This is a genomic window from Paraburkholderia sp. WS6 (assembly GCF_030464835.1).
GTDB classification, from domain to species: domain Bacteria; phylum Pseudomonadota; class Gammaproteobacteria; order Burkholderiales; family Burkholderiaceae; genus Paraburkholderia; species Paraburkholderia madseniana.
Map to the genome: position 1 here is coordinate 57,672 of NZ_JALQCK010000001.1, position 57,671 is coordinate 115,342.

48 protein-coding genes and 1 pseudogene (2 of these 49 cut by a window edge) are annotated in these 57,671 nt (G+C 60.7%); 21 read left to right on the forward strand and 28 right to left on the reverse strand.

All coding sequences use genetic code 11. The annotated features are described in order from the left end of the window. From M0D64_RS00220 to M0D64_RS00235, 4 genes are all read right to left on the reverse strand, one after another. A protein-coding gene (locus tag M0D64_RS00220) for an Ldh family oxidoreductase (RefSeq protein ID WP_171925846.1) crosses the window boundary here: on the reverse strand, positions 1–76 show its start. Its footprint begins 935 nt before the window's first position; the window shows 76 of its 1,011 coding nt (coding positions 1–76); its start codon is at positions 74–76; its stop codon lies off the left edge, out of view. A gap of 154 nt (positions 77–230) precedes the next feature. Further along, on the reverse strand, positions 231–971 hold the full coding sequence (locus M0D64_RS00225; RefSeq protein ID WP_154558010.1) for a FadR/GntR family transcriptional regulator: 741 nt from the start codon (positions 969–971) through the stop codon (positions 231–233). Between the two features lie 257 nt (positions 972–1,228). Next, positions 1,229–2,236, reverse strand: coding sequence for a trans-3-hydroxy-L-proline dehydratase (gene lhpH, locus M0D64_RS00230; RefSeq protein WP_266256236.1), 1,008 nt, complete (start codon positions 2,234–2,236; stop codon positions 1,229–1,231). Positions 2,237–2,272: 36 nt separating this feature from the next. Continuing rightward, the gene (locus tag M0D64_RS00235) at positions 2,273–3,394 is read right to left on the reverse strand and encodes a branched-chain amino acid ABC transporter substrate-binding protein (protein WP_266256237.1); all 1,122 of its coding nucleotides are present in this window, start codon (positions 3,392–3,394) and stop codon (positions 2,273–2,275) included. A gap of 144 nt (positions 3,395–3,538) precedes the next feature. Here M0D64_RS00235 and M0D64_RS00240 point away from each other — a divergent pair, with 144 nt between their 5' ends. Next, the gene (locus tag M0D64_RS00240; protein WP_266256238.1) at positions 3,539–5,782 is read left to right on the forward strand and encodes a N,N-dimethylformamidase beta subunit family domain-containing protein; all 2,244 of its coding nucleotides are present in this window, start codon (positions 3,539–3,541) and stop codon (positions 5,780–5,782) included. A 29-nt stretch (positions 5,783–5,811) separates the two neighbouring features. Here the strand turns inward: M0D64_RS00240 and M0D64_RS00245 are convergent, their stop codons facing one another. Then, positions 5,812–6,414, reverse strand: coding sequence for an NADPH-dependent F420 reductase (locus M0D64_RS00245; protein WP_266238147.1), 603 nt, complete (start codon positions 6,412–6,414; stop codon positions 5,812–5,814). A gap of 167 nt (positions 6,415–6,581) precedes the next feature. Here M0D64_RS00245 and M0D64_RS00250 point away from each other — a divergent pair, with 167 nt between their 5' ends. From M0D64_RS00250 to M0D64_RS00270, 5 genes are all read left to right on the forward strand, one after another. After that, positions 6,582–7,511: a LysR family transcriptional regulator gene (locus M0D64_RS00250; RefSeq protein ID WP_266256239.1), complete on the forward strand. Its 930-nt coding sequence runs from the start codon at positions 6,582–6,584 to the stop codon at positions 7,509–7,511. Between the two features lie 321 nt (positions 7,512–7,832). Continuing rightward, positions 7,833–8,672: a transporter substrate-binding domain-containing protein gene (locus tag M0D64_RS00255; RefSeq protein WP_266256478.1), complete on the forward strand. Its 840-nt coding sequence runs from the start codon at positions 7,833–7,835 to the stop codon at positions 8,670–8,672. Positions 8,673–8,747: 75 nt separating this feature from the next. Then, a complete protein-coding gene (locus tag M0D64_RS00260) occupies positions 8,748–10,274 on the forward strand; it encodes an amino acid ABC transporter permease/ATP-binding protein (RefSeq protein WP_266256240.1) in 1,527 nt (508 codons plus the stop codon). A gap of 8 nt (positions 10,275–10,282) precedes the next feature. After that, positions 10,283–10,957, forward strand: a complete 675-nt coding sequence (locus M0D64_RS00265; RefSeq protein WP_171925841.1) for a GntR family transcriptional regulator — start codon at positions 10,283–10,285, stop codon at positions 10,955–10,957. Positions 10,958–11,068: 111 nt separating this feature from the next. Further along, positions 11,069–11,923, forward strand: coding sequence for a DUF1989 domain-containing protein (locus M0D64_RS00270; protein ID WP_054040108.1), 855 nt, complete (start codon positions 11,069–11,071; stop codon positions 11,921–11,923). A gap of 56 nt (positions 11,924–11,979) precedes the next feature. Here M0D64_RS00270 and M0D64_RS00275 read toward each other — a convergent pair whose 3' ends face one another. From M0D64_RS00275 to M0D64_RS00300, 6 genes are all read right to left on the reverse strand, one after another. Further along, positions 11,980–13,254: an RNA polymerase sigma factor gene (locus tag M0D64_RS00275; protein WP_266256241.1), complete on the reverse strand. Its 1,275-nt coding sequence runs from the start codon at positions 13,252–13,254 to the stop codon at positions 11,980–11,982. Next, positions 13,251–13,622, reverse strand: a complete 372-nt coding sequence (locus tag M0D64_RS00280; protein ID WP_266256242.1) for a YciI family protein — start codon at positions 13,620–13,622, stop codon at positions 13,251–13,253. The genes M0D64_RS00275 and M0D64_RS00280 overlap by 4 nt, the downstream gene beginning before the upstream one ends. 126 nt (positions 13,623–13,748) lie before the next feature. Beyond that, on the reverse strand, positions 13,749–14,831 hold the full coding sequence (locus tag M0D64_RS00285) for a low specificity L-threonine aldolase (RefSeq protein WP_266256243.1): 1,083 nt from the start codon (positions 14,829–14,831) through the stop codon (positions 13,749–13,751). A 153-nt stretch (positions 14,832–14,984) separates the two neighbouring features. Next, positions 14,985–15,800 carry an AraC family transcriptional regulator gene (locus tag M0D64_RS00290; protein WP_266256244.1) on the reverse strand — a complete coding sequence of 272 codons (816 nt, stop codon included), beginning with the start codon at positions 15,798–15,800 and terminating at the stop codon, positions 14,985–14,987. Positions 15,801–15,874: 74 nt separating this feature from the next. After that, positions 15,875–17,092 carry an MFS transporter gene (locus M0D64_RS00295; protein WP_266256245.1) on the reverse strand — a complete coding sequence of 406 codons (1,218 nt, stop codon included), beginning with the start codon at positions 17,090–17,092 and terminating at the stop codon, positions 15,875–15,877. Between the two features lie 113 nt (positions 17,093–17,205). Continuing rightward, positions 17,206–17,640 carry a helix-turn-helix domain-containing protein gene (locus M0D64_RS00300; protein ID WP_093635082.1) on the reverse strand — a complete coding sequence of 145 codons (435 nt, stop codon included), beginning with the start codon at positions 17,638–17,640 and terminating at the stop codon, positions 17,206–17,208. 157 nt (positions 17,641–17,797) lie between these two features. On the opposite strand from M0D64_RS00300, the gene M0D64_RS00305 reads away from it, so the two are divergent. Then, positions 17,798–18,796 (forward strand): aldo/keto reductase, encoded by a 999-nt coding sequence (locus tag M0D64_RS00305; protein WP_154557842.1) that lies wholly within the window; start codon positions 17,798–17,800, stop codon positions 18,794–18,796. A gap of 201 nt (positions 18,797–18,997) precedes the next feature. Here the strand turns inward: M0D64_RS00305 and M0D64_RS00310 are convergent, their stop codons facing one another. The 5 genes and pseudogenes from M0D64_RS00310 to M0D64_RS00330 form a co-directional block, all read right to left on the reverse strand. Further along, a complete protein-coding gene (locus M0D64_RS00310) occupies positions 18,998–19,612 on the reverse strand; it encodes an ankyrin repeat domain-containing protein (RefSeq protein WP_266256246.1) in 615 nt (204 codons plus the stop codon). A 71-nt stretch (positions 19,613–19,683) separates the two neighbouring features. After that, complete coding sequence (locus M0D64_RS00315) at positions 19,684–21,171, reverse strand: catalase (RefSeq protein WP_266256479.1); 1,488 nt, start codon at positions 21,169–21,171, stop codon at positions 19,684–19,686. 735 nt (positions 21,172–21,906) lie between these two features. Next, on the reverse strand, positions 21,907–22,812 hold the full coding sequence (locus tag M0D64_RS00320) for a LysR family transcriptional regulator (protein ID WP_266256247.1): 906 nt from the start codon (positions 22,810–22,812) through the stop codon (positions 21,907–21,909). Positions 22,813–22,864: 52 nt separating this feature from the next. Then, positions 22,865–24,293: pseudogene (locus tag M0D64_RS00325) on the reverse strand (thiamine pyrophosphate-dependent enzyme). A gap of 59 nt (positions 24,294–24,352) precedes the next feature. Continuing rightward, positions 24,353–27,199: a 2-oxoglutarate dehydrogenase E1 component gene (locus M0D64_RS00330; RefSeq protein ID WP_266256248.1), complete on the reverse strand. Its 2,847-nt coding sequence runs from the start codon at positions 27,197–27,199 to the stop codon at positions 24,353–24,355. 421 nt (positions 27,200–27,620) lie between these two features. Here M0D64_RS00330 and M0D64_RS00335 point away from each other — a divergent pair, with 421 nt between their 5' ends. The 6 genes from M0D64_RS00335 to M0D64_RS00360 all read left to right on the forward strand — a co-directional run bounded on the left by M0D64_RS00335 (position 27,621) and on the right by M0D64_RS00360 (position 34,598). Then, positions 27,621–28,643 (forward strand): GlxA family transcriptional regulator, encoded by a 1,023-nt coding sequence (locus tag M0D64_RS00335; protein WP_266256480.1) that lies wholly within the window; start codon positions 27,621–27,623, stop codon positions 28,641–28,643. Between the two features lie 201 nt (positions 28,644–28,844). Continuing rightward, positions 28,845–29,402, forward strand: coding sequence for a G/U mismatch-specific DNA glycosylase (gene mug / locus M0D64_RS00340; RefSeq protein ID WP_266256249.1), 558 nt, complete (start codon positions 28,845–28,847; stop codon positions 29,400–29,402). A 266-nt stretch (positions 29,403–29,668) separates the two neighbouring features. Further along, positions 29,669–30,352, forward strand: coding sequence for an antibiotic biosynthesis monooxygenase (locus M0D64_RS00345; protein ID WP_171925830.1), 684 nt, complete (start codon positions 29,669–29,671; stop codon positions 30,350–30,352). A gap of 149 nt (positions 30,353–30,501) precedes the next feature. Beyond that, positions 30,502–31,974, forward strand: coding sequence for an MFS transporter (locus M0D64_RS00350; protein ID WP_233468758.1), 1,473 nt, complete (start codon positions 30,502–30,504; stop codon positions 31,972–31,974). A gap of 12 nt (positions 31,975–31,986) precedes the next feature. Continuing rightward, positions 31,987–33,063 carry an HlyD family secretion protein gene (locus M0D64_RS00355; protein ID WP_266256250.1) on the forward strand — a complete coding sequence of 359 codons (1,077 nt, stop codon included), beginning with the start codon at positions 31,987–31,989 and terminating at the stop codon, positions 33,061–33,063. Beyond that, positions 33,060–34,598, forward strand: a complete 1,539-nt coding sequence (locus tag M0D64_RS00360; RefSeq protein ID WP_266256251.1) for an efflux transporter outer membrane subunit — start codon at positions 33,060–33,062, stop codon at positions 34,596–34,598. Before M0D64_RS00355 ends, M0D64_RS00360 begins: the two co-directional genes overlap by 4 nt. Here M0D64_RS00360 and M0D64_RS00365 read toward each other — a convergent pair. Then, complete coding sequence (locus M0D64_RS00365) at positions 34,592–34,756, reverse strand: hypothetical protein (RefSeq protein ID WP_266256252.1); 165 nt, start codon at positions 34,754–34,756, stop codon at positions 34,592–34,594. The genes M0D64_RS00360 and M0D64_RS00365 overlap by 7 nt on opposite strands. Positions 34,757–35,289: 533 nt before the next feature. Between M0D64_RS00365 and M0D64_RS00370 the strand changes: the two genes are divergently transcribed. Genes M0D64_RS00370 through M0D64_RS00385 form a run of 4 tightly spaced genes read left to right on the forward strand, consistent with a single transcriptional unit; the run spans position 35,290 to position 44,467 of the window. After that, positions 35,290–36,543, forward strand: a complete 1,254-nt coding sequence (locus tag M0D64_RS00370; protein ID WP_266256253.1) for an efflux RND transporter periplasmic adaptor subunit — start codon at positions 35,290–35,292, stop codon at positions 36,541–36,543. A gap of 15 nt (positions 36,544–36,558) precedes the next feature. Continuing rightward, the gene (locus M0D64_RS00375; RefSeq protein ID WP_266256254.1) at positions 36,559–39,690 is read left to right on the forward strand and encodes an efflux RND transporter permease subunit; all 3,132 of its coding nucleotides are present in this window, start codon (positions 36,559–36,561) and stop codon (positions 39,688–39,690) included. After that, entirely contained in the window at positions 39,687–42,998 is a 3,312-nt protein-coding gene (locus M0D64_RS00380; protein WP_266256255.1) for an efflux RND transporter permease subunit, read from the forward strand. The genes M0D64_RS00375 and M0D64_RS00380 overlap by 4 nt, the downstream gene beginning before the upstream one ends. Next, positions 42,995–44,467 carry an efflux transporter outer membrane subunit gene (locus M0D64_RS00385; protein WP_266256256.1) on the forward strand — a complete coding sequence of 491 codons (1,473 nt, stop codon included), beginning with the start codon at positions 42,995–42,997 and terminating at the stop codon, positions 44,465–44,467. The genes M0D64_RS00380 and M0D64_RS00385 overlap by 4 nt, the downstream gene beginning before the upstream one ends. 23 nt (positions 44,468–44,490) lie before the next feature. Here M0D64_RS00385 and M0D64_RS00390 read toward each other — a convergent pair whose 3' ends face one another. Then, on the reverse strand, positions 44,491–45,525 hold the full coding sequence (locus M0D64_RS00390; protein ID WP_266256257.1) for a trans-acting enoyl reductase family protein: 1,035 nt from the start codon (positions 45,523–45,525) through the stop codon (positions 44,491–44,493). Between the two features lie 180 nt (positions 45,526–45,705). Between M0D64_RS00390 and M0D64_RS00395 the strand changes: the two genes are divergently transcribed. Then, complete coding sequence (locus M0D64_RS00395; protein WP_266256258.1) at positions 45,706–46,317, forward strand: TetR/AcrR family transcriptional regulator; 612 nt, start codon at positions 45,706–45,708, stop codon at positions 46,315–46,317. Between the two features lie 46 nt (positions 46,318–46,363). Here the strand turns inward: M0D64_RS00395 and M0D64_RS00400 are convergent, their stop codons facing one another. The 3 genes from M0D64_RS00400 to M0D64_RS00410 form a co-directional block, all read right to left on the reverse strand. After that, positions 46,364–46,666 carry a VF_A0006 family four-cysteine protein gene (locus tag M0D64_RS00400; RefSeq protein ID WP_154558014.1) on the reverse strand — a complete coding sequence of 101 codons (303 nt, stop codon included), beginning with the start codon at positions 46,664–46,666 and terminating at the stop codon, positions 46,364–46,366. Between the two features lie 203 nt (positions 46,667–46,869). Beyond that, positions 46,870–47,301, reverse strand: coding sequence for a hypothetical protein (locus tag M0D64_RS00405; protein ID WP_266256259.1), 432 nt, complete (start codon positions 47,299–47,301; stop codon positions 46,870–46,872). Between the two features lie 132 nt (positions 47,302–47,433). Then, a complete protein-coding gene (locus M0D64_RS00410; protein ID WP_154557851.1) occupies positions 47,434–47,802 on the reverse strand; it encodes an antibiotic biosynthesis monooxygenase in 369 nt (122 codons plus the stop codon). 95 nt (positions 47,803–47,897) lie between these two features. Between M0D64_RS00410 and M0D64_RS00415 the strand changes: the two genes are divergently transcribed. After that, positions 47,898–48,374 carry a MarR family winged helix-turn-helix transcriptional regulator gene (locus M0D64_RS00415; RefSeq protein ID WP_266256260.1) on the forward strand — a complete coding sequence of 159 codons (477 nt, stop codon included), beginning with the start codon at positions 47,898–47,900 and terminating at the stop codon, positions 48,372–48,374. Between the two features lie 389 nt (positions 48,375–48,763). On the opposite strand, the gene M0D64_RS00420 is transcribed toward M0D64_RS00415, so the two are convergent. Both M0D64_RS00420 and soxR read right to left on the reverse strand, forming a co-directional pair. After that, positions 48,764–49,894 carry an IS110 family transposase gene (locus M0D64_RS00420; RefSeq protein ID WP_266256261.1) on the reverse strand — a complete coding sequence of 377 codons (1,131 nt, stop codon included), beginning with the start codon at positions 49,892–49,894 and terminating at the stop codon, positions 48,764–48,766. Between the two features lie 121 nt (positions 49,895–50,015). After that, complete coding sequence (gene soxR, locus M0D64_RS00425; protein WP_266256262.1) at positions 50,016–50,501, reverse strand: redox-sensitive transcriptional activator SoxR; 486 nt, start codon at positions 50,499–50,501, stop codon at positions 50,016–50,018. A gap of 83 nt (positions 50,502–50,584) precedes the next feature. Between soxR and M0D64_RS00430 the strand changes: the two genes are divergently transcribed. After that, the gene (locus M0D64_RS00430) at positions 50,585–51,598 is read left to right on the forward strand and encodes a questin oxidase family protein (RefSeq protein ID WP_266256263.1); all 1,014 of its coding nucleotides are present in this window, start codon (positions 50,585–50,587) and stop codon (positions 51,596–51,598) included. A 149-nt stretch (positions 51,599–51,747) separates the two neighbouring features. Next, a complete protein-coding gene (locus M0D64_RS00435; protein ID WP_266256264.1) occupies positions 51,748–52,206 on the forward strand; it encodes a hypothetical protein in 459 nt (152 codons plus the stop codon). Positions 52,207–52,340: 134 nt separating this feature from the next. Here the strand turns inward: M0D64_RS00435 and M0D64_RS00440 are convergent, their stop codons facing one another. The 5 genes from M0D64_RS00440 to M0D64_RS00460 form a co-directional block, all read right to left on the reverse strand. Then, positions 52,341–52,724 (reverse strand): hypothetical protein, encoded by a 384-nt coding sequence (locus M0D64_RS00440; protein WP_266256265.1) that lies wholly within the window; start codon positions 52,722–52,724, stop codon positions 52,341–52,343. A 129-nt stretch (positions 52,725–52,853) separates the two neighbouring features. Then, positions 52,854–54,311, reverse strand: a complete 1,458-nt coding sequence (locus M0D64_RS00445) for an NCS1 family nucleobase:cation symporter-1 (protein ID WP_266256266.1) — start codon at positions 54,309–54,311, stop codon at positions 52,854–52,856. A gap of 169 nt (positions 54,312–54,480) precedes the next feature. Continuing rightward, on the reverse strand, positions 54,481–55,947 hold the full coding sequence (locus M0D64_RS00450) for a trypsin-like peptidase domain-containing protein (protein WP_266256267.1): 1,467 nt from the start codon (positions 55,945–55,947) through the stop codon (positions 54,481–54,483). A 291-nt stretch (positions 55,948–56,238) separates the two neighbouring features. After that, positions 56,239–57,438 (reverse strand): porin, encoded by a 1,200-nt coding sequence (locus M0D64_RS00455; protein ID WP_266256481.1) that lies wholly within the window; start codon positions 57,436–57,438, stop codon positions 56,239–56,241. Positions 57,439–57,544: 106 nt separating this feature from the next. Further along, on the reverse strand, positions 57,545–57,671 hold the end of the coding sequence (locus tag M0D64_RS00460; RefSeq protein WP_266256482.1) for a TIGR00725 family protein. 362 nt of this gene lie beyond the right edge of the window; 127 of the gene's 489 nt are visible here — the last part of the coding sequence; the start codon falls outside the window, past its right edge; it ends in the stop codon at positions 57,545–57,547.

A 57,671-nucleotide genomic window follows, 5' to 3' on the forward strand; every position in this document is an offset into this window, starting at 1 on the left:
CGCTGAGCCCATTGGATGCCAATACGTCAAAGGCCAACTTGTGCAGGTGATCAAGTGAAAGAACTATTTCTGCCATGTCTTCTGAAGTCCGTCTTTTATTAGTGGCCGCGCGGCCACGCGCATTCGATTTGTATCCAGCGTCTGGTGATGATCATCGGGGACATCGCTACTGCGATCTCTTTGTCGACGATGGTGGAGTGTTCGCGGCCAGCTAATTGATCAGGCCGGCTTTACTTGGGCGCAATATCCCGTCGCACCCGCTTGATATGCTGCTCCACGTAAAACCCTGCTGCGTCACCATCGCCGCTCACGATTGACTCGTAAATAAGCCGATGCTCGGACGCATACAGGCGTATCCGTAGCGGATCGTAAATCGCGTCGTCCTTTAGCCGCTTCCACAATGGTTGATCCATTGTTTTCGCTACCTCGTCTGCGATCTTGACGAGCAGAGCGTCACCCGTCATGACCGCCAATTGCCGGTGGAACAATCTATCGCTGTTATTCCACAGCGCACGCTCTTCGAGATTGGTGATATCGTGAATTGTCTCCATCTCTGCAAGATATTGCTCAGCCAGGCGATCGCGCTTACCTCGTGCGGCGGCTCGACGTGCGATTGCAGGTTCGAGGATGAATCGCGTTTCGAGCGTTCCCGTTGGACTGAAATCTGGCTCCGCGTTCTGAGTTCCATGATTGCCGTCGACGTTAAGCAAACGCTCAGAAGCTGCCGAGGAGACGTAGGTACCGGAATTCCGTTTCGTCACAACGAGGCCTTCATTCTGAAGAGCCCCTATTGCCTCTCGAACCGCAGGTCGGCCGACGCCATAGAGCGCTGCAAGTTCGCGTTCCGATGGCAGCCGGGACTCGGCCGCGAACCGTCCCGTGCGGATTTCTTCCTTGATCTTCTCCTCGACCTGCTCATAAATCTGCAGTGGTCTGAAATTCGATTCGAGATCCTGCCGTGTCGTACCCATCTCACTTCCTTTCATTTCCTGACGCCCGATGCGCGGGAGTTCACCTGTCATTGACGGATAATTATCATACGTCGTGGCGACATGATGCCATCTCCTGATGCGACCACGCATGAAGTGTTCCCCGTGGCTCGCACAAGGCAAAAAGCGCGGCGGCATCCCATTTCAGAATGCGCCGCGAAGGCACCAAGGAGATGGGCCAAAAGGTGTCACGCCAGTGCGGCAGTTGCCGTCGAAGCAGCGCCTGTAATCTGCCCTCTCTACCGCACCAGGAACCCGTAGGTCAAAGGATCGCGCTCGTCGATCAACCACGTTCCGTAGCCGCAGATAAACGCATTCCCTTCGATCTCAGGAATCACTGCATCGAATTCACCGCATGTCGTCTCACTCAGCACGCGGCCCTTGAAGATCGTTCCGATGATCGACTCGTTCACGAGCGTCCCATCCGGGGGTAGCTTGCCACGCTGGTAGAGCTGGGCAACGCGTCCTGCGGTGCCGGACCCTGTTGGCGATCGGTCAACCTCGCGATCGGCGAAGATGCAGCAGTTCGCCTGAGTCGATCCCGGATGGCGGGGCGTATTCGAAATGATCGTGCCGTAGAGCCCTCTGATTTCTGGAATCTCCGGATGAACGATGTCAAACGCTGCGTTAGTTGCCTGGGTGATCTCGTCGCCGAACTGCTTCAGTCGATCAACGTTGTTTTCGCCTACCGCCATATCGCACTGTGCGCCATCGACGTAGAAATAGAACGCGCCTCCGTAAGCGATGTCTCCGGACACGGGGCCGAACGTTGGCGTATTGACGGTGACGTCGTTTTTCCAGACGAATGACGGCACGTTCACAAAACGCACATTCCCTGCATTTTCGCCGTCCCACTGGACGAAAGCTTCGAGGAATCCGCAAGGCGCATCGATACCCACGCGCGTTTCTGGCGACGTGCGCTCAATCCACCCCAGTTCAACCGCTGCGGTGGCCAGCGCAATGGTCCCGTGGCCGCAATGGGGGCTGTAGTCCTTATTCTGCGTAAAGATGATGCCGAAATCCGCGCCTTCGGTCACCGGCTCAGTGAGGAAGCCTCCGTACATATCGGCATGGCCTCGAGGCTCCAGCATCATGGCGCTCCGCAACTCATCCGCATGCTTCTGGATCCACTCCCGCCGCTCCACGATGGTTTTCCCCGCGAGACGCGGGAAACCATTGGTGATGATGCGAAACGGCTCACCACCGGTGTGCATTTCGATCGTGTTAAGTGTTCTGGTAATTCGCATAGATACTCCGTCTTGCTTACTATTTTAGTTGAGACCTTAGTTGCCGTACGTTACGACGGCGCCATCCTTGAATGTGTACACGGTCGTCGCCGAGCTTTTCAGATCATGATGTACGTCGAACGAGTACTCGCCGGCCACGCCGGTGTAGGCGGACTTGGCGAGTTGCGCACCAATTTTGGCGCGGTCGGATGTCGTGCCAGCCTTCACCATCGCGTCAGCCAACAGCTTCATGCCGTCGTAATAGCTCACGCCATACACCTGCGTATCGACGTTGAAGGTTGTCTTGTACTTTTTCAGGAACGCGCTACCTGCTGGCGTCTTGTCCAGCGAGACCCCGCCTTGGGAGCAATACGCATTCGTCGCTGCGGGACCTGCGATTTTGGCCATATCAGACGTACAGATTCCGTCGCCACCCAACAGCTTCGCCCGCAAGCCGAGCTGACGCATCTGTTTGACAAGTGGGCCGCTTTGCGACGCGTAGCCACCATAGAAGATGACATCGGGATTCGTCGCCTTGATCTGAGAGAGGACGCCCTTGAAATCGACGGCCTGACCATTCGTGTATTGCTGGTCGATAATCTTCAGCCCGCGTGCCTTGGCCACGCTCATGAACTCTTCGGCCACGCCTTGCCCGTAGGCCGACCGGTCATCCATGACTGCCGCTGTTTTCGCTTTAAGCGTATCGACGGCGAAATTCGCCATCGCACCGCCGAGTTGCCCGTCACTAGCTCCGATACGAAAGACTTCGTTAAAGCCTTGGAGAGTCAACGCCGGGTTTGACGCAACCGAAAGCATCGGGATGCCAGCGTTCTGGTAGAGCCTGGAGGCCGGAATCGCGACTCCGGAATTGTATGGGCCCAGAACTGCGGCCACCTTGGCGTCGACCAGCTTCTGCGCGACCTGCACCCCGATCCGGGGATCCGCCTGGTCATCTTGCGATACCAATTTGAATGTTACGCTTTTGCCGGAAATCGTTGTTCCGGCGCTATTCAGCTCGTCAACCGCCATGCGCGCGCCATTCTCGTTGTCTTTCCCCTCCGCCGCCTGGGGGCCGGTCAAAGGCCCGGAAACTCCAACAAGAACAACCTCTTGGGCGCTTGCGCTACCGAAGACGAGAACTGCAGCGACCGTCATTGCCGAATAGACCAATTTTTTCATCGCACACCCCAAGTGGTTAAAGTACACTGGACTCGATAGTGACCACTTTTGGTTCTATTTGCAACCATTGTAAAATAAAATCTCACAGGGGGTTTCCCCTGGCCGTAGGCGGTCGCAGAGCAGCGCCTGGAACCACGACCAAGAATGATTGATCATTTGACTATGACTACTTCAGACTCCCAAACTCCCGCGATCATCGGCTATGCAACCCCGTGGAGCGCACACGCTGGTCAGGAACTGGCGTTCAAAATCAGTTCGCGCGGCGCTCGCGCCTTTACGGCAGCTGTTGAGCGCATAGATTGTTGTGACCCAAACCCCGATGGGCCTGGGATGAAACTGGTCCCGATCGATGTCCGGCTGCAAAGCACCTACCCAGGACAGGAGCAGCCAATATTTCCCGGCTCCTGCGCTTACGGCCCGATGCCGGCTCTGGAGAACATTCAGCACATCAAGCTCTACCTGACGGTTCAACCCACGCTTGAAGACGCTTCCCTCCAGACATTGGTCGCTCTTCAGAACCACGATGGAACGCATGGTGTAACGATCGCTCTCACTCGCGGCGAACTTGTTTTCCAGAGCCTCGCGAACGGGGAGCTGATCACAACAGGCGTACCTGTCGCCGCCGATCTGTGGACAAATCTGCAGATATCGATCGACCGTGACGGGCACATCCGGGCGATTAGCTCCGGTACAAACGCACGCGAAGAGGCATTCAGGAACGTGGCGGACTTTGAAGTGCCGTTCTCTGCCGCCTCGTTCGACGCTACTTCCGTGTGCTTTGCGGCTGTCTGGACAGGATACCCGGAGCACGCCTTCAACGGCTTCATCGAAAGCCCGGAGTTGCGCGCGCCTAGCAACGATGCACGCGGCGATCAGCGCGAGGACATCCTGTTGGCACATTGGGACTTCACGCCAACGCTTGCTCACACGAGCGTACCGAACTGCCTTGATAGCGGAGCCCCGTTGACGCTTGTGAACGCACCAATGAGGGCAGTTCGGTCGTCGGGGTGGACCGGACGCGAGCTGGACTGGAAGCATGCACCGAATGAATACGCCGCGATCCGGTTCCACGCTGACGACCTGTCGGACTGTGGCTGGCAAACGTCGGTACATCTGAAAATTCCGGCCGACATGGCATCGGGTGTCTATGGACTGCGCGTGGACAATGGAGAAGGGGTCGATACGATTCCGTTTTACGTCACGGTTGCGCCGGAGGGGAAGCATGCGCGCATCGCGTTTCTTGCACCCACGCTGACTTACTTGGCCTACGCCAACAACGCTCGCGGAAATTTTTCGGGCGCGCTTGCCGATCGCGTGGACAAATGGGGCGGCTATCCTCACAACCCGGACGTCGTAACTGCATTTGGTACATCAACATACAACTCCCACAGTGATGGCTCAGGTATAAGCCTCTCCTCCCGCCTGCGCCCGATTCTCACAATGCGTCCAGGTTATCTGACGTTCCTTGACAAGCATGGCTCAGGTCTGCGCCACTTCTCCGCGGACTCCCATCTGACCAACTGGTTAAGGGAAAAAGGATTCGAATTTGATGTCGTTACGGACGAGGATCTCGATGAGCGAGGCGTCGACGCGTTGAAGCACTATGACGTCGTTCTGACCGGCTCTCACCCCGAATACCATACCCGCCGAATGCTCGATGCGCTCCTCGCCTATCGGTCTGCGGGTGGAAGCCTGATGTACCTTGGCGGAAACGGGTTCTACTGGAAAATCGGGCGCGCAGCGTCTGCACCGCATCTGCTCGAAATTCGTCGAGCCGAGGCGGGCATGCGGGTATGGGAAAGTCAGCCCGGTGAGTACTACAACCAGTTGGATGGCGAGTATGGGGGGATGTGGCGTCGAAACGGATTGCCGCCGCAAAAAGTTGCGGGAGTCGGGTTTACGGCGGAGGGAGATTTTCGGGGCACATTCTATCGCCGCACGCCGGCCTCGTTTGCCACCGAACATTCCTGGCTGTTCGCGGCGGTTAAAGCAGGAGCAGGAGAACCACTTGGAAACTTCGGCTTGTCTGGCGGCGGCGCTGCGGGCTTTGAAATTGATCAAACTGCGGCCGACCTCGGCACGCCCGCCTACGTGACAGTGGTCGCGTACTCCGACAATCACGACGCCAGTTTCGTGACCGTTCCCGAGGAGCTTCTCTTCAATCGAATGGTCGGCAAACCTAGAGTGCATAGCGGCATTCGAGCCCACATGATCTGCGGCTTCAGCCCGAGCGGCGGCGGACTATTCGCAGTCGGCTCAATCTCGTTTCTCGGCAGTCTCTACTGCGCCGGTTATGACAACGACGTCTCGCAAATCGTCGAGAACTGTTTGCGCCGCTTTCTGGCCGTCTCCCACAGCTCCCGCAAGTTGCCCTTAAAGCAAGTTTGAAAGGCGCGGTTTTCCGCGCCTTGGTTTGCTTATCCAAACTTGACGAAATTGTGCACCGGCAGCGGGCCGCCCGGAATTTGAACTAACTTGCCCCCGGCTTCGAGCGAACCCAGGTCGATGCCGAAGAAACCGAGCTGCTCGATCAGTCCGCTCACTGCCGCTTTCGCCTGCCCGTCGTCTCCCGCGAAGAACAACACGCGGCGTCCGCCTTCGGCCTGCGGATCCTTCGAAAGGAGATGTGCCGGAAGATGGTTGAACGCCTTCACGACGCGTGCGCCCGGCACGAGTTCCGCGAAGATTCCGCTCGACGTCCGGCCATGCAATTCAGCCGGTTTGAACAGCGGCGGCTCGATCGGGTTGTTCGCGTCGATCACGATGCGTCCGCCGAAGTCCGGCAGCCCGGCCAAGGCGGTCGGCAGCTTCGTCCAGTTGACGGCGACAAGGACGATGTCCTGCGCGGCCGCCTGTTCGCGCGTTCCCGGCGTGATCAAGGGGCCGAGCTCGCGTGCGAGGTCGGCGAGTGAGGCAGGGCCTCGGCTGTTCGCGATGACGGCTTTGAGGCCTTTGCCCGCCAGCGCTCTCGCGAACGCGGACCCGATGGCGCCTGCTCCGATGATACCGATGGTGCTCATAACGATGCTCCTGGTGAAGAGTGATCAATCAAGTGATAAGCCGGCAAGGAGAGGGACATCTGAGGTTCACTCCCGGGGCTAGGTGACTGAATGTTGCCGCCTTTATTGCTTGATGATTAGCTGTGAATCGCTTGAATTATTTTCAAGCAATGCTTTAAGATTCCTGGATGGAAACCCTCGCCAACCTCGAGTCGTTTGTCCGTAGCGCCGAAACGGGCAGCTTCTCCGCGGCCGCGCGGCGTCTTGCGCTGACGCCCGCCGCGGTCAGCCGGAACGTTGCGCTGCTCGAACGCAATCTCGGCGTGCGGCTGTTCCAACGCTCGACGCGCAAGCTCACGTTGACCGAGGCGGGCGAGCGCTTTCTCGTGGAAATCGGCGGCAATCTGGACGCGCTGCAGGCGGCAATCGCGTCCGTGTCGAACGATCGCAGCGAGCCGGCCGGCGTGCTGAAAGTCAGCATGGCGCCAACGTTCGGCATCACGTACGTCATGCCGCTGCTGCCGGCGTTCCTCGCGCGCTATCCAATGATTCGTCCTGATTGGCACTTCGAGAACCGGCCGGTTGACCTGATTGAAGAGGGATACGATGCCGCGCTGGGTGGTGGCTTCGATCTCGCCCCGGGCGTCGTGTCGCGCGCATTGGCGCCTGCGCATCTCGTGGCGGTCGCGTCTCCGGCATACATGGCCGGCCGCATCACACCGGCCGATCCCGGCGATCTTGCGAACCTCGACGGCATCGTGATGCGCTCGAGCCGCACGGGCCGCGTGCGTCACCGAACCATGCGTAACGCAGTGGGCAATGAGATGCCCGCACAGCTTGGCGAGACCATCATGGTCAATGACCCGGCAGCGATGCGCGAGGCAGCGATTCTCGGACTGGGCGTGACGCTGCTGGCCGTGTCGGACGTGCTGTCGTCGATTGAACGGGGGGAACTCGTGCGATTGCTACCGCGCTGGTACGCGGACGCCGGGGCGATCTCGATCTACTACGCGACGCGAGCGCTGCTGCCGGCGAAAACACGGGTGTTTGTCGATTTCGTTGTCGAGGCGTTCGAGCGGGAGCGGTTGGCTGAGAGGTTTGCGGGCAGCATTGGGTGAGTCGCGCCGCGCAGGCACGCTCCCTTCTTCCCCACGAAATGCACCGTTCCTGAACGCGTTCGCCGGTAACACGCGCAGGCGCACGGAACCGGTGCGCCGACGACAGCCGCGCCTCCGTTAAAGACCAGCCCGCGTCTCCCTCACAGCCACACCAGACCTACATCACAGCGCGCTCACCCACCTCCTCGCTTCCTTGGCTCGGATCCTGCTTATGCATGAATTATTGTTGAACAATATTTTTTCTATTGTTCAACAATGTATATTACCTCCACCCCGACGAGCGAGAACTCCATGAAAGCCCAACCTGATCTGAAAACTGTCATGCCCTCCCTGCCGCGGGTCGCGAAGTGCGCCGCCGCGCTCGCGCTATTCGCCGCGTCTCACGCGTTCGCCTCGAGCGGCGCGCCGACCGTGGCGCCCGGCAAGCTGACGATCGGTGCGGATCTGACATATCCGCCCTACGACTACGTGCAGGACGCAGACCCCGCCGGCTTCGATCCCGCGTTCATGACGAAGCTCGCCGGGCACCTGAAGCTCCAGCCCGGCTTCGTCGACACACGTTTCGCGAATCTGATCCTCGGCGTGAACGCCAATCGCTTCGACGTAATCGCGTCGGCGCTCTACGTGACGCCGGAGCGCGCGAAACAGATCGACTTCGTGCCCTACCTGAAAACCGGCGGCTCGCTGCTCGCCTTGAGCCACACCGGTTTTGAGCCGAAGAAGCCAGAAGATCTGCGTGGCAAGCGCGTGAGCTCGATCAAGGGTGCGTCGTGGATTCCGAAACTCAACGACGTGTCGAAGCAGGTCTGTACGCCTGCGGGCCGCGGCGCAATCGACGTGCGCGAGTTCGAGACTTCGCCGGAAGCGGCCCAGGCCGTCCTCTCGCACGCCGTCGACGCGCAATTCGAAGACTCGGCCGTCGCGCAAATGACCGTCAACAAGCTCGGCGGACGCGTGGCAATTACGTCGACGACCCCGCTCTATCCGGTCGTCATCGGGCTCGGCGTCAAGAAAGGCAATGACGCGCTGCTCGGCCAATTGAAGAGCGCGTTTGCGTCGATGAAGCAGTTAGGCGAATACCAGGCGCTACTCAAGCAGTACAACGTCGCCGAACCGACCGGCAATGACATTGCCCAGGCGCTCGGTACGGCATCGAACTAACTGCACGTTGCGCGCTCAGCCTGAGGCCGGGCACTCGCCCGCGCCCTCGTGGCTGCGCGTCGTAAGGGGAAGCACATGGTATTCGACTGGCACTACACGGCTTCGCTGTTGTTCGACGCCGCCTTCTGGAAAGCCACCTGGCTCGTCGTCGAACTGAGCGCCGCGACCTGGCTGATCGGCATTGTCGCGGGCTTCGCACTCGCGCTCGGCAAACAGTCTGCGTTCATGCCGCTACGCGTGGCGTGCAGCACCTACATCTGGCTCTTTCGCAGCCTGCCGCTGCTGGTGCTGCTGATCTTTGTCTATAACTTGCCGCAGGTGCTGCCCTGGACGGGCGGCCTGTTGTCCGACCCGTTCTGGGCCGGCCTGCTGGCGCTTTCGATCAGCGAAGCGGCCTACATCGCCGAGATCCATCGCGGCGGCCTGCTGTCGCTCCACAAGGGCCAGCTCGAAGCGGGCAAGGCGCTCGGTATCCGCTTCGTCGGCCTGCAGCGGCTGATCGTGCTGCCGCAGGCGTTTCGCGTCGCGCTGCCCTCGCTCATTAACGAGTACGTTACGATCGTCAAACTGACGTCGCTCGTGTCCGTCATTTCGCTCGCGGAAATCCTGCTGGTTGGCGAACGCCTGTATACGCAGAACTTCAAGGTGCTGGAGACGATGCTGGCCGTCTCGTTCTACTATGTGCTGATCGTCACGGTGTTCGGCCAGGCGCTGAAGATGCTCGAAAAGCACCTTGATGTCACGCTCCGCACGCGAGCTGCGAATGCCGTCATTCCTGTGGAAACACCGCGGCCTGTGCAGGCAGCAAAGGACGTTCGTACCGCGCGAACAAGCAGCGCGACGCGTTCGCTGGAAGCCATCGGCATCCGCAAGCGCTACGGCGATCATGAAGTGCTCAAGGGGATCGACTTGACCGTGCGCGCAGGAGAGGTGGTGTCGATCATCGGCCCGTCGGGTTCGGGCAAGACTTCGCTGATCCGCACGCTGAATGGCCTCGAGACGCTCGACGGCGGCGAAGTGCGCCTGCATGACAAGGCGTTCCTGTGGCCGCCGCGTGCGAGGCATGGCAAGGTGCCGCATGCGAAGTACATGCGCGGCATCCTCGATATCGGCATGGTGTTTCAGAGCTTCAACCTGTTTCCGCATAAAACGGTGCTGCAGAATGTGACGCTTGCGCCTCGCTACCACGGGCGTCTGAACGGGGCCCCGCTCGACGAATCCGGCATGCGCCTGCTGGCAAAGGTAGGCATGGCTGCGCATGCGCACAAGTATCCGCATCAGTTGTCCGGCGGTCAGCAGCAGCGCGTCGCGATTGCGCGGGCACTGGCGATGCAGCCCTCGATTGTTCTGTTCGACGAACCGACTTCGGCGCTCGATCCGGAACTGGTCAACGAAGTACTGAAGGTCATTGAGGGACTTGCCCAGGAAGGCATGACCATGATTATCGTCACACACGAAATCAACTTTGCGTTCCGTATTTCAGACCGTATCGTGTTCATGGAAGCGGGCACGATCGTGAGCGATGCGCCGCCGCGCGAACTCGCGACGCTCGACAAGACTTCGCGTATCGCCAGCTTCCTCAAAGACGTCCACCTTGCATAAAACACCGTATGCCCACCTCGCAATCAACTGTTACCCCCCTCGCTGGGCAGGAGCCCGAGCAATCGGTCACGGACCGGATTCTGTCGACGATCCGCAACGAGATCATTGAAGGCAAATTGCCGCCGGGCACCGCACTCGTCGAGAACGACCTCACCCAGGCGCACGACGTCTCGCGCAACACGCTGCGTGAAGCGCTGCGTCTCTTGTGCCGTGAAGGGCTCGCGGTGCATTACCGGCATCGCGGCGTGATCGTGCGCACCCTGACGCGCCACGATGTGCGCGACATCTATCGGGTGCGGCGCACGCTCGAACTGCAAGCCCTGATGCGCGAGGACCCGATTGAGGAAGATGAAATCGCGGCGATGCGCGACGCAGTCGTGCACGCGCAAGCGGCGGCGGACGAAGGCGACTGGCGCAGCGTCGGCACCTACAGTTTGCTGTTTCACCGGCGCATCGTGCAGTTGCTCGGCAGCCCGCTGTTCGACACATTCTTCACGACGATACTGGCGCAACTGCGCCTCGTGTTTGCCTCGGCCCCCGACGAGCGGCGCTTCCAGCGTCCCTGGATTGCGAAGGATCAGGAAATTCTCGAACTGATCGCGAGTGGGCGCACCGCCGAGGCGAGCGCCGCGCTCGCCGGTTACCTGAAGCAATCGGAGCACGCCCTGCTCGATTACCTTTGATTCGTTGCCTCTCATTCCGGCTTAGTCCACCGATTCACGGCTACTGCTCAAACAGGCGATAGTGCGTGACAAGCGCAGCCTGTCCGTGTGCTTTATCAAGGAGTCTCCATCATGTTGAATTACCCCGCCGCCTATCAATCCACCAAGGGATCCGCGCTCGACCCCGACAAGGCGTTTTATGGTCGCATCGCCTCCGAACACGATACGCGCACACTGGTCGAATCGATCGTCGTGCCCATCCGCTCGGGTCAGGCATGGACCGTACCGGCTGGTCATGTGTTTCGGATCGTCACGATTGAAGGTCCGCAAGTGGCCGACCTGAACATGTGGAATCTGCACAACCCGCGCGAGCGCATGTGGGCCTCGCGCACGCGCCAGTTGCAGCAGGCGCATGTAAGCACCTTCGACCGTTTGTGGTCGACGCTACCCTTCCTGCGTCCCATGGTGACGATCACCGACGACAGCCTCGCCGACTACGGCGTCGACGAGCATGGCGGCCGCGTTCACGACCTGCTCGGCACGCGTTGTGATCCGTACGTGAACCGCATGCTGACGGGTGAGGATTTCCATTTCCACTGCCACTCGAACCTGACGCGCGCAATTGCTCCGTATGGCTTGACCGAATACGACGTGCACGACGTGCTGAACGTGTTCCAGTGCACCGGGCTGAATCTCGAAGACAAGTACTTCATGAAAGCCTGTCCCGCGAAGAAGGGGGATTACCTCGAATTTTTCGCGGAAATCGACCTGCTTTGCGCGTTGTCGACGTGCCCGGGCGGCGATCTCTCGTTGCCGATGTGGGGACCCGACGCGCGCGATCCGCTGGAGGTATGCCGTCCGCTCGGCATCGAGATCTACCGGCTCGCTCCGCAGATGCTGGAGGGGTGGACCTCGCCCGCGGTCGCCGCGTACAAGGGGCAGCACGGGATGACACTGCAGCAGCCGCAGTGGAAGTGCGGGTGTTGAGGATTCCGCGTCGGCGCAAGGATTGCAACCTCGCGTAGCAAACGCAACGCGCCGATCTAACTTCTCGCCGAAGACAGCGCGATGCGCTTGCCCTGCAGGAACCGGCGCACGGCCGGATCACGCTCGAGTCCGATCGCGAGATCGTACGCGCCGAGCGCTTCGGCCGTCGCGCCGGCACGCGCGAGCAGATCGGCGCGCGCGGCCCAGTACGGCTGGTAGTCGGCCAGCCGCGGATCGTTCGCATACGGCGCGAGCGCGTCGAGCGCCGCCTGCGGGCCGTCCCGTTCCGCCAGGGCGAGCGCACGGTTCACCGCAACCACCGGCGATGCCGCAATCGCGAGCAGCGCATCGTAGAGCTGCACGATCTCGTCCCAGTTCGACCGATGCGTCTGACAGCGGTAAATGTGCGCTGACTGCAGCGCGGCTTCGAGCTGAAAGCGTCCGATTGCGTTGAATGTGCTTGCGCGCCGCAGCAATGCGTTGGCTGCGTCGATCATCGGCGTGTTCCATGTCGCCGGATCCTGAGCCGAAAGCGGCACGTAGTCGCCGGCCGCATCGCGTCGCGCATCGCGCCGCGCCTGCGCATACAGCATTAGCGCGAGCAGACCCAGTGCCTCTGGCTCCTCGGGCAGCAGCTCAATGAGCAGTTGTGCAAGAAACAGGGCCTCGCCGACAAGATCGCGCCGCTCGGTATCGCCGCCGACCGGATCGGTCCATCCTTCCGCGTACGCCGCATAGACCGCTTCCAGCACGGCAGCGAGCCGGCCGGGCAACTCCTCGCGCTCCGGTACGCTGAACGGAATGCCCGCTTCGCGGATCTTGTTCTTCGCCCGCGCGAGGCGCTTGCTCATCGCGGCGGGCGACATCAGGAACGCGGACGCAATCGTCTTCGCTTCGAGCCCCAGCACCACCTGCAGCATCAGCGGCGTGCGAATCGCGGCCTCGAGTGCAGGGTGTGTGCACGCGAACAGCAACGCAAGCCGGCGGTCGGGCAACACGCCTGCTTCATGCTCGTCGATCTCGTCGGCGAGGATCGCGAGCTGGTTTGTTACTTCGTCGCCGACATGTCGATGGCGCGCGCCATCGATCGCCCGGCGGCGCGCAACCGTCATCAGCCACGCCTCGGGATTCGCGGGGCAGCCGCGCTCGGGCCAGTCCGCGAGCGCGGCTGCAAACGCGTCGGCGAGCGCGTCCTCGGCGGCGGCGACGTCGCGCGTGCGCATCGCCAGCAGGGCGACGAGCTTGCCGTAACTGCGGCGAGCGACCGCCTCGGCAATCGAACGCGCGGCGCCGTCAGCGTCACGGCCGCCGCCGCCGCCGGACGGACTCATGCAGCAGATGGCGCGTCGTAGGGAGCAGTCCAGACCGGGCGCACTTCCATGAGGCCGTGCGCCGCGCCGGGACAACGCGACGCCCACGCGATTGCCGCGTCCAGGTTGGGCACCTCGATCAGGTAGTAGCCGGCGAGCTGCTCCTTCGAATCGGAATACGGCCCGTCAAGCACCTGCGGCTTGCCGTCGACGAGCCGCACCGTGGTGGCCGTGTTGGTGTTCTGCAGCCGGTTGGCGCCCACCAGCACCTCCGCTTTTTTCAACGATTCGGTGTACGCGTGATACGCGGCGACGCCTTGCTGCCGCTCGCTGTCGGTCATCTGGTTCCAGCCGTTTTCCTGCGAATAGATCATCAATAGGTATTGCATATGAGCCTCCGTCATGGGGTTAGGGCGGGTGAACATATCGGGCCGCCATGACAATGACGCTCGGGCGGCATGCTAACGGACAGGTGGTGGCGAAAAATTCAGAGTGGCACGCGCGATCTGCTCCTGTCAAACGCCGTGCGCCGGCACCGCGCGCGTCACATGCGCCAGCAAATTGTCGACATCCTCAATCGTGGTGGAGAAGGAAGTCACGAACCGCACAACGTTTTGTTCCCAACGATCGTGATAGAACCCGAATCCCGCCTGAAGCAGCGATTGGATGGCCACGGAAGGCAATCGACAGAAGATAATGTTGGCCCCAGTCGCGCCGAGCACCTCAACGCCGCTCAACCCCGCGAGTCCTCGGCTCAGGTGCTGCGCGGCGTCGTTGGCCTGGCGTGCGTTGCGCAACCAGAGATCGTCGGTCAAGTACGCGTCGATCTGCGCCGAAAGAAAGCGCATCTTCGAGAACAGATGGCCCGCGCGCTTGCGACGGTAGCCCATTTCGGGTGCAAGGGATGCATCGAACAGCACGATCGCTTCCGCTGCGAACACACCATTCTTGGTCGCGCCGAACGACAAGGCATCGACCCCGGCCTTCCACGTCATCTCCGCAGGCGAACAGCCGAGGGACACTAGCGCATTGGCGAATCGTGAGCCATCCATATGAAGTTTGATGGAAGATGCCTTGCAGACGTCCCCCAGCGCTTCGATCTCGGCCAGTGTGTACACGCCACCCTCTTCCGTCGCCTGCGTGATGCTCGCGCAGGACGGCTGCGTCGAATGCACGTCGCCTACCTTCACGCGAGCCGCGCCATGAAGACTTGCGGGGTCTATCTTCGCTGATTGCCCGTCCACGGTGACCAGCTTCGCGCCATTCGTGTACCACGCGGGCGCGCCGCATTCGTCGTTGTTGATATGGCTCGACGGATGGCAATAGATGTTGCCCCAAGGCGGCGTCATCGCGCTCAGGCACAAGGAGTTGGCGGCGGTGCCGGTCGGCACGAGAAACACGTCGACTTCGCGCTCGAAGATTTCGCTCAGTTTGCGTTCGACGCGGGCAGTGAACTCATCTCCTCCATATGGGCTCGCTTGCCCGGCGCTGCTCGCCGCGATGGCTTCAATTACCTCTGGCGACGCGCCCGCGATGTTATCGCTCGTAAAACCCAGAGCCGGCGCCCTGGCAACGTGTGATCGATTACTGCTGTCCATTGTCCTATCCTCAACTCGACGGGAGGAGAACTTCCCCCCGGATTGGCGCATCCTATGTCGAGTGAGGCCGCCGGACTTGTAAAAAATTGATCAGTCGCGCAGCCACAGGGCGAGATTGCGCTGAACCTCGTGCTCTGCCGCCAACTGCGCGTCTTACGCCCTGTAGCACGACGGCGCGACGCCGTATGCCTGCCGGAAAGCGCGATTGAAGTGGCTTTGATCGTAGAACCCGACTTCCTGAGCGACTGTTGCGATCGCTTGCGAGCTTCGCGACAAAAGCGCACAAGCCCGCTCGAGACGAAGACGGAGCAACCACGCGTGAGGCGTCATCCCCACGGTCTGCTTGAATTGCTTGAGGAACTGGAACCTGCCGAGTGAGCACAACGCGGCCAATTCGTCCAACGTGATCTTGTCGCTGAGATGACTGAAGCAGTAGTCTCTGACGCGTTCCCACTGAATGCGCGAGAGCGAGCCCTGGACCGTTTCAGGCACGATCGCGCGCGATTGACTCAACAGGCATTCCAGCAACGTGAGCCATTCCGTCTGCATCTCGAGACTGCTCGCGGCGTTGCACCGTCGCATCGCATCGTGCAGTCGAAGAAGATGGCCCGCGAGCAACGGATCCTCAAGCAAGGCGCCGGCGAATTCCGGCTCGCGATGAAGGCCGCTGATCTCCTCCGCCACGCTTGCAACGAGTTCGCGCGAAAGGCGGAAAGTCTTGAGCGTGGATTGGCTGCCGTCCTCCACGATTCCATCGTGAATCTCGCCTGGCGGCATCAGAACGACAGTCCCGGGTGCGTGCAGTACGCTCTTTCCGTTAACTCTCTGGCGCTGCACCCCGTCCGTCACCAACCCGACGTGGAAATCGAGGTGAAAATGGCGGTCGAAACTGAAATCCGCAAAGTGTGCGGTACTCAGCACCAGGCCGGGTATCTCGGACACTTGCTGGAACTGGACATTTTCAGTCATGGAACAGGGGGTGATGGCACGTGTTGGCGGACGTCAGCAAAGTATAGCGCTGCCGAATTCGAGCGGCTTCGTGTTCAGTCACCGATCACTCGCGAATCTTGCCCCGTATCCGCCTGCTCACGCATCAGCAGGAGCAGCGCGATAAGCACAAGCACTATCGTCAAGCCAACGAAGAGCAACGTCGCGCGTTGAATGTCGGCGAGCTGCACGGCGATGCCAAGGCCGATCACAGGTAGTGAGATCGCCACATAAAGCACGAGGAAAAAGCTGGACGTGACTTCCGCTCGCCTGTGCGCCGGCGCCGCGGACGCGATCTCGCCCAACCCGGCGCGAAAGCTGATGCCTTGCCCGATTCCTGCCAGGGCGGTGCCGAGCAAAAGCGCACCGAGCGAGCGCTCCGGCACGCACAGACCAACACATATCAGTCCCACGACGAGTCCAACGCAGCCAGCCGCTTGCCTCCATCGGGCAGTAATGACCGTCTGCACGATTTGCCCGAGTGCGGAGCACGCGAACAGCAGGAACACGATCGCGCCAGTCACGATGCCGCTGTGAAAACCGAGTACGACCCGAATCAGTTGTGGAGCGACAGCCGCAAAGAAGCCCACCACGACGAAACCGGCAAACCCCGCCAGCGCGGCAGGAATAAACGCACGGCGTACTTCGGCAGGAAGCGAAATTTTCTGGATGCCGAGCTTCACGCGCGCAGACATCGTAGCGGTCTCCGGCACGCCAAGGACGACCAGCGCGGCGACACCCACCAACGCGAGATGCGCGGCATAGGGCAGGCGCATCGGCCAGGGGAATAGTTCGACGAGGATGCCGCTTAGCAAAGGACCACAACCCAGCCCGAGCATATTGGACGCCGTAGCCGCGAGCATGGCTTTGCCGCGCCACGCAGGCGGCGCGAGTTCGATCACAGCTACGGTGGCGGTTCCTGTGAAGATGCCGGCGGAGATTCCCGACAACAGGCGGCCGAGCATCAGCAGCGCCAGCCCGTCGCTGAGCAGGAACATCAGCGCTGATGCGGCCGACGCAAACAGTCCGGCCAGTAGCATGCGACGACGGCCGAGCTGATCGGACCAGTTGCCGACCAGTAGCAGTGCACCCAGCACCCCGATTGCATACGAGGCATAGATCACCGTGATGATGGTCGGGGTAAAACCATACTGCAGTTGGTAGTACCGATAGATTGCCGTCGGTAGCGTTGTGCCCATCATGTTGATCGCGAACGTCAACGCGACAGCCAGAAATGCGATCGGGGATCGCGGTGTGACAGAATCTGCTTTCATGAAACGTCCCAACGGTTGCTCGAAGACTGCGCGCAATTATGGGCAATTTCTCACGGCCTTGCTGGCGGCTCGACAGTGGCGGTCAGCTTCGACCTCGCATTACGACGGCGGCGCTAAGCGATCGGCACATCACGCGGGCGCAGGTGATCGACCCGCTTTTCGCCGTGGTCGAACTCGCGCCGCGCCAATTCCATTTCGCTCATATGGACTTCGACCCAATCCCATATCCCGCAGATCTTGTCGAGCAGGCTCCGCCCCAGCGGCGTCAGCTGATAGTCGACCCGCGGCGGGATCACCGGATGCACGTAGCGCGTGACGAGGCCGTCACGCTCAAGCTGTCGCAATGTCTTGGTGAGCATTTTCTGGCTCACGCCCTCCACCACTTCGCGCAGCCGCGAAAAACGCATCTCGCCGTGCGTACCGAGCGCGTCGATGACGAGGATCGTCCACTTGTCCGCGATCTGCTCGATGATGTTCCGCGCCAGGTCATCGGTTTTTTTTTGCGGATTGTCGTGCGCGTAAGCGCCGTCGTAGCAATTAGTTTCCATGGGGAAAGTATGAAACCGTCAGGTGCCTTCTTGTGATCGCCGGATGCCGCTGAAATAATCGGCTCTCCTGCCCGTCCGATGGGCACGTCGCCGTTAGTCAGATCGCATTCGACCCGGATGTGGTGCTTTACGTAGTGCTTTGATTAGAGAGCTTCACATGACTATTGAAACAATCGCAATTGAAGGTTTAACGACCCCCGTCTCACGCATCGGCCTTGGCACCTGGGCGATCGGCGGATGGATGTGGGGCGGCACCGATGAGAAAGACTCGATCGCGGTGATCCGCCGGGCGCTCGACAGCGGGGTCAATCTGATCGACACAGCGCCGGTGTACGGCTTCGGCGCATCGGAGGAGATTGTCGGCAAGGCGTTGGCCGATGGATATCGGCACAAGGCGGTCATCGCGACCAAGGTCGCATTGGAATGGCACGACGGTGCGGTGTTCCGCAATTCGTCGCCAGAGCGCATTCGTCAAGAAGTAGAGGATACGCTTCGGCGCTTGCGGACAGATTACATCGATCTGTATCAGGTCCACTGGCCCGATCCGCTGGTGCCGATCGAAGAAACCGCCGCGGTGCTCGACGATCTGCGCAAGGAAGGCAAGGTACGGGCGCTGGGCGTCAGCAACTTCTCGCCTGCGCAAATGGATGCGTTCCGGCGCGTGGCGCCGCTGTCGACCACGCAACCGCCGTACAACCTGTTCGAGCGCGATATCGATCGCGACGTGCTGCCGTACGCAAAACAGCATGGGCTCGTCGCGCTTGCCTATGGGGCATTATGCCGCGGGCTGCTGGCGGGGCGCATCGGTGTCGAGACGCGTTTCGAGGGCGACGATCTGCGCCAGCGCGACCCGAAGTTTCGCGAGCCGCGTCGCGAGCAGTATGTCGCGGCCGTGAAAGCGCTGAACGTGTTCGCGCGCGATAACTTCGACAAGTCGGTGCTCGCACTGGCGGTGCGCTGGGTGCTCGATCGCGGCCCGACGATCGCGCTGTGGGGCGCACGTCGTCCGGCGCAGTTGGACGGGATCGAAGATGTGTTCGGCTGGCGCCTCGACGAGAAGGCGTTCGAGCAAATTGACGCGATTGTCGCGCAGTTCGTCAAGGATCCCGTTGGGCCGGAATTCATGGCGCCCCCGGAACGTGTGCTCGTAGCGTGACAGGGAGCCATCGAACATGCGAACCCATCGACGCACCTTCATGCTCCATTCAATCGGCGCGGCGGCGCTCGCGATTACGGGGCGCCCCGTCTGGGCAGGCAAGAGCATGAACGGCGTGCGCAGGTAGGCGATGCCAGGCAGCGCCGACGGTGGATAGTGCGTTGTTGAAGCGGGCGTGATCGGCGGTTTATCCGCCACGTCTCATTGTGTCGCGCCGGCGTGCCGCAATGCATCCTCCGCAGCCGGGTTGTGTTGTGCGATCGCCATTTGCAACGCGGTCCCGCCGCGCGCATCGACATGATTCGCGTTGGCGCCGTGCGCGACAAGCACCGGAATCATATCGAGTCGGCCGAATAGCGCGGCAAACGACAATGCCGTTTCCCCCGCGTTGTTGGTTTGATCGATGTCGCAATGCGTGTCGAGCAACATCGTTGCAATATTCGTCTCGCCTTTGAAGAGCGCCCCCATCAGTGCCGTGTTGCCATGCCGGTCGGCGGCGCAAGCGTTGGCGCCTGCAGAAAGAAGCGCCTTCAATGTCTCCGGGTGATTGTCATACGCGCTAAGGATCAGCGCGGTATAGCCTTCGGGCGTTGTTGTCTCGAGCGGGAAATGCGCGTCGATCAACGCCTGAACGATATCCGTGCGTCCCGCACGCGCCGCGACAAACCAGTCTTCGGTGAAACGCGGCGTGTCCGTCACGGCCGAATACGTTCCCGGCTGATACACATGCTGTGCGCAACTCGCCGTCAACAGTGCGGCCAGGGTGGCGACCGCCACGGTCCGAACAAGGCGCCGGGCAGTGAAAGAGCATTGCATTACGTTCTCCGTAAGAAAGCCTGTTTAGTCATTTGTTGGGAAGCCTGCTTGCGCAGGCTCCCGTGCATGCTTCAGTTATCGCTCAGGTGTGCGGCCGCATCCTTCACACGGGTGACATCCGCGTTGGTCGCACGCGCGAGACGGGTACCGTAGTCGGCATCAGCCTTATAGAAGTACGAGAGCATTGCGTACTTGTTCGCGTCGTTGGTCACGCGGCCAAGGTCGCCCGACAGCGCCGTGATCAGATCTGTCTTGCCGGTCTCGGACAGCGTCCGGTAATACTCGCCGGCCTGACGGAAGTCGAGCGTCTTGTGGATCGCTCTTTGCTGGGTTGTCCCCTTCAGCGGCGTCTGTACGGACTTGTACTTGTCCTGCTGTGAGATTTCGGCGACTCCGGATGGCTCGTAGTTCACTTCGCCCTTTCGATCCCCCTCATTCATGAAGCCGTCCTGGTTGTTGTTGTGGACCTGAACGACCGGGCGGTTGATCGGCAACTGGTTGTAGTTCGGGCCGAGGCGATACATCTGCGTATCGGCATAGGAGAACAGGCGACCCTGCAACATCCGGTCCTCGGAAGGCTCGATCCCCGGCACGAGCCGCGACGGCGCGAAAGCCGATTCTTCCGTGGACTCGAAATAGTTGTCCGGAACGCGGTTGAGCGTCATCGTGCCCACCTTCTGCTCCGGGATGGACGACGGCCACACCTTCGTGTCATCCAGCGCATCGAAATCGAATTTGTCCAGATCCTTCGGCGAGAGCACCTGGATGTAAAGGTCCCACTGTGGATACGAACGCGCCTTGACCGAGTTGTACAGGTCATTAGTCATCAGATTCCAGTCCGCGCCGATCGAATGCGGGATATCCTGGGGACGAATGCCTTCGACACCCTGACGGCTCTTCCAGTGAAACTTCACGTAGTGAACTTCACCTTTTGCATTGACGAACTTGAAGGCGTGCACGCCGTAGCCGTCCATGTGGCGATACGAATCCGGCATGCCCTCGTCCGTGTAGAGGTGCGTCAGCATGTTCGTCGCTTCGGGCGAATGGGCGAAAAAGTCGAACGCCAGATTCGGATCCTGCACGCCAGTCACCGCCGATGGTTTGTTCGCATGCACGAAGTCAGGAAACTTGATGGCGTCCCGAATGAAGAAGATCGGCCAGTTGATGCCGACCATGTCCCAGTTGCCTTGCTGCGTGTAGAACTTGATAGCGAAACCGCGCGGGTCTCGTGCCTGCTCGGGCGAGCCGCGATAGCCCATCACCGTCGAGAATCGAACGAAGACCGGAGTCTTCGATCCAGGCGTGAACACCTGGGCAGAGGTGAGGGAGCTGATGTCTGTAGTCGGCACGAACTCGCCATAGATACCTGTGCCACGCGCATGCACGACGCGCTCGGGTATGCGCTCGCGGTCGAAGCGCTGCAGTTTCTCGATGAGATGAGAGTCCTGCAAAAGCACCGGACCTTCGGGGCCCGCCGTCTGGGAGTTCTGGTTGTCGCCGACAGGCGACCCGCTATCCTGGGTCATATCCACGGCATACGCCGGTTGAGCGATCGCCATTGCCGAGACGATCGAGAAAATGCTTGCTGCAATCTGTGTCTTCAGTATTTTCACGTTGTATTCCTGGTTCAGGGGGAAACCGGAGGAATCCTATTACTCAGACATTCGATTATCCAATCTCTTTTTCCTATCATTTCAATAGCCACTGAATTCTCTTTGAAAATAAAAATTACAAAAATAAAATTGACAGCAAACACGAATTGTTCCGCAGAGCGATTGCAAACCCCATGACGAAAAAGTGAAATAAAAGATTATTCGAAATTTTGAAGAGAGAATCCGCCACGGGCCTTGTTGCATTGCCGTTTTCTCAACAATGACTCCGCGTCGCGCGTGTGGTGGCCCGCGTAGGCGCCGTGCGCGGTGGTGCTGTGTACGCTTTATTCATCTCGAGTAATTTCAACTGCATTTATTATTTTCACGCATACCCTTATGAATGATATGTTTTTATCCAGCATATCCACAAGACATTCAATTGTTTTATAAATGACCTTAACTTAAGCTTATCATTGCACGGAATAGCGATAATTAAATCAGGAACGCAGGCATGCGCGCCAATAGTTGGAGATGCCTTTCCTGATTTCGCCACTTGCCCCGAATGTGAATTGAGGCGTTATCGATAATCATTCCTGCAACAAAGCTCTGGCCGAGTCGTTTTCGATAGAGCGGAATGCACAGTAGATGTCGCCCGAGCACGGCGTGCCAACCGACTCCGATGTCATCGAGGGCTGACGCAAATCAGCTCTGATCAGCACGGTGAATCGAATACAAATCAACTAACCAGTCGATAAAAATGTCGACCCGCCGTGGCTTGGTTCGATTAGGCATATACACAACGGACACAGGGCGGGGATTCAACGGATAGTCTCTCAGCACCTTGCTCAATCGGCCGGCTCGCACATGAGCGTCGAGAATGAAAGTGCTCCCCTGTATCAATCCGAGGCCCGCAAGCCCACACGCCACGTAGGTATCTGCGTCGTTAACCAGGATCGCGCTCTTCAGCGGAACAGAACGGAGCTCGTTCCCCTCGAGAAACTCCCAACTTCTGATACGGCCTGACTTCATGGCGTAATTCACGCCGACATGATCGCCGAGGTCATCCAGGGTGAAAGGCTCACCATAGGCCCGGATATATTCGGGCGACGCGTAGGTCAGCGTTTTGTAATGCCCCACCGTTTTGGCAACCAGTCCAGGTTCGCTCACCGTTCCCACGCGCACCGCACAGTCGAGCCCCTCTTCGATCAGATCGGAGTGTTGATCGGCAATGCGGATGTCCAGTCGAATATCCGGATTGCTGGCGAAAAATTTCGGCAGCTCCAGGATAACGGTCGACTTCGCAACTAGCGAGGGCATGCTGACGCGGACTATTCCGCTTTTGTTTCCCCTGGAAGCCTGAGCGTCGGCGTCCATTTCATCCAAATCCCGAAGCAACGCGACGCAACGTTCGTAGTAGCGAAGGCCCGCATCGGTCGGCTTGCTTCGGCGGGTTGTTCGGATAAGAAGTTTCACGCCCAGATCCGACTCAAGGGCCTGAACCATACGGGTCACATAGACTGCCGACGTATGCAGAACTTCGGCAGCCCTCGTGAAGTTAGTCGCTTCGACCACCTTCACGTACACCTTCATTGCGGAAATCTTATCCATCGCTTGTAGTTACGTCGTTCTTTACATGTCGAGGTGCGTAGCAGGAATACGGCTAGAACATATCCGCAACCGCTTGACGCTCTGCGCCCTTCTCTCCGGGTTCTCGCTCGGACCGGGACGGGATAAACGGCCCGGTGATCATGTTCGAGTAGGTTTGCCCCGGCCCCACCATCGGAAACACATCAGCGTCCTGGTCGACCATCACCTCGAGGAAAGCCGGTCCGTCAAATTCCACGAAAGCCTTCAGTTTGTCCTCAAGTTCGCTCTTTGCTTCAACGCGACAGGCAAACTCAAACCCGTCGGCCCGAGCCGCCATGACAAAATCCTTGCGATGAAGCGACTTATCGCTCACGCACAATCGCCCCTCGTAAAAGAGACGCTGCCACTGCCGGATCATCCCGTCACCGAGATTGTTGAGCAGCAGGACTTTGACGGGCACGCCGTAAGTGGTTGCCGTCTCCAGGTCGCCAATATTCATGCGAATGCTGCCGTCACCATCGATATCGATCACGAGGGCATCTGGTCGCGCCAGTTGGGCACCAATCGCGGCGGGCAGCCCGAAGCCCATCGTGCCCATACTCCCCGAAGTAAGAAAACTTCGCGGCTCGACGAAGTCGAAAAATTGCGCAGCCCACATCTGATGCTGGCCGACGCCAGTGGAGATGATTGCTCGCCCGCCGGTAATTTCACTGAGCTTTTCGACAACGAATTGCGGCTGAATGGCGGGATTGCTCCGGTCATAGTTCATACCGTAGACCCGCTTCAATTCCCTTATATGATCGAGCCAGTCCAAAGGCGCTTGCGCGACAGGACCGTGCTTCATCAGTGACAGCAAGGCATCCTTCGCGTCGCCTACATGGGTCCAGTGCGCCCGTTTGACCTTGTTGATCTCCGCCTCATCGATGTCGATATGCGCGACGTACTGCGCCCCAGGAGCAAATGCGTCAGGGCGGCCACCGGCCACCCGGTCGTCAAACCGGGCACCCACCGCGATCAGGAAGTCACAATCTTCCACCGCGTAGTTCGCACAGGCCATGCCGTGCATGCCCAGCATGCCAAGCCCCAGTTCGTGTTTCACGGAGAGTGCACCAAGACCCATCAACGTGGTCACCACGGGGATCCTGTAGCGCTCGGCAAACTGACGCAGTTCAGCCGTCGCGCCGGCCGCAATAATGCCGCCGCCGGCATACAGCAGCGGTCGCTTGCTCCGCGCCAGCAGATCGAAAAATTCGCTGCGCTTGTCCTCTTCCAGACGGGCGCCTTTGGCAACCTTTCGAAGACGGTCGGAGTAGCCTCGAAACTCCAATGTACCTTGGCCATGGTACAACCAGGTTGATCTGGCGCCCGGGATTCTCCGCGTGCATTTCATTGAAACGAAAGACAGCATCGTACGTCGGCAAGATCGCGCCGCCGCTATAGCCGAATACCGTATCGACGCTCTGTTCGCTGAGCACGTGCAGGATGATGTCGGCGCCCGACATCGATTCGCCGGCAAGCGATGGTTTCCGGAAGGCGTCTGAAACAGCGTTTGGGTTTCGGGTCATGGCTGGCTCGCATACTCCGCGAATGCACTCGAAATAAGCGCCGCCTGTCTTGCCGCATGTGCCGAGTGGTAACCCGGCGCAGTCGATGCGGATGCGAGCGGCCCCGCATACTGCAGTTGCGCGGTCGAAGGCAGAATCTCACGCAACTGTGGCTCGATGAAACTCCACGCACCCTGGTTGCGCGACTCCTCCTGACACCAGACCACCGTCTTCAGATTCGGATAGCGCGCAAACTCCGCAGCCAACTGCCGGGACGGAAACGGATACAGCTGTTCGGCACGGATGAGCGGTATATCTTCAACACCAGACTTGCGGCGGTGCTCGAGCAGTTCGAAGTAGACCTTGCCCGAAGATACGATGACGCGCTCCACGCTCGACGCCCGCCACGGCTCGACCTGTGTGTCGCCCAGGACCTCACGGAACGCGCCCCTGGCCAACTCGTCGAGCGTGCTTACTGCTTCCGGATGACGCAACAGCGACTTCGGCGTCATCACAACGAGCGGCCGGCGATCGAAGACAACCGCTTGCATCCTCAGTAAATGAAACAGTTGCGCAGGCGTCGTCGGCTGGACGACCCGCATGTTGTCCTGCGCGCAGAGTTGCAGGTATCGCTCGAGCCTCGCCGACGCGTGTTCTGGACCTTGCCCGTCCTGCCCGTGTGGCAGCAACAGAGTCAAGCCGCTGAGTTGCCCCCACTTTGCCGCACCCGCTGCGATGAACTGGTCGATCACGACCTGGGCACCATTCGCGAAGTCCCCAAACTGGGCCTCCCACATGACGAGCGCGTTGCGGTTCACCGTCGAGTACCCATATTCGAAGGCCAGCACGGCCGCCTCCGAGAGAATGGAATTCGTCACGGTAAACCGGCCTCGTGCTTCGTCGACGTGATCGAGCGGGATGTACACGCCTTCCGACCGGCTCGTCCGTTTTTGATTGTGCAGAACGGCGTGACGGTGATTGAACGTCCCCCTCGCGCTGTCCTGCCCGCTCAAGCGCACATCCACCCCAGCGGCCAGCAGCGAGGCGAATGCCAGGTGCTCGCTCATCCCCCAATCGACCGGCTTTCTTCCGGCCGCCATCTCGCGGCGCGCGGCCATCATCTTGCCGACCAGCGGATGAAGTTCAACACCGTCCGGCACGGTCGATATCTGCTGCGCCCATGCATGCACCTGCGCGGGCAACGGAGGGCCATAGTGGACGGGGCCGGCATAGTCCTCGAGAAACTTCGGCCATGCCGGCATTTCGTCTGGCTGGACGGAGCCCGAAGGCGCCTCGCTTTTGCGCGCAAGCTCGAGACCGTCGCGATAAGCATTGACGTAGTCGCCGACCTGTACGGACGTCACCACGCCTTCCTGAATCAACTGTTCAGCGTAAACGGTCCTCGCGCCTGGATGGCTGGCGATCGAACCGTACATGAGGGGCTGCGTGATGCTGGGCGTGTCCTGCTCCTGATGTCCGTGCTTGCGGAAGCAGACGAGATCGATGACCACACTGCGCCTGAAAGCGCTGCGATAGTCGAGCGCGAGCCGCACCGTCATGGCCACCGCTTCGGGGTCGTCGGCGTTGACGTGCAGAACCGGTGCCTCGATCATCTTCGCGACGTCCGTGCAATAGAACGACGAGCGCGTATCGCGCGGATCCGACGTCGTAAATCCGATCTGGTTGTTGACGACGACGTGGACGGTTCCGCCGGTACCGTGTCCGCGGGTGTACGAAAGATTCAACGTCTCCATCACAACACCTTGCCCGGACATCGCCGCGTCGCCGTGAATTTCGACGGGCAGCACGTCACTGCCGTCCCCTCTTCCTAACGCTTCCCCTTTGGCGCGTGCCATGCCCTGCACAACCGGGTTGACGATTTCCAGATGTGAGGGATTGAATGCCAGCACGACTTCGACTGGTCCGTCACTCGTCTGCGTGACACTGCTATAGCCCTTGTGGTACTTGACGTCGCCTGCCGGAAGATGCTCCCCATCCTTGCCGTCGAACTCGTCAAAAAGCGCGCGCAAAGGCTTGCCAGCAATGTTGATCAGTACGTTCAAACGGCCGCGGTGCGCCATACCCATCACCACGCTGCTGACCTTCTTCGACGCGCCATAGCGCACGAGTTCGTCCAGCAGCACGATCAACGACTCCGCGCCTTCGAGCGAGAATCGCTTTTGCCCGACATAACGGGTGTGAAGGTACTTCTCCAGTCCTTCGGCGGCCGTCAGACGTTCGAGAATCCGATTTTTCTCCGCGACTGAAAACGAAGGCCTCGCTCGTGTTGACTCAAGCCGCATCTGCCACCAGCGCCGCTCACTGGCATCGGTCAGATGCATGAACTCGGCGCCCAGCGTGCCGCAATACGTCTGTTCGAGCGCCGCGACGATATCGTGCAACGTTGCGTCTTCATCAAAAAGAAACGTGTCGGCCGTACTGAATCGCGTCAACATGTCTGCTGCCGACAAGCCGTAGAACGTTGGCGTCAGTTCGACCGAAGCCTGCGGCGCAGTCCACATCAGCGGGTCCAGTTTCGCCTTGCGCGTACCGACCATGCGGAACGCAGCAATCAGCGACTGTACCGCCACCTGTTTTCTGGCGATCGCAAGACCGTCATCGCGCGTCATCCCGGTGGCGCGCGACCGCTTGCCGAGATCGACGAAGCTGGAAACAACAGGCGCGTGCGGTTCGTCATCGCGGTCGCTCCCGTCGATGGCGGGGGTTTCACGCAATGCGTCGAAATAGGCGCGCCACTCATCGGCGACCGACGCCGGGTCAGCTAGGTAAAGTTCGTACTGCTCCTCGACATAGGGGGCGTTTCCCCCGAACAGGAAAGAGCTTTGATGTTTTTGCATTAGCATGATGAATCTGTCCTCGATTGGTGCCAGGTCCGAACGTCGACACGGCCGCATTGATGAGATCAAGAATAGATAGTCGGCACGGCAACTGGAATACGCAGATGGCGCGGTGCCAGGCCAATCGGGGTGAGATTTGGGCCACGTAGCAGCGATCGGCATGCGCGTCGGCCATGAACAGTGCGTGGAGCGTGACGCGACCCTCGCATCACACGTGCACGGACCGTTGCCAGCCTTCCCGGGTTGCATACCCATCCTCCATGTAACAAGTGACTTTCAGCACGGACGCTTTATCCCGCCGCGCTTCGCTTATAGACTCCGGTCCATCGAAGACACATTTGTATCGCGAATCGGCAGGCAAGCCACCCACCGGGCGGCGCGGTGTCGTCCCAACGGTGGCGTGCTTACAATCAATGAGGGTCACGGCATGAAAGTCGGCATTGTTATATTCGACGGTGTGCAGGCGCTGGATGTCGCTGGCCCCCTTGACGTGTTCGCAGAAGCAAACACATTCCTGCCTGCGCATCAGCGATATCAGGTCTCTCTCGTCGGATATGAGGCGGGCACCGTGGCCTGCTCGAACGGGATGGGACTCTCAGTTCCTTATGGCTATGCAGACTTCGACACACCATTCGACCTGCTGTTGATAGCAGGAGGACCGCAGTTGCCTGATGCCCAGCCACGAAGCGAGTTTCTGACATGGTTGCAAGACCAGGCGCGCGGCGCGGCACGGTTTGGCTCCGTTTGCAACGGAGCATTTGTGCTCGCGCACGCCGGACTGCTCGACGGCAAGGAAGTGACGACCCACTGGGCCGATGCGGACCGCCTCACTGACGAGTTTCCGCAGGCTTGTGTGCAGCCCGACAGGATTTTCATCCGCGATGGACGCCTCTTTACCTCTGCCGGCGTGACAGCAGGCATCGACCTGTGTCTATCGCTCGTGGCGGAAGACTGGGGGCACGAGCTTGCGGTGCGAGTTGCAAAACGTCTGGTCGTCTACATCCAGCGAGAAGGCGGACAGTCTCAATACAGCCCTTACGTTGGCGTACGGAAGGACCAGGATCCGATCGTCAGCAAGGTGCTCGGATACGTGACCGAGCACATCACCGATACGCTATCGATCGAACAGCTTGCGAGCGCGGTTTCAGTCAGCCGGCGTACCTTCTCGCGGCTGTTTTCAAAGTATGCAAAGGTGACGCCGTCCGCGTTTGTCGAACAGGTGCGCGTTGACACCGCGAGGAAGCTGCTCGAGGAAACCGATGCGCCTCTCAAGACCGTGGCGTTCAACTGTGGCTTTCACAGCGCCACGCATATGCGAGCAATTTTCTTCCGGCGGCTCAATGTAACGCCTAGACAGTATCGCCAACGATTCCGTGGCACGGCAGGCACACAGCAGTGGACGTCCGGCGATATCAACGAGGAACTCGAAATAGCAGAGATGGAAGCGTGAGATAGCTTTCCGGTCTACCCGAGGCCGGCCAGGTTTGCACAAGCGCCTCTCGCGTGGAGAAGCGCAGGTATATACCGTCGCAGGCCAGAATCGGGACACGTTTGACCTGGAATCGACCCTCTTGTGGCTTGCCCACTCTGACGGGGTGGCTCAAACTGTTGCGCTTGTGGGAGCCGCTCCCAATCAAGGCGTACACCATCCGTGACTCACTCCGATCCACTTCAATGTGTTCCCGACCTCCTTGAACCGGGTTTATCGGTGGTGTTTTGCGGAATCAATCCGGGCGCGCTTGCGGCATCCACCGGCCGCCACTTTGCCGGCAGAGGCAATCGGTTCTGGCGGGTCGTTCATCTTGCGGGTTTTACTCCCGAACAGATCTCTCCTGAGGACGATCACACGCTCCTGCAGTACGGTTGTGGCCTGACGACCGTCGTGTCGCGTCCAACCACACGAGCTGACGAACTATCACAATGGGAGTTCAAAGCGGCTGCGACAGAATTCGAGCAGAAGATTGAACGATATGCGCCGCAATGCGTTGCCTTCCTCGGAAAGATGGCGCTCTCCGCAATGTCGAGCACTCGCGACATCCATTGGGGTCTACAACCGGCAACGGTCGGCGGTGCCCGCGCATGGGTGTTGCCAAACCCCAGCGGCCTGAACCGGACATTCAGTCTCGACGCGCTTGTGATTGCCTACCGGGAACTTCGTCTTGCAGTCGCGCCGGCTGATTCGGCCTTTCGCGATACTCCACGTCAGTGAAATTTTCCTGATCTGCGCGTTGCCAGGGTATCCACGTGGAGTCTGGCAAAATTCCCGCATGAAATGGCCCAATACGCGGCCTACTTGGACTTTAAGAACCTCGTTCCATCTCCGACAATGATGTAACGCATCGCGCTGCAGTCGCCAGTTAATAAATCGACTGATCGCCCGATGCAGGGTACTGACGCGCGCCGCAAGATCGCCATCACCACTGCGCTGCATGTACCGCCACATCATTAGGCATCCTCAACCAGACGAGGGAATCCATGTTTTCTGCAATGCTTGAAGTCAATCCAGAAGTCGAACAATTCGACGCCTATCTCGGCATGGCGAAGATGCTGCGCCCCGAGCTCGAAACGATCGATGGCTTCGTCGACAACACCCGCTACGCCAGTCTGACGCGCCAGGGATGGCTGCTCTCGCTATCGAGCTGGCGCGATGAAAAGTCACTGATACGCTGGCGAGTGACGGCGAACCATCACAAGGTGCAACAGGCGGCGCGTGATCGTGTGTTTGCCGACTATCGCCTGCGCATTGGCCAGACCGTCGCGGATACGCGCGTGCCTGCCGGGCAGACCTTGCTCGAGCAACGCCTCGACACGACCGAAACGGGAATGGGTAAGGCAGTAACGCTGCTCGACGCGAAGTACGCGCCGGACTGGGTCAAGCAAGCGGGTGCAGACGCAGTCGCGAAGTCACTCGGACTCGATACAGGGGCATCCAGCCTCCTTGCGTGGGATGCGTTCGACGCGTTGATGACGCCCGGCGACGTCATCGCGGTGGCGACATGGGCCGACCTGGAAGCCGCTGAAGCCTTTGAGCGCAATGCTGCTCTGCCCGAGGGCGTACGCTTGCGGCACATCCGTATCGTCCGGGAGTACGGAATGTTCGATCGTCGCGAGGCGCCTCAATACTTTGCAGAGGCGCAGCCCGAGGCCAGACCCTTATGAACGCCGCCAACCCACGGACAACCGGCGCGCGGGAACTGAAGCTCGCACAATCGCCGGCGCCGGTTTCTGTACGCGTGACAGAGACGCCTGTACAGCAGACGTCCGCAGAAGCAAAGCTGCCACTTCGCCTTGCGATCGGCCTGATCGGAATGTTGCTGGCGTCACTACTGGCGATATTGAACGAACAGGTCACCGCGGTGGCGCTGACTGATATTCGCGGTGCGTTCTCGATCGGACGTGACGACGGGACATGGCTGACCACGCTCTTCGAGGCTGCAAACGTAGCCACGATGGTATTTGCTCCGTGGTTTGGGATGACGTTCACGCTGAAGCGATTCACGATCGGCGCCGTGCTGGCCGTGATGTTTCTTGGATTCCTGTGTCCCTTTGCACCGAACCTGCATACGCTTTATGTGTTGCGTGCGCTGCAGGGCGTGGCTGGCGGATGTCTGCCGCCGATGTTGATCATCGTGGCACTCCGTTATCTTCCGCCGAAAAGCAAGTTATATGGACTCGCGGGTTATGCGCTGACTGCGACCTTCGGCCCAGCGCTCGGCACGCCGCTCGCCGCCTTGTGGACTGAATATGTCGGTTGGCAAATGGCCTTCTGGCAAATCGTGCCGCTTGGTTTAGTGAGCTGCGTGGCAATTTACAAAGGACTTCCGGCCGATCCCACCAAACTCGAACGGTTCCGTTTGTTTAACTGGAGCGGATTCATACTGGGCTACCCCGCTGTAGCCATGCTCGTCATTGGCTTTCTGCAGGGCGACCGCCTTGACTGGCTGAATTGCACGTTTATCTCCACGATGTTTTATGGCGGGGCGCTGTTGTTCGTGGCGTTCCTTGTCAACGAGTGGTTTCATCCGCTGCCGTTTTTCAAACTGCAACTGCTGTCCCGCCGGAACTTCGCGCACGGGCTCCTGACACTGGTAGGCGCAGTTGTGCTGCTGGTGGGCGTTGCCACCATACCCGGCCAGTATCTCGCACAGATTCACGGTTACAGGCCGCTGCAAACCACGCCGCTGTCCTTGCTGCTTGCCATTCCCCTATTGATTGCGCTGCCTGCGACCGCCGCCGTCCTGAACCTGCGGCAGGTCGACCACCGCTGGATCATGGCCATTGGCCTTTCGCTGATGGCCACCTCCTGCTTCATGGGGAGTTTCGTGACCTCCGAGTGGATTCGCGAGAACTTCTACTGGCTTCAGTCGTTACAGATCGTTGCGCAACCGATGGTGATCATGGGAATCCTGATGGGTGTAACGACAGGCTTGCCGCCAACGGAAGGTCCGTTTGCTTCGGCCATGTTCAACACGCTCAAAACGTTTACTGGCGCTGCGGCAACCGGTCTCATCGAAGGGCTGGGCACGACGCGCGAGCATTTTCATTCGAGCATGCTCGTGGACCGGTTGGGCAACAACACGCTGGTTACGGGCCAAAGCATCGATGCAGTTCATGGTCTCGGCGAACTCGCGCATCGGATCCACGAGCAGGCTGTAGTGCTGACATCGGCGGATCTCTATCGCGTGATGGCAGCTATTGCCGTCGCCTTTCTTTTCGTTATTCCGGTGTTACCCGTGCGCATTTATCCGCCATGGAGTACTACGCCGCCCTCTTCCCGCTAAGCGGAGATAGATATGTCATCCGTTACCCGATTTTCTCCCAAAACAATTCGTCTTGCCGCGTATGTGGTCATACTCGCCGTCGCCGTATTGGCCGGCACAAGGCTATTTGCCAACTCGAATAGCGAGACCACAAACGATGCCTATGTGACGGCCGATTTCACGCTGGTAGCACCACGCGTCGCGGGCCAACTGTCAGAGGTACTCGTAGAAGACAACCAGCAGGTGAAAGCTGGACAGTTGCTGGTGCGTATCGATGACCGCGACTTCCGTGCCGCATTGATGAGTGCACAGGCGGACGTGACGGCAGCAACCGCATCGGTCGCGAACTACGATGCCGAGATCGCACGGCAGCCCGCGCTCGTCGATCAGGCGCGTGCCACGCTTCGCTCAGATGCAGCTTCGCTCGAGTTTGCGCGAGCGAACGCCTCGCGTTACCAGAATCTCTCGGAAGCCGGCGCGGGAACCACGCAGGAGCAACAGCATGCTACGAGCGCACTGGCCGAGCAACTCGCGCAGCAGTCCCGCAACCAGGCTGTGTTTGTGGCGACTGAGCAGAACCTCGATGTTCTGCGTACCCAACGCGACAAGGCTGCGGGCGCGTTGGCCCACGCCGGGGCCGCTCTCGAGCAGGCGAAGCTCAACCTGTCCTATACGGAGATTCGCGCGCCCATCGACGGTAAGGTTGGACGACGTTCGGCGCGGGTCGGCGCATTCGTTACACCCGGCGCGCCGCTGCTCGCGATCGTCCCGCTGTCGGATGCCTATATCGTCGCCAACTTTCAGGAAAACCAGCTCGCCAGAATGCGGCCCGACGACACCGTGCGTATCAAGGTCGACAGCTTTCCAGGCGAGGTGATCAAAGGGCATGTCGATAGTCTTGCCCCTGCTACCGGCGTGAGCTTCGCGCCTATCGCGCCCGACAACGCAACGGGCAACTTCACCAAGGTCGTCCAACGCGTGCCTGTGAAGATCACCATCGACCGCGGACAACAAGCCGCGTCTGTGCTGAGCGTGGGGCTTTCTGTCGAAACGGAGGTCGCCGTCGGCAAGCATGCCGATACGCGGACAGAAGGGAGCGACAAAAAATGAAAGCGAGCGAATTCTCCCTCCGCGAGTTAGCGCTGTTTATCCTGGCGTGCCTCGTGATGACCGGCTGTACTGTCGGCCCGAACTTCGAACCTCCGCAGGCAACTACGCCCGACGTGTTTAACCGTACCCAGTCTGCGCAAGCGCCCAGCAAAGCAATCGAATCCGAATTCAGTCCGGAATGGTGGAAGCTGTTTAACGATCCCGTGCTGGACTCGCTTGAACAACAACTGGCGGACGCGAACCTCGACGTGGCGGCAGCGTCGGCACGTCTGCGGCAAAGCCGGGCCGAGCAACGGATCGCCGGTGCCGAAGAATATCCGACGCTGGATGGCGCCGCATCCTATGACCGCGAGCGCGGCAGTCCGAACGGTATTCTGTCATTGCTCGGCGCCACCCCGACGGGAAGCCAGCCGCAGTCGGCTTCGGGCGGCACACCACTTGGCGTGGCACCGTTACCGGGCGCCAAGGGCTCGCCCGCTTACAACCTCTTCCAGTTCGGTTTCGATTCGTCATGGGAACTCGACATCTGGGGTCGGGCTCGACGTGGTGTCGAGGCTGCGACGGCGCTGTCCGATGCCTCATACGAGGACCGCAACGCGATTCTATTGTCCGCACGCGCTGAACTCGCGCGAGACTATATTCAGTTGCGTGACACGCAGGCTCTCCTTCAGATAGCGAAGCAGAACCTTGAAATCGCCCACGACGCTACGAGGCTCACTCAAACCCGGGTGCATGAGGGCGTCACTACGGACCTGGACGTGGCCAACGCTATGGCACAGGCAGAGTCGATCGAAAGCCTGATCCCCACGCTCGAATCGCGTTGCGAGACCACGATCAATGCGATTGGCGTACTGCTGGCCAAGGAACCGGGCGCGCTACAGCAAACGCTCGGCGAGTCGCACGACGTGCCGGCGCTGCCTGAACAGGTGCCCATCGGATTTCCGTCAGAGCTGGTGCAGCGCAGACCCGACATCAGAAAAGCAGAGGCTCAACTGCACGCGGCCACGGCGACGATCGGCATGGCGAAGGCCGACTTCTATCCACGCATATCGCTGAACGGCAGCGCGGGGTTCCAGAGCCTTCAGCTCTCGAATCTCGCCAACTGGGCGTCCGGCCAGTTTGTCGTCGGACCGTCGATCACGCTTCCCATATTCGAAGGCGGGCGCCTGAAGGGAACACTCCATTTGCGCGAGGCACAACAGCAGGAGGCGGCGATTGTCTACAAACGTACCGTACTCGAAGCGTGGCGCGAGGTGGACGATGCACTCGTCGTCTATGACGCTGAACAGCGGCGGCGCGATCGCCTGACGACGGTGGTTAGCCTGAACCAGCGTGCGCTGTCGATTGCGCAGCAACGGTACAAGGCAGGCGCGGTCGATTTTCTCGACGTACTTAACGTGCAGAAACAGTTGCTCGACGCAGAGAGCAAGCTTGAGCAAAGCAGGGCCGACGCCGACGCCAATCTGATCACGCTATGCAAGGTGCTCGGCGGCGGGTGGGAATCAACCTATGCCAAACAGAACAGTATTCATTGACGTGGTTTCGCCTCTTCGTCAGCGGTCATTTCCGTCAGCGCGAAATCTGTTGCCCACATACTGCCTTCGTTGAGGTCCGCCTTGTCGCTGAAACCGAGCGGCGCGGACCTCGTCTTGAACTTCCGCGCAAATAATTTCAACAAGCTTTCATCGCGCACTCCCGCTCGCTGCGACCGCGGCCCAAAGAAAACCCCCACGATCAACCGTTCGTTGGCGCGAGCTACGGGCCGAAACACACCCGACGGAGTGTTTCAGATCCCAACATGTATCACTCCGGTAACTCAAGCCTTGCGCGCCCCGAGTACATTGACGCCATGCTTGGTCTCAATGGTTGTCCACGCGCTTCCACCAAGGCGAACATGAGCACCACACGGTCTGTCAGCAAGGCCCTCGTGGCCGTCGGCGATTCGCCGCACGCGCTATTCCTCCGGCCCACCTTGATAAAACATTACCGCCAATTACGAAGCGCATTCATCGTCACGGATCCAGTCACCAGGCCATAACATCGCCCTGTGCCAATCACGACGCTATACATTTTGCGCAGTCCGCTTTGCTTGCAATTAGCTAACAGCATGCCAAACGGTCGTTGGGTTGTGACAAGGCACGAGAACCATGGCATGGTCCCAACATCCCGGCAGAGAATGACTCCCCATCCGACTATCAACGGCAGCATCTGTTTTCGGAGATACCTATGAGCGAAGCCGTGTCCAAGCAACCCAAGCGCTCCCGACGCGGGCTCATTCTGTTTGCGGTTGTCGTGCTGGCGCTAGTCGCGCTTGTCGTTGTCCACCTGTTGACCCAGAAGAAACCCACGCGCGACGTCGCACCGATCGTCGTCACTGTAGCGAGCGCTACACTCGGTTCGATGCCAGTCACGTTGAGCGAGCTCGGCACGGTCACGCCGACCGCCACCGTGACCGTGCTGCCACAGCTAAGCGGCTACCTCACGGCCGTCGGTTATCACGAAGGCCAGGAAGTACAGAAAGGCCAGTTCCTCGCCCAGATCGATCCACGCCAGTATCAGATCAGCAAGCAGCAGGCTCAGGCAACACTCGCCAAAGACCGCGCGACGCTGGCCCAGGCGCGTGCCGATCTGGTCCGCTTCACGCAGTTGAACGAGCGCAAGTCGATCGCCCAGCAGACCTTTGCGGATCAGCAATTCCTGGTGCAGCAGGACGAGGCCGCAGTCCAGGTCGATCTCGCCAACATCGCCCAGTTCGACCTCGACCTGATCTATTGCCGGATCACCGCGCCGGTCGCCGGCAAGGTCGGCCTGCGCCTCGTCGACCCAGGCAACTACGTGACGGCGTCATCGTCGACGGGGATTGTCGTCATCACCACCATCAAGCCGACTACCGTGCAGTTCACGGTGCCGCAAGACGCGCTGGCCTCCATCGTGCAGCGCCTGAATGGCGGCGCGACCTTGCCGGTCACCGCGTATTCCAGCGACAACGCGCGCGAGGTTGCCACAGGCGCGCTTTACGCCGTCAGCAACCAGATGGCCACGTCGACCGGCACCGTCACCTTACGCGCTACTTTCGCCAACGAGGACGAAGCGCTGTTCCCCAACGAGTTCGTCAACGTCAAGCTGCTGGTCGATACGATGCAGAATGCCGTGCTGGTGCCGACCCCCGCCGTGCAAACCGGCGCGCCGGGTGACTTCGTCTATCTGGTCAACGCGAACAATACCGTCTCCGTGCACAAGGTGAAGCTGGGTCCGAGCGACGGCAAGAACACGGTCATCCTGTCCGGCCTCGCCCAGGGCAACCAGGTGGTCACGGACGGCACGGACCGTCTGAACGACGGCGCCAAAATCCAGCCGGCCAAGTCGAAGCCCGCGGCGGCTGGTCCATCGGCCAGTGGCGCCGCCGCGGAGCCTGCCGCTTCCGAACCCGCTGCTGGGTCGGCGCCAGCAGCGGCGTCGGCCAATGCTGCTTCGTCGTAGCGGGCTCACGCGCCGATGAACATTTCCCGTCTGTTTATTCTTCGACCGGTAGCCACGCTGCTGCTGATGATCGCCCTCGTGCTGGTGGGCCTCGTCGCCATGCGCGTGCTGCCGGTTTCGTCGCTGCCCAACGTCGACTATCCGACCATCCAGGTACAGACGTTCTATCCGGGCGCGAGCCCGGACGTGATGGCCACCACGGTCACGGCGCCGCTCGAAGTGCAGTTGGGCGAGATCCCCGGCTTGCAACAGATGACGTCGTATAGCTCGGACGGCGCGTCGGTCATCACGCTGCAGTTCGATCTGTCGCTGAACCTCGACATCGCCGAACAGAACGTCCAGCAGGCCATCAACGCCTCCAACAGCTATCTGCCCTCCGGTCTGCCGGCGCCGCCGACGTATGCCAAAGTCAATCCGGCCGACCAGCCGATCCTGACGCTCGCGGTCACGTCGAAATCGATGTCGCTGACCCAGCTTGAAGACATCGCCAACAACCGTCTCGGCACCAAGATTTCCGAAGTGTCGGGCGTGGGCGTGGTCACGACGAGCGGCGGCAATGTGCCGGCCATCCGCGTCGAAGCGGACCCGCACAAGCTGGCCGCCTACGGCCTGAACATCGACGATCTGCGCACGCTGCTCAGCTATGTCAACGTCAGTCAGCCGAAGGGCAATTTCGACGGCCCGGACCTCGATTACACGATCAACGGCAACGATCAGATCACCGATCCGAAGGACTATCTGGACACCGTGATCGCCTACCAGAACGGCGCCCCGGTGTTCATGCGCGACGTCGCTCGGGTCAGTCAGGCCGCTCAGGACGTCGAGCGCGGCGCCTGGTACAACGGCTCGCCGGCGATCGTGCTCAACGTGCAACGGCAACCGGGCGCGAACGTGATCGCGACCGTCAACCAGATCATGAAGCAACTGCCGCAGCTCGAGTCCACGCTGCCGGCCGGCATGAAAGTGACGGTGGTGTCGGACACCACGGGCGTGATCCGCTCGTCGGTCTCCGAAGCGGCATTCGAACTGATTCTCGCCATCGTGCTGGTGGTTGCGGTGATCTTCGTATTCCTGCGTAACGTGCCCGCCACGCTCATTCCGAGCATATCGGTACCGGTGTCGCTGATCGGCACGCTGGCTGTGATGTACCAGTTGAACTACTCGATCGACAACCTCTCGCTGATGGCGCTCATCATCGCCACCGGCTTCGTGGTCGACGACTCGATCGTGATGATAGAGAACATCGTGCGTTATCTGGAGGAAGGCAAGACACCGCTCGAAGCCGCACTGGAAGGCGCGGGTCAGATCGGCTTCACGATCCTGTCGCTGACCATCTCGCTGATTGCCGTGCTAATTCCGCTGCTCTTCATGGGCGGCGTGATCGGGCGTCTGTTCAGCGAATTCGCGGTGACGCTCGCCGTCACCATTGTGATCTCCGCAATCGTGTCGCTGACCGTGGTGCCGATGCTCTGTGCGCGCATGTTGCGCGCACAGGCCGACCGTCATCCGAGCCGCTTTGAGCGGATCAGCGAGGGCCTGTTCGACAAAACACTCGGCGCCTATGAGCGCGGGCTGCGCTGGGTGCTGGATCACCAGGTGCTGACGCTCGTGGTGGCCATCGGCACCGTCGTGCTGACCGGCATCCTGTACGTGGTGATTCCGAAGGGTCTCTTTCCGGTGCAGGACGTCGGCGTGATCGAAGGGATTAGCGTGGCCGACAACTCGGTGTCGTACGCCGCGATGGTGAAACGCCAGGGCGCGCTCGCCGATGCGATCCTGAAAGACCCGGATGTCACCTCGCTGACCTCCTACGTGGGTATCGACGGCACGAACTCGACGCTGAACAATGGCCGCTTCCTGATCAATCTTCGCGACCGCGACAAGCGCTCCGACACGGCGCAAGAAGTGGCCCGGCGCCTGCAACAGGAAGTCGCCAACGTGCCGGGCGTCAGGCTCTACATGCAGCCCGAGCAGGATCTGACGCTCGACACGACAGTCTCGCCGAATCAGTACAGCTTCGTGCTGCGCGGACCGAGCCAGCAGGCGTTCCAGAAGTACGTGCCGGAACTGATAGCGAAGCTGAAGCAGATTCCGTCGCTTGCCGACGTGCAAAGCGACATGAATACCGACGGCCTCAGCGTGAACGTCGAGGTTAACCGGCAGTTGGCGGCGCGCTTCGGCATCACGCCCGCGACGATCGACAACGCGCTGTACGACGCGCTCGGCCAGCGGATCGTCTCGACCATCTTCGAGCAGTCGAACCAGTACCGCGTGATTCTCGTCGCCAAACCGGAATCGCTGCCGAACGTGCAGTCGATCGGCAACCTGTACCTGCCGAGTCAGACCAGCAGCACGGGCCAGGTGCCGCTGTCGGGCATCGCGAAGATCCAGATCACGAAGTCACCGCTCGTGATCAGCCATCTGGCGCAGTTCCCATCGGTCACCATCTCGTTCAACCTCGCGAAGGATGCGTCGCTGAGCACGGCGGTCACGGCCATCCATCAAGCCGAACAATCGGTGAACCTGCCGCCGTCGATCACCTCGTCGCTGCAGGGCGCGGCCCAGGCATTCGAGGATTCGCTGTCGAGCGAAGTCTATCTGCTGATCGCGGCGCTGGTCGCGGTGTATATCGTGCTCGGCGTGCTTTATGAGAGCTTCATCCATCCGGTCACGATTCTGTCCACGCTGCCCTCGGCGGGTATCGGCGCGCTGCTCGCGCTGATGATCGCCGGCAGCGACCTGGATGTGATCGGCATTATCGGTATCGTGCTGCTCATTGGTATCGTCAAGAAGAACGCCATCATGATGGTGGACTTCGCGCTGGACGCCGAACGCAATCACGGCAAGCCGCCGCGCGAGGCGATCTTCGAGGCTTCGCTGCTGCGGTTCCGCCCGATCCTGATGACCACCCTCGCCGCCATGCTCGGCGCGCTGCCGATGCTGCTCGGCAGCGGCACGGGTTCGGAATTGCGCCGGCCGCTGGGGCTCGCGATCATCGGCGGCCTGACGCTGAGCCAGATCCTGACGCTCTTCACCACGCCGGTGATCTATCTGTTCTTCGACAGAATGGCCGAGCGTACGAGACGCTGGCGCAACCGCAATAAACCGGAGAACTCGCCTCCTGGCGGTGCGGAGGAAACGCCTTGAACATCTCGGCGTTATTCATCCGGCGGCCTGTCGCGACCACGCTTCTGGCCGTAGCGATCCTGATCTCCGGGGCGCTCGCCTACTTCCGGCTGCCGGTTGCGCCGTTGCCGAACATCGCCTTTCCGGTCATCGTGGTGCAGGCGAACATGGCGGGCGCGAGCCCGGACATCATGGGGACCACGGTGGCCGAGCCACTCGAGCGGCGGCTCGCCACGATTGCCGACGTCGAAGAACTGACTTCGATCAGCTCCGTCGGCTCGTCGGTGATCGTGGTCGAGTTCGGCCTGAAGCGCGACATCAACGGCGCCGCGCGCGACGTCGAAGCGGCCATCCAGGCGGCGCGCGCCGACTTGCCGACCACGCTGCGCAGCAACCCGAGCTATCGCCAGTACAACCCGGCGGATGCGCCGATCATGGTGCTCTCGCTGACGTCGGACACGCTCACCAAGGCGCAACTCTACGACTCGGCGGACTCGGTGATCCAGCAGCAACTCTCGCAAGTCCAGGGGGTGGGCCAGATCACGCTTGGCGGCGGCGCGTTGCCCTCGGTACGTGTGGAATTGCAACCGGGCAAACTGAACAGCTACGGCATCGGCCTGGAAGATGTGCGCGCGGCGATCAGCGCCGCCAACGCCGACAGTGCGAAGGGCCACCTCGACGAGGGCGACCAGCGCTACGTGGTCACGTCCAACGACCAGATCACGCATGCTGCGCCGTATCGCGACCTGGTGGTCGCCTACCGCAACGGCGCGCCGGTCCAGTTGCGCGACGTGGCCCAGGTTAGGGATTCGAACGAAAATATCCGCAACGCCGGGCTCTTCAATGGCAAGTCCGCCATCCTCGTGATCGTGTATCCAATGCCGGGCAGCAATATTGTGAGCACCGTGGCGCAGATTCGCAAAGTCCTGCCGTCAATCGAGGCGACGCTGCCAAGCAGCGTGCACGTGGGCATCGCCATCGACCGCTCGGAGTCGGTCAGATCGTCGGTGGGCGACACCGAGCGCACGCTGTTCATCGCCGTGCTGCTCGTAGTGGGCGTCGTGTTCATTTTCCTGCAATCGCCGCGCGCCACGCTGGTGCCGGCCGTCGCGCTGCCGCTGTCGATCGTGGGCACCTTCGGGCCGATGTACCTGCTCGGCTACAGCATCGACAACCTTTCGCTGATGGCGCTGACAATCGGTACCGGCTTCGTGGTGGACGATGCGGTGGTGGTACTGGAAAACATCGTGCGTCATATGGAGTTGGGGCTCAGCCCGAAAGAGGCCGCCTTGAAAGGCAGCGGCGAAGTGGGCTTCACGGTGATCTCGATGAGCCTGTCGCTGATCGCGGTGTTCCTCCCGATCATGCTGATGCCGGGCGTCGTCGGCCTGCTGTTCCATGAGTTCGCGGTCACGCTCTCCGTCGCCATCCTGATCTCGCTGGTGATTTCGCTGACGGTCACGCCGGCCATGTGCGCCTACGTGCTGAGCCGCGACAACGCCGGGCATTCGAAAGCCCGTTGGGCGATGTGGGTCGAAAAGCAGTTCGATCGCTTCAAGAATGCGTACGCGCGCTCGCTCACGGCCGTACTGGACCATGCGCTGCTGGTCATCCTGCTGTTGATTGGTCTGCTGGTGGCCAACGTGTTCCTGTTCAAGCTGGTGCCGGCCACCTTCTTTCCCGAGCAGGACACGGGCATCCTGATCGGGCAGATCATCGCCGACCAGAGCATCTCCTTTCCGGCAATGCAAAAGAAGCTCACGCAATTGCAGGAGATCGTGCAGAAGGATCCGGCAGTGGCCTCGGTAGCGGGCTTTACGGGCGGCCGCGCGCTCAATACCGCCAACGTGTTCATCGAACTCAAGCCGCTGGCGGAACGCCACGCCTCGGCCACCGAGGTCGTGAACCGCCTGCGGCCCAAGCTCAATGCGGTCTCGGGCGCCCGGCTCTTTATCCAGGCACAGCAGGATCTGCGAATCGGCGGACGGCAATCCGCCGCCGAGTATCAGTACACGCTCACCAGCGACGATTCCGCCGCGCTGTTCAAGTGGACACCGCTGCTCGTCGCCGCGCTCGCCAAGGAGCACGCGCAGTTGCTCGACGTGAACTCGGACTTGCAGCAAAACGGTCTGCAGACCTACGTCACCATCAATCGCTCGACGGCGGCGCGCTACGGCTTTGCGCCGAACCAGGTCGACAACGTGCTGTATGACGCGTTCGGCCAGCGCACGGTGTCGACCATCTACAACCCGCTCAACCAGTATTTCGTGGTGATGGAGGTGGCGCCGGATTACTGGCAGTACCCGCAAGCGCTCAACCAGATTTACCTGAGCAGGGCGTCGGGCAACGCCACCGGCACGGCGGCCACGCAGATGCCGGGTGCCACGGTGTCGGGCGTGACCGTGGCGACCGGAGCCAGTGCGACCACGAACGCGCTCAACTCGAACGCGCAAGCCAACGCGACCACCAACAGCATTGCCAATAGCAAGGGCGGCAGTTCGACCGGCAGCGCGGACAGCACGGCAGCCGAAACCATGGTGCCGCTGGCGGCGCTGGCTTCGTTCTCGAACAGCCATACGTCGACACAGGTGAACCACCAGAGCGGCCTCGTGGCCGCCACGATTTCGTTCAACCTGCCGGCGGGCGGTTCGTTGAGCAAGGCGGGCGTGGCGATCAACAACACGATCCGCGAGATCGGCATGCCCGCCAGCATCCACGGCTCGTTCGCCGGCGCGGCGGCGGCCTACTCGCAGTCCATGGGGACGGTGCCGCTGCTGATCCTGGCGGCGCTCGGCGTGGTGTATATCGTGCTCGGCGTGTTGTACGAAAGCTCGATCCACCCGCTGACCATCCTGTCGACGCTGCCGTCCGCGGGCATTGGTGCAACGCTGGCGTTGCTGATTTTCGGCACACCGTTCTCGGTGATCGCGTTGATCGGCATCATCCTGCTGATCGGTATCGTCAAGAAGAACGGCATCATGATGGTCGACGTCGCGATCCATTTGCAGCGCAGCGAAGGCATGCCAGCGAGGGACGCGATTCACTCGGCCGCCGTGGTCCGTCTGCGGCCGATCATGATGACCACCTTCGCGGCCGTGCTCGGCGCGGTACCGTTGGCCATCGGCATTGGCCAGGGCGCGTCGCTGCGCCAACCGCTCGGTATCACGGTGATGGGCGGCCTGATCCTGAGTCAGGTCTTTACCTTGTACACGACGCCGGTGATCTACCTCTACCTCGACCGCTTGCGTTTCAAGCTGGTCAGATGGTCCGCCAACCTGCCATGGAATCGCGACGCGCAGCAACCCGGACAACCGGATACGAGGGCATGACGATGAAGATTTCCCGTAACCGCTTTGGTCGCTTTGGTCCTCTTCGGCCGCTGGCCGTGGCGACGCTGGCCCTGCTGGCCAGCGGCTGCATGGTTGGCCCGGACTACCACCGGCCGCAAGTCAACGTGGCCGCCACCTACTCGGAGTTGCCGGGCTGGACGCAAGCCGAGCCCGCTGCAGACAAACCGAAGGGTGACTGGTGGACGGCATTCAACGATCCGCTGATGGACCAGCTCGAACCGCTGGTGTCGGTGTCGAACCAGACCGTGCGCGCGGACTACGCGAACTATCAGCAAGCGCTGGCAGAAGTGCGGGCGGCGCGTGCCGGCCTGTTCCCGACCATCGATGCAACCGGTTCGGGCACCAAGGCGCGTAGCTCGGTCGGCAATGCCGCCAGAGTGGTCAACTCGGCCTCGCTGGAAGGCAACGTCAGCTGGGCGCCGGATCTGTGGGGCCAGGTGCGGCGCACGATCGAAGAAAACGCCGCGACGGCGCAATCGAGCGAAGCGACGCTCGCCAATGCGACGCTCTCCGAGCAGGTGGCGCTGGCCACGGCAATCATCCAACTGCGCACCAGCGACGCCAATATCGACCTTCTGCAAAGGACGGTCGTGGCCTACCAGCACTTTCTGGATGTCGTGTCCGACCAGGATCAGGCGGGCACCATCCCGCCGTCCAACGTGATTAGTGCCCGCGCCCAGCTCGAGACGGCGCAGTCCAATCTGATCGCTCTCGGCGTGGCGCGCGCCCAAGACGCGCACGCGATCGCCGTGCTGGTGGGCAAGAATCCGGAAGAGCTTTCGATTACGCACAGCACCACGATGCCGACGCTGCCGAGTGTGCCCGTCGGCGTGCCGTCGACGCTGCTCGAACGCCGGCCCGATATCGCCGCCGCCGAGCGCAAGATGGCTGCGCAAAACGCGGCAATCGGCGTGGCGGTGTCGGCGTACTACCCGGCGATTTCCCTTTCCGGGCTGGCCGGGCTCACGCAGTCGCCGTTGTCCGGTCTGTTCAATGTGGGCAACTACGTCTGGTCGCTGGGCGGCAGCGCCACCGAAACGCTTTTCGACGGTGGCTTGCGCAGCGCCGACGTCGACGCGGCGAAGGCAGCCTACGACGCGGCCGTCGCCAACTACCGGGGCACAGTGTTGACGGCGTTCCAGAACGTTGAAGACGACTTGTCCGGATTGCGAATCCTGGCCGAGCAATCGGTCGTTCTGGATACGGCTGTACAAGATGCAACCCGCGGCGCCGAGATCGCTTTCAACGAGTACGAGGCCGGCACGGTGGACTACACGACCGTGGCGACCGCGCAGGCCACACAGTTGGCCACTCAGCAGACCGCGCTGAATGTTCAGGAGACGCGCTTGCTGGACTCGGCGTCGCTATTCGGCGATCTGGGCGGCGGCTGGTCGGCGGACCAGTTGCATGATCCGCGGCATCCGGATAGGCAGGCAGCGTCGCAGTGAGCACCTGACAGCAGGGCCACCATTCACGGCATCTCCAATGCCAGATGCTCCTGATGACGCAGCGACTCCAGAAAGTCACGCGCGTCGAAGGCTTCGCCTGCGGTGAAAACGCCTGCCCCGTGGACCAACCCACTGGCGACACGCCTGACCGCTTCAACCACCAAGGGCGCGCTGATTGCGTAGATATCCTGACCGCTTGCCGACGCACGGCGTTCGTTGCCTCCCGACCGCACGACAACGTCGACCAGAAAGGTTTGCGCAGAGCGTCCGTTCTCGTCGACCGCGACAGGCGGCGACGCATCCGGCTCCAACAGGTCTTTAACCGCCACAGCCGTCATGTACGAGCGAATCTCAGGTGTCTTCAGATGGCGCGCGATCGTCACCGTGTCCGCCATCGTGAATTCTCCGATGACCGGCTGCGTGCCGAGCGGTGCAGGGAACTGCCATTCGGCAACCGGCGCTGCGTCCGTGCGGAACACCATCTGTCCTTTCGTAAAGACAAGGCGCCGCCCCTCTCTACGCTGCCGCGACACCTGGCCTGCCGCCCTTGTGCCGAGCGTCGGCTTCCAGCTACTGAGCCCATAGGCGATGCAGATTTCGTCCGCTGCCGTCCAATCGCCCATCGCCGCCGTGGCAAGGAGATCGCCCAAGCCGCCGAAAAATGCCATCCCCGGCACGATCACGATGCCCGCCTCGCGCGCCCGTTCAGCGTAATGCTTGAACGTATCCAGATTGGCCTCTAACTCCGCCGCGACGTCCAGATACGGAATCCGTGCACGCAACGCGGCTTCGATCACCGGCGCGGACGTACTGGCGAAAGGGCCGGCGCAATTGATCACAGCGGCCGCACCTGCAAGCGCCCGGTCGAGAGAATCCGGGTCATCTACCGACGCGGGCCGAATGTCCAGCCCGGGGTAAGCGGCGCCGAGGGCGTTCAGCTTGCTGGCATCGCGCCCGGAAAGGATAGGTCTCCAGCCACGCCTGACCAGTTCAGACACCACGAAGCGGCCGGTGTGGCCATAGGCGCCGAAGACGACCACGGTTTGATTCGACGTCATTGCAGACCTCCAGTTGTTATGGTGTTTCTTCGAACGGGGAGACAGCAGTTTGGCAAGACAACAACGCTACAGATCTGTATCTTTTTTTGAAGAGTAGAGTACAGATCTGTAGCGTGTCAAGAGATATGTTGGTACAGTAATCGGTAAGCAGAAAGTTTCCGTCTCTCAAGAGGACTTGTCATGAGCAGAGGCACACCTACCACCGCAAAAGAGGCCAGGACCACCAGTTCCGCCAGCGTCCGGGAACGCATACTCGATACGGCGGCTGAGTTGTTCTATCGGGAAGGCGTCAGAGCAGTCGGCGTCGATCTCGTCGTCGAACGCTCAGGGGTTGCGAAGACCAGTCTCTATCGTCACTTCACGACCAAGGACGATCTTGTCGCTGCGGTGCTCGAGCGGGACGACGCGAATTATTGGGCCGACTGGGACAAGACCGCGACACGCCACCGGAACGCCCCGAAAGATGAGCTCACGGCTCACCTCAAGTGGATCGCTCGCGACATCGCCGCACCGAAATACCGAGGCTGCCCTTTTCTCAACGTGGCAACGGAATTTCCCGCGCCGGATCATCCCGCGCGAGTGGTGGCCCTCAGGCATAAGGTCGAGTTGCGCCGCCGTCTCGGTACGCTAGCGAAGCAAATCGGCGTTGCCCGGCCCGACAATCTGGCTAACCAGATCGCACTTCTTATCGACGGTGCCTACGTCTACGGACAGTTGGCAAACAAGGAGGCAGCGCACCCGCTCGTGCCGGCGGCGCTTGCGCTGATCTCGGTCGCAGACAGTCCTGGCTGAGCCGTGCGGGGGGATTGGGAGAGGGGCATCAGCAACCCGAAATAGTTCACATCTGATTCTGGCGTTGGCATGCTCTCAGAATCTGTTGAACCGCAAATTCGTCTCTCACGCTCTGCACATTCTGCAGGACACACACGTGGTACGATTTTTCGCGAGGTAAGAGCAACTCGCCGTTTCTGTAAAGCGCGTCGCACGAGCGTCTGATCGCGTCTGCCGCCACGCTGCTTTGGCTGTTCCTCAGCGATTGCAAGATACATTGATCGTAGTCTGGATTGTTCATGCCGAACGCCTGGGCCGAGAGCGGCGAGGCGAGCGTGATCGAGAGAAGCAGATAGGCGAGGTTGCGCATGGATTCTGGACGAGACGCAGAGATGAAGGCGAATAATCGTACCATCGCATTTCGATGTTCTCGACGTAATGATCGGCCGAAATCGACCTCCGAATTCACGTAGTACTGAGCCGCGTTCGGAAGTCGTTCAGCAGTTCAGTCGCGTGTGCGGCGAACCGATGTATATCGTCGCTGGCGAGCGTGCGTTCGAAGTGCGCGCGTAATCAATGGTAGGTCGTCGTAGACGACTGCAGCTTCGTCAGCACGCCGCGCTTGAATCGGAACCAGCCTTGCGAGCTTTGCATCACGACTTCATCGCTTTGCCAGAACACGCGCTTGATTGTCATGCGCTCACCCAAGCGCTGCACAAGCGGCGGATGGTGACGAAAGTCGTACAGCACCGGGCCGGAATCAGTTTGCACGAGCATGCGCGTAACGGTGTCATTTGCGTTGCCGACATCATCGAAGTGCGCGAGCGTGTTCGCACCGAAGCGATCGAAAATCTCCTTGTCGAGCATCCCCACGAAATCGCGGTCGACGCGCTCGAACTGCAGCTTTCCCGCGGGCGTGACGAGCGGGCCGGGTTCGTTGCTTTGCGCATGAACGCCAGTCGCGAAAGAGGTGGCTGCGAGTGCAGCGAGGAATAGTCGTTTCATGCTTCCTTTTGGGTTCGGCGGCGTCTCCGACAACGGAGCACAATCCGCAATTTTTCTTGGGAGCATTGTCGTCAATTTTGGTCGACATGTCGAACGCTCGCATCTGGTCGAACCCAGTCCGACGGGGCGCCCCTAACCCACGCAAATACCTGGTACTGCGACCTTCTGGAACAGGTGCGGAGAAGCGATCGCCGATGAGGGATACGCGGTGAGCTTCGCCTTGAATTCCGGATGAGTGAACGCCGCCCGGAAGTGGGCGGTGGACTCCCACACTGCATAGTTCAGGTACGTCGGACTTTCACCGACTGCGCGGTGAAGTTGTGTCGAAATGAAGCCGGGCTGCTGCTTCATAAACGCCGCATCGTCCTGCCAGACCTGAAGAAAAATCTGCTCGTCAGCCTTGTCTAGGGTGAAGACGTTGACAAGAACGACAGGGGCGGCGTCAGTGGCAAGTTGACGTTCGATCGGGAAAGAAGGGTCGAGTGGACGCAATTGCGGCATAGTAGCTCCCCAAGTTTGGTTGCATAATGTCAACTTGACATGATTGATTTATAGTGCATTGACACTATGATGTCAACTTACTTCAGTGGTGACAGATGCGTAAGACAAAGAGAACACCAGCCGGCGAGACCCTGACGAGCTTCATACTCGATTTTTTCAGGCTGAATAGCCGACTTCTGACCGCGGGCGATCGCCTGGTTGCGGAACTCGGGCTCACGAGCGCCCGCTGGCAGATCCTTGGCGCGATCACCGCGGCGCAGCAGCCTCAGCCAGTCGCGTGGATCGCTCGGGACCTGGGTGCCAATCGCCAGAACGTGCAGCGAATAGTCAATGACCTGGAAGAGGAAGGGTTAGTTAGATTCGAGGTCAACCCCCACCATCGCCGCGCGCAACTTGTCGTTTTGACGGACAAGGGGAGGCAAGCATTTGACGCTGCCATGGGCCTTCAGGTCGCTTGGGTCAACCGCCTCTCTGACGGGTTATCTGTCGACGACATCGAGGCAGCAAGCCGCGTCATGATGAGACTGCGAAAAAATCTGGAGGACAGTTTGGACCCAGAAAATCTGGAATGATTGCGCGGAGGTCTTGGCGGCTGACGCATCGAGCCGTGACGACGGAGGCCGGCATGAGCGCTTCACTGGTGAGTTATCACTTCGGCCGTATCACGTTTCCTGCTGATATGACTCCCCGTGTCAATAGGGTGGTTTTCAAATTTTATTCATAGGCGTTTTTGAATTTCCTGAGGGCGACGTAGCAGTAAATCTCGACGGTGGATCACGCTGATATTCGCGGATTGGGTACCGCATTACAGAGGTCCGTGTCATGAGCCTGCCGCTTTCTTACCGCGCAAGTCGGCCTGATGCCGTTGCCAAACAGGAACGCGGATTACTCAGATACCGGGCTACGCCGCCTTCAGGAAACTCTTGCAGTGTGTGAGCTGTTGGGTGGTTGGAGAAACTCGTTACGCAGGCTGTTCGCTTTGCGGTACCGCCAGGGTCATCCCCATCCGGCCGATGTCCCAGATGAACGCGGCCAGTTCACGAGCCACAGCAATGATTGCAACTTGCCGGCTCTTTCCTCTGGCCACGAGCCTGCGATATCGGCCACACAGGCGTAGCTGGGCATCCCAGGCCCGATCGGCAATGGGCTTGGGTATGCCTTCCTGCCGGCTCTGTATGTCTTTGCTCACCCGCGCTGGATGCTGGTAGCTCCAGGCTGATTCGACCAGCAGCTTTCTTGCATAACTGTTGCCGGCCTTGGTGATACTGCCCTGGCGCCGTTTGCTACCTGATGAATGTTCCGACGGCGTGACGCCGAGCCACGCCATCAACTGCCGCGGATGGTCGAAGCGCGACAGATCTCCCAGTTCGGATACCAGCCCCACCGCCGACGTGAACTGGATGCCGCGCATCGCCTGCAACGCCAGCACGACCGGATAGAACCGCCAGCAAACGACCGCTTCGTGCAGCGCTGCCTCCAGTCGGTCACACTGCGCGAGGCGATCTTCGATGGTGCGGCGGTGTTCGTTGAATGCCAGTTGCTGCCACGCACTGTCGAAGGAAAGGGTGCTCAGCCAGCGCCGGTGGGCCGGGCCCCAATTTGCCCGGCCGGAGTACTGTACGCCGTGCGACAGCAGGAAAGACTTCAGCCGCTGCCGTGCCTGCTTCAGATCGTCACGGGCGGACGACCACGCCCTGGCCAGATCGCGAAACGCCTCGTCGTCCACGGTCGGTACATGCACTGCGGACAGATCGCCGGCTCGCAGCGAACGCACCAGTTTGAACGCGTCACGCCGGTCGGTCTTGACGCGATCACCGGGCTTTCTCGGAATCAGCGATGGCGCACACACCATGCTATCGAAGCCTTTCCCGACGAGCCGGCGATGCAGTCCATAACCACAAGGGCCCGCTTCATAGACAACGTGAACATGCCGGGCCTTGGATTGCAGCCGCTTGCATAGACTGTCGACTTCCATCTGTGTCGTGCCGGTCTTGCCGAACAGTTCAACTTCGTCCAGGCCCATCGCGTAGGCGACCGTGATCGAGTCCTTGTGAACGTCCAGCCCAACGTACAACGTGCTATCCTGGTTCATGCTGGCCTCCGTGTCGGAAACAAACCGTCGAGTGGTGGCTCCGGCCACACTCTTGCGGCTCTGGCAACATGCTAACCCGCGCTTCACTTCCCTGCGGCGGCCAGCCTCGCTGCCACGGGAGTCATACTGACTTATCCGCGATATCGTCCGCCAACACAGCGCGCGAAGTGTCGCCCAACAGATATCGCGGACCGCTTCCCCGCCGTCGGGCAACATCGTCGGGATTGTAGAGAGAACAGGACTTCAGCGAAAGGCACCCGCAACCTACGCAGGATGCAAGCTGATCGCGCAATGCAATAAGACCGTCGATGCGTTCCTGAAGCAGAGGCTGCCAGGCGCGCGAGAGACGTTGCCAATCCTGCTTGGTCGGCGTGCGTTGCCCGGGCAACGTCTCAAGGGCAGAACGAATCTCCGAGAGATTCAAGCCGACAGCCTGTGCGGCGCGGATGAACCCTACGCGGCGAAGGACCTCCCTTCGATACTGCCGATGACCACCTTCTGTTCGGGTACTGCTGATCAGCCCCTGTTCCTCGTAGAAACGAATCGCACTCGCGGCTACGCCGGAGCGCCTGGCAAGTTCGCCAATTGTAATCGCCGTCTCGTTCATGACGTTTCCACGAATTCTCTCTTGACTTCAAGTTTACTTGAACTTTCACAATGGATTCGTTCCTTTGATCGAGAGACGGCAATATGCGCAATGACCCCGTTAAGCTCAAGTTGAACGAGCTTCTGGATGCAAACGCTCGCTTCGACCTGATGGCCAGAGGTACAACCAACCATTGTCCGATGGCGCTTGTCGCGTTGGCCGGGATGGGGGCGTCGCCTGCTCGACTGCAGGAATTCTTCGATATGTGGGAGCGCGAATACGCATTGAGCGCACCGCCTGTTGACACAATCGTCAGCCGTCACGAGTGGTCGCGGCAACTCGGCAATGCCGCCGCATTCGGCGCCTTGCGCCTGTGCTTTCTGGACTGGATCGTCGAAGCCGGCTCCGTCCCGGTCATCGCGGCAGTGCTGGAAGAGGTTCCGTTCGCACCGGCAACGCAGGCCTTTCACGCGCTTATCCGCTTGGCATACGGCATCGAGGCGGCGCATCCCGGCGAAATCGCCTCCGGCCTGGCCGCGTTAATCTCGTCGCATCTGCCTATTGACGCCTGTTTCGACGGGTCCCGCACCGCAGAAAACGTCGATGCCGGGTTTGACAGCGTCGTACGTGCAATAGACGACAGTGTTGTACAGGGCGACTCGATCACGTCACGCTTGCGCGCCGTTGCATGCGATGTGCGGTTCAGGCAGGCTGTGCTTGCGCCTCCGGTTACTGTGTCCTTACTCGACGACCTGGCGCGGGCGACGATTAGCGCCTACTGGCGCTCGCCAGACTTCACGGTGCTTCACACGGTTACTGCGACACACGCGGCGCGAATCCTCCTGGCACAATTGCCCGACGCGTTGGCGGAACAATTGCTGCCCGGCTTGTGGATTGCACTGTGCGCGGCGTATGCAACGGTTCGCAGGCCCGCGAACGTTGAAACAGATTCGCCTGACGCTGTCACTGGCTGGGACGACGTGTGCCGGATGGCCGTGGCGTCAAACGACGATCATGTGATCAAGCTGGCGTACACGTGTCTTTGCGAGGACCGTCGCAATCCATCACCTCTTTACCTGGCGTCAGCGGCGCGCATAGTCACAGGGTCGTCTGGCTGAACGCAGTCAGTTGTCGAACTATTCCGTGCGACGAAAACGTCACCGGGAGTGCAAGTGCGTGTAAATTCGAATCCAGTGGTTTTCGACCCGCCACTGGTCTTCGAATCGGTCGTCATCGGCGTTGGTCTTATGGACTTACAGGAGCCGGTATGAGCACGAAGCACAACAAAAAAGATCATCTTGAAGCCGCCGCGTCACATCACGAGCAGGCAGCGCGATTTCACCGCGGGGCGTCGCGGCATTTCGAGGCGGGTAAAGACTATGCCCACGCCGCACATCAGGCGATGATGGCCCATGGCCATACCTTGCACGCGATCGATCAGGCACACGACGCCGGCGCACACAGCGCGAACACGCCGCCGGTCGCACCGGCATCGACCGGCTCTGGCGCAGATAACACGAACGCCGCAAAACAGCACGCAATGGCGGCCGAGCTTCACGATCAGGCGGCCCAGCATATGCGCCACGCCGTCAAGCTCTTCGATCAGGACCGGAGTGCGGTCGCCCACGACGCACAGCTAGCGCTCTCCCTTGCACTGCGCGCTCTGTCGCACGGCAACGAAGCCGCGAAACTATTTATCAAGCTCGCTCCCGTCGATGCGTCGTGAGTGATGTCGACCTTCGCTGCGCCGGCACCGGCGCTGATCAGCACCCTGTTGTCACGTCGCGCGGATCTACGTTCATGGGCCAGCCGTCAGGAGCCGCGCCCGGTGTGCGGCTGAATCCAGCGTTGCGCTCGGGACTAGGCCTTTCGGTCCAGCAAGTCTGCCGCAATAGACTTCGCATGCGCGACGGCCTCGTGCGGGTCTGGGAATACACCGAGCTGTTCCCAGTGTTCTTCGACCGCGTAAGTCCCTTTCATACCGAGTGCCCTTTGTACGCGCAACTGCGCCGCGTACTTGCCGTCCTCCAGCGGTCGAGCCGTTGCAATCACCTTGTGCGGGAGACCGGATCTCTCCGGTTGAACCAACTCAACGTGACCGCCCGGCTCACCGATATCCTTTAACGCGTTCCTCGTTTTGCAGTCTGGGCAGTAGAAGCACCACCCCGCGTCCTCGTGAATGGATCTAACCTGCCCGCGGGCCAGCACGGCGCGACATTCAACGTTTTCGCAGATGAACGGCATAGCAGTCTCCGGAGTTGTTTGCGAGAAATCCTAGCATGACGGGCGACGGCCAACCATAAGCATTGTTGCCGTGCCTGTTCCGCGCGCCAGAGGTCGGGAGCCGCCCCCACCGGCGCGCCAGGAAAACCCTCAGGCACGGGTCGGCGCGATCGCCGCACGCGGCCGCAGCGTGGCCATGATCAGGTACATGCCGCCGCCGATCACCACGCCGAAAAACCACCCATAGGTATTCCACCAGACCGGCAGCAGATTGGTGAAGTTTGGCAGGAAGGTCGAAAACACGCTGCCGACCGCCGCGGAGACCAGCGCGTTGACGTTCCAGCCACCTTCGTAGCGATACTCGCCGTGCTCCTGATAGAGCGCTGCAACATTGATATTGCCTTTGGCCACCAGGTAGTAGTCCACCAGAATGATCCCCAGCAGCGGGCCCATCGTGGCGCCGATGGCATTGACGAAATGCGCGGCGTTGCCTTCCCACGGCGCGAACGGATAGAGCACCAGCGCGATGGCCGCGGCGATGTAGCCCCCCCTTTTGAAGCTGAGCCGTTTGGGGAACGTGTTGGAGATGTCGAACGCCGCCGAGACGAAATTGGCCACCACGTTAATCCCCAGCGTGGCGACCGCGAAGGTCAGTGCCGCGATAAGCGCCAGCACCCAACTGTCGAACTTGGCCGAAATCTGTTCGGGGTGAAGCAGCACCTCGCCGTACACCTTGAAGGCGGCGATGGTGGTCACGCCGGCGACCAGCGAGAACGCGATCAGGTTGACCGGCAGGCCCCACAAATTTCCTTTTTTCACTGCGTCGCGATTTTTCGCGTAGCGCGAGAAGTCGCAAAAGTTCAGGTAGAGCGCCGCAAAGTAGGTGATCCAGGTCGCGCCTACGGCCATCAGCGCCCAGAATGAGCCGGGCTCGCCGCTGACGCCGGCGTCGCCGGTTTTCTGAAGCAGTACGTCCATCGGAATGCCATGGGTGAACGAGAAGCCGCCGGCCTTCACGCACAGGCCGATCGCCAGAATCAGCATCGCGACCCACACCGCCGGGCCAGCCCAGTCCTGGAACTTGCGCACCGTTTCCATGCCCTTCTGGATGATGAGCAACTGCAGCGCCCAGATGACCACATAGCAGATCACCTCCAGCCCAGAGTGGCCGAGCACCTGCGTGCCCTTGTGGAAGGCCATCAGGCCGTCGCTGCGGATCAGCAGCGCGACCATCGCGCCCGACGCGGCCGCCGTCTGCGCGCCGTACCAGAAGCAGGCCACCACGGCGCGCACCATGGCTGCCAGGTTGGCGCCCCACACACCAAAGGAGGCGCGCGCCAGCACCGGATAAGGCACGCCGGTCTTCTCGCCGGCGTAGCCGATCAGGTTCATGAGCGCGAAGATCACCAGCGAACCGAGCCCGATCGCCAGCACGAAGTTGATAAAGCTGCCGCACAGCAGGAACAGGCTGGCGGCGAGGTAGTAACCCCAGAGGCTGTGCACGTCCGAAGTCCAGACGTTGAAGATGCTGAACGCACCCCAGTTGCGCTGTCTGGCGGGCGCGAGATCTTCGTTGTAGAGGCCGGGGGAAGGATCGCGGATTTCCATCTGTCATCTCCTTTGATCTCGTGGAACCAAGGAAACACCGCCGGACACGCCCGGGCGGAGATCTACCCGCGTCTGAAGCCTGCTGGTATGTCAGAACTGTATGTGCTTTGCCGCCTCGTTTCGAATGGGTTAACCCTGGTCGGGATGCGGACTGGCGCAAACCTGCCGCTCATCTAACCGCGACCGAAACAAAACTGCGCGCGTGGTTGCGCTGGATCAGCACGGCGACCTGTTTCCCTGCCTTTGCTTCCACCGCGCTCACGTCCGCCTGCGTTTCGACCAGCGTGTCATTGAGCGACAGGACGATATCGCCAGGCTGGATGCCGGCGCTCGCCGCCGCCCCATCAACGCCGTCCACCATCAGACCAACCGCCAGATCGTTCGCGCGCCGTTCGTCCTCATTCAGCGGATGCATGCTCAAGCCCAAGCGGTCCCCTGAGCCTGAGCCGCCTTCGGCTGGTCGAGCTTTGGGGCTTTCCGCGGACGCGCCGACCATGACCGGGAGTGTCATCGGCCTTCGATTGCGGATCAGCTTGAGTGTGGTTTTTGTCCCGGGCGGCAAAGCGGCCGCATCCTCGCCGAGTTCGGTCGAGCGATCAATCGGTTTGTCGCCGATCCGGACGATCACGTCGCCTGGCTTGAGGCCGCTCGCGGCGGCCGTTGTGCCGGGCGCAACGGAATTGACCAGCGCACCTGCCGGTCGCGGCAGGCCAAAAGCCACGGCGAGGCCAGGGCCGACGTCCTGCACCTCTACGCCAAGACCGCCAGGAGAAGTCGCTTGCGCGGCTTGCACTTGCGATCGCACCTTGGCCGCCATGTTGATCGGAATGGCAAAGGCCAGGCTGGGGAACCTGTCCGAGTCCGCGTAAATCTGCACATCGATGCCGACCACCTCGCCGGCACGGTTGAACAGCGGGCCGCCCGAATTGTCCGGGTTGGCAACGATATCGGTTTGGAAAAAGGGAAAACTGCTCCCGTCCTGGAGCGTGCGAGACGTGGCACTGACAATGCCAGCGGCAACCGTATTCGCGAAGCTGTCGGGCGAGCCGATCGCCAGGACCGATTCACCGACGCGCACCCGCGACGAGTCGCCAAGTTTGACGGTCGGCAGCTTCGTGGCGTCGATCTGAATCAATGCGACATCGCTCTGGGCGTCGACCGCCAGGACCTTCGCTTTGAACTCGCGTCGATCGGTGAGTCGGACCGTGACTTCGTCGGCTTGATCCACCACGTGAGCGGTGGTCAGAATGAGGCCGTCGGGGGTAACGATGAAACCGGAGCCCATACCCGTAACGGCGCGCGCCGAACCGTCCTGAGACGCCTGTGATTTCGGCGTCACATGCTTGACGAAAGCAAGAATGGGATCGTCAGCATCGATTGCTGCGGGAGCGGGTACCGACGATGACTGCTCGGACGCCGTCGCGCTGATATTCACGACGGCGGGCCCGTACCGCTCCACGATGGTAGGGAAGTCGACCGATGCTGAAGCGCTGGCCGGTAAAACCCGCTTTTCCTTTACAGGCGGTGGAGCGACGCTCGCGGCATTCGCCGCCGGAGGCAGACACAGATAGCCGGAGAGAAACGCCGCTATCAGAGCGGCGTGGAGCAACGTGCGCGCAAGAGTCGGGGCAAACACAATGCACCTCCATGGCGGTGTGATGCCAGGGCCAGGCGCGCGCAATCACAGGCCGATCGATACACGAATGCATCGACCGTGCCGGTACGACAATACGCAGCCCTCCCCTACGATGATTTATAGCGGAGAGGCGGGAAAATTACAGGGAGTGCTAATCCTGGGGTCCGATTGGGGCCGGTTGGGGCCGGCGCAGCGAGTCGCGGCAGCGCCGCGACTCGGCTTGATGCGCGTGTCGGGCGTCCGGCTTACGTGACGCCGATCAGTGAGGCGGCGACGTGCGCCGCCCGCGCCCTAGAATGTCTGCCGGATACCCACTCGAACGAGTGTTTGCACATTGCTCGCCGACGAAATTCCGTTCCCCACGTCGCCGACCGAAGCCGTCGCGCTGACCGTATTGCCGAATGCGTCGAGCGTCTTGCCGCTCGCCTTCTGGTAACCGACCAGTCCGTAAAGTGCCGTGCGCTTGGACAGGAAATAATACGAGGCAAGGTTGAACTGGTTGTACTTCGGCGCCGACTCGCCTTTGATAGAACTGCCCTGCGTGTAGTCGTAACCTGCGGCGATGCGCAGCGCCGACGTCGCCTGCCAGGACACCGTCGCGCCCGCCGAGTTGAACGTCTCTTTGCCGGAGAACAACGAGAAGCTGCCGGCCTGGTATTGCGTATTGCTGTACGACACACCGAGCGTCACCGAGCCGATCTGGTACGTGCTTGCAGCGGCAATGATTTGCTGGTTCTTTGCCGACGCAAAGCCTTCGTTGATCGACGAAGCGAATGTGCCGTCATACGCGCTGGTCCACGCGCCGCCATTGGCCCCGTAAGCGTTGGTCGCCTGCATGTAGGCCGCGCCTATGGCGAACGGACCATGGGTGTACTGGCCGCCCAGGCTCCACGTGCTCTGGTTCTTGACGCTGCCGGCCTGGCCGCCGAAACCGTACAGTGCGCCGAACTGAAGCCCCGAAAATACCGGGCTCGTGTACTTGATCGAGTTGCTCTCACGCGCCTGATTGTCGATGTTATCCAGATCGCCGGGGTGCGCGCCCATGCCCGTCAGGAAGGTGCCCGCGCTGATGCTGCCGACGAAGTCGACGATTGGATCGTACTGGCGGCCCAGCGTGAGCTTGCCGAGTTTGGTGCTCGACAATCCCATCCATGCCTGACGACCGAACTCGCGGCCGCCCTGGCCGAGCTGCCCCGTACCGATGTTAAAACCGTTCTCCAACTGGAACACCGCCGACAGGCCGTCACCCAGGTCTTCGTTGCCCTTCAGCCCCCAACGGTCACCTGACCAGGTGCCGCTCGCAAACCCATAACTCGATCCATTGCTGTAGACGGCCGGCTTGCCTGCCGCACCCTTGGTCTGCAAGACACGTTGGCCGCTCGTATAGCCAAGACCTGCGTCGACAATCCCGTACAAGGTCACGCTGCTCTGTGCGTATGCGGTGAGCGACAGGCTGCTCATCGCGAGCAATGTCACGGTGGTTTTTTTCATCATGATAAGGATGCCTATTTATTAGAGAGAAGTGATCAAACTGATTGGGATACCTGTTGCATCAAAGCCTCGGACGTGAGTCGGTGACTCGCGCCCGCATTCCGTTTCACTCTTTGGCTGTTTGCGTCTGTCTCGCGGTTACAAGCCAGTTCGCCACACTGGCGACGAGCGTATCAACATCGTCGAACACCTCGGCCCCCCGTACCAAAGGTGCGCCTAGCAGGGTGAAGACG

What these genes read in the sequence shown, in the direction of transcription:
- M0D64_RS00250 (WP_266256239.1), top strand. Translation starts at nt 6,582, where the DNA reads ATGGAAACCCTCGCCAACCTCGAGTCGTTTGTCCGTAGCGCCGAAACG.
- M0D64_RS00420 (WP_266256261.1), bottom strand. Translation starts at nt 49,894, where the DNA reads ATGAACCAGGATAGCACGTTGTACGTTGGGCTGGACGTTCACAAGGAC.
- M0D64_RS00405 (WP_266256259.1), bottom strand. Translation starts at nt 47,301, where the DNA reads ATGAAACGACTATTCCTCGCTGCACTCGCAGCCACCTCTTTCGCGACT.
- M0D64_RS00305 (WP_154557842.1), top strand. Translation starts at nt 17,798, where the DNA reads ATGACTATTGAAACAATCGCAATTGAAGGTTTAACGACCCCCGTCTCA.
- M0D64_RS00375 (WP_266256254.1), top strand. Translation starts at nt 36,559, where the DNA reads ATGAACATTTCCCGTCTGTTTATTCTTCGACCGGTAGCCACGCTGCTG.
- M0D64_RS00310 (WP_266256246.1), bottom strand. Translation starts at nt 19,612, where the DNA reads ATGCAATGCTCTTTCACTGCCCGGCGCCTTGTTCGGACCGTGGCGGTC.
- M0D64_RS00275 (WP_266256241.1), bottom strand. Translation starts at nt 13,254, where the DNA reads ATGAGTCCGTCCGGCGGCGGCGGCGGCCGTGACGCTGACGGCGCCGCG.
- lhpH (WP_266256236.1), bottom strand. Translation starts at nt 2,236, where the DNA reads ATGCGAATTACCAGAACACTTAACACGATCGAAATGCACACCGGTGGT.
- M0D64_RS00265 (WP_171925841.1), top strand. Translation starts at nt 10,283, where the DNA reads ATGCCCACCTCGCAATCAACTGTTACCCCCCTCGCTGGGCAGGAGCCC.
- M0D64_RS00350 (WP_233468758.1), top strand. Translation starts at nt 30,502, where the DNA reads ATGTTGCTGGCGTCACTACTGGCGATATTGAACGAACAGGTCACCGCG.
- M0D64_RS00385 (WP_266256256.1), top strand. Translation starts at nt 42,995, where the DNA reads ATGACGATGAAGATTTCCCGTAACCGCTTTGGTCGCTTTGGTCCTCTT.
- M0D64_RS00415 (WP_266256260.1), top strand. Translation starts at nt 47,898, where the DNA reads ATGCGTAAGACAAAGAGAACACCAGCCGGCGAGACCCTGACGAGCTTC.
- M0D64_RS00370 (WP_266256253.1), top strand. Translation starts at nt 35,290, where the DNA reads ATGAGCGAAGCCGTGTCCAAGCAACCCAAGCGCTCCCGACGCGGGCTC.
- M0D64_RS00295 (WP_266256245.1), bottom strand. Translation starts at nt 17,092, where the DNA reads ATGAAAGCAGATTCTGTCACACCGCGATCCCCGATCGCATTTCTGGCT.
- M0D64_RS00225 (WP_154558010.1), bottom strand. Translation starts at nt 971, where the DNA reads ATGGGTACGACACGGCAGGATCTCGAATCGAATTTCAGACCACTGCAG.
- M0D64_RS00395 (WP_266256258.1), top strand. Translation starts at nt 45,706, where the DNA reads ATGAGCAGAGGCACACCTACCACCGCAAAAGAGGCCAGGACCACCAGT.
- M0D64_RS00240 (WP_266256238.1), top strand. Translation starts at nt 3,539, where the DNA reads ATGATTGATCATTTGACTATGACTACTTCAGACTCCCAAACTCCCGCG.
- M0D64_RS00455 (WP_266256481.1), bottom strand. Translation starts at nt 57,438, where the DNA reads ATGAAAAAAACCACCGTGACATTGCTCGCGATGAGCAGCCTGTCGCTC.
- M0D64_RS00345 (WP_171925830.1), top strand. Translation starts at nt 29,669, where the DNA reads ATGTTTTCTGCAATGCTTGAAGTCAATCCAGAAGTCGAACAATTCGAC.
- M0D64_RS00320 (WP_266256247.1), bottom strand. Translation starts at nt 22,812, where the DNA reads ATGGATAAGATTTCCGCAATGAAGGTGTACGTGAAGGTGGTCGAAGCG.
- M0D64_RS00280 (WP_266256242.1), bottom strand. Translation starts at nt 13,622, where the DNA reads ATGCAATACCTATTGATGATCTATTCGCAGGAAAACGGCTGGAACCAG.
- M0D64_RS00390 (WP_266256257.1), bottom strand. Translation starts at nt 45,525, where the DNA reads ATGACGTCGAATCAAACCGTGGTCGTCTTCGGCGCCTATGGCCACACC.
- M0D64_RS00290 (WP_266256244.1), bottom strand. Translation starts at nt 15,800, where the DNA reads ATGACTGAAAATGTCCAGTTCCAGCAAGTGTCCGAGATACCCGGCCTG.
- M0D64_RS00335 (WP_266256480.1), top strand. Translation starts at nt 27,621, where the DNA reads ATGAAAGTCGGCATTGTTATATTCGACGGTGTGCAGGCGCTGGATGTC.
- M0D64_RS00400 (WP_154558014.1), bottom strand. Translation starts at nt 46,666, where the DNA reads ATGCGCAACCTCGCCTATCTGCTTCTCTCGATCACGCTCGCCTCGCCG.
- soxR (WP_266256262.1), bottom strand. Translation starts at nt 50,501, where the DNA reads ATGAACGAGACGGCGATTACAATTGGCGAACTTGCCAGGCGCTCCGGC.
- M0D64_RS00445 (WP_266256266.1), bottom strand. Translation starts at nt 54,311, where the DNA reads ATGGAAATCCGCGATCCTTCCCCCGGCCTCTACAACGAAGATCTCGCG.
- M0D64_RS00355 (WP_266256250.1), top strand. Translation starts at nt 31,987, where the DNA reads ATGTCATCCGTTACCCGATTTTCTCCCAAAACAATTCGTCTTGCCGCG.
- M0D64_RS00255 (WP_266256478.1), top strand. Translation starts at nt 7,833, where the DNA reads ATGCCCTCCCTGCCGCGGGTCGCGAAGTGCGCCGCCGCGCTCGCGCTA.
- M0D64_RS00435 (WP_266256264.1), top strand. Translation starts at nt 51,748, where the DNA reads ATGAGCACGAAGCACAACAAAAAAGATCATCTTGAAGCCGCCGCGTCA.
- M0D64_RS00430 (WP_266256263.1), top strand. Translation starts at nt 50,585, where the DNA reads ATGCGCAATGACCCCGTTAAGCTCAAGTTGAACGAGCTTCTGGATGCA.
- M0D64_RS00300 (WP_093635082.1), bottom strand. Translation starts at nt 17,640, where the DNA reads ATGGAAACTAATTGCTACGACGGCGCTTACGCGCACGACAATCCGCAA.
- M0D64_RS00260 (WP_266256240.1), top strand. Translation starts at nt 8,748, where the DNA reads ATGGTATTCGACTGGCACTACACGGCTTCGCTGTTGTTCGACGCCGCC.
- M0D64_RS00285 (WP_266256243.1), bottom strand. Translation starts at nt 14,831, where the DNA reads ATGGACAGCAGTAATCGATCACACGTTGCCAGGGCGCCGGCTCTGGGT.
- M0D64_RS00360 (WP_266256251.1), top strand. Translation starts at nt 33,060, where the DNA reads ATGAAAGCGAGCGAATTCTCCCTCCGCGAGTTAGCGCTGTTTATCCTG.
- M0D64_RS00315 (WP_266256479.1), bottom strand. Translation starts at nt 21,171, where the DNA reads ATGGCGATCGCTCAACCGGCGTATGCCGTGGATATGACCCAGGATAGC.
- M0D64_RS00330 (WP_266256248.1), bottom strand. Translation starts at nt 27,199, where the DNA reads ATGCTAATGCAAAAACATCAAAGCTCTTTCCTGTTCGGGGGAAACGCC.
- M0D64_RS00410 (WP_154557851.1), bottom strand. Translation starts at nt 47,802, where the DNA reads ATGCCGCAATTGCGTCCACTCGACCCTTCTTTCCCGATCGAACGTCAA.
- M0D64_RS00440 (WP_266256265.1), bottom strand. Translation starts at nt 52,724, where the DNA reads ATGCCGTTCATCTGCGAAAACGTTGAATGTCGCGCCGTGCTGGCCCGC.
- M0D64_RS00245 (WP_266238147.1), bottom strand. Translation starts at nt 6,414, where the DNA reads ATGAGCACCATCGGTATCATCGGAGCAGGCGCCATCGGGTCCGCGTTC.
- M0D64_RS00270 (WP_054040108.1), top strand. Translation starts at nt 11,069, where the DNA reads ATGTTGAATTACCCCGCCGCCTATCAATCCACCAAGGGATCCGCGCTC.
- M0D64_RS00235 (WP_266256237.1), bottom strand. Translation starts at nt 3,394, where the DNA reads ATGAAAAAATTGGTCTATTCGGCAATGACGGTCGCTGCAGTTCTCGTC.